This is a genomic window from Paenibacillus sp. V4I5, from assembly GCF_030817255.1.
Classification (GTDB): Bacteria; Bacillota; Bacilli; order Paenibacillales; family NBRC-103111; genus Paenibacillus_E.
The window spans coordinates 5158358-5216028 of record NZ_JAUSZB010000002.1 but is presented as its reverse complement, the minus strand read 5'-3'; the positions used below and the strand labels follow the sequence as shown (position 1 = coordinate 5216028).

At 45.9% G+C, this 57671-nt stretch carries 57 protein-coding genes and 2 riboswitches (1 of these 59 cut by a window edge); of the genes, 15 read left to right on the top strand and 42 right to left on the bottom strand.

Going from position 1 to position 57671, the window contains the following annotated elements; translation table 11 throughout:
- Window positions 1–467 carry the 3' portion of a spore cortex-lytic enzyme gene (gene sleB, locus QFZ78_RS25845; protein WP_307551812.1) on the top strand. 190 nt of this gene lie to the left of the window's left edge, so only the last 467 of its 657 coding nucleotides appear in the window; its start codon lies off the left edge, out of view; the stop codon is at window positions 465–467.
- A gap of 152 nt (window positions 468–619) precedes the next feature.
- Here the strand turns inward: sleB and QFZ78_RS25840 are convergent, their stop codons facing one another.
- A complete protein-coding gene (locus QFZ78_RS25840) occupies window positions 620–1525 on the bottom strand; it encodes a cation diffusion facilitator family transporter (RefSeq protein WP_307551810.1) in 906 nt (301 codons plus the stop codon).
- 127 nt (window positions 1526–1652) lie between these two features.
- The gene (locus QFZ78_RS25835; protein ID WP_307551807.1) at window positions 1653–2396 is read right to left on the bottom strand and encodes an IclR family transcriptional regulator; all 744 of its coding nucleotides are present in this window, start codon (window positions 2394–2396) and stop codon (window positions 1653–1655) included.
- 363 nt (window positions 2397–2759) lie between these two features.
- Here QFZ78_RS25835 and QFZ78_RS25830 point away from each other — a divergent pair, with 363 nt between their 5' ends.
- A complete protein-coding gene (locus tag QFZ78_RS25830) occupies window positions 2760–3779 on the top strand; it encodes an alpha/beta hydrolase (protein ID WP_307551804.1) in 1020 nt (339 codons plus the stop codon).
- 77 nt (window positions 3780–3856) lie between these two features.
- Here QFZ78_RS25830 and QFZ78_RS25825 read toward each other — a convergent pair whose 3' ends face one another.
- The 10 genes from QFZ78_RS25825 to QFZ78_RS25780 form a co-directional block, all read right to left on the bottom strand.
- Complete coding sequence (locus QFZ78_RS25825; protein ID WP_307551802.1) at window positions 3857–5176, bottom strand: deoxyguanosinetriphosphate triphosphohydrolase family protein; 1320 nt, start codon at window positions 5174–5176, stop codon at window positions 3857–3859.
- Between the two features lie 338 nt (window positions 5177–5514).
- Complete coding sequence (folE, locus tag QFZ78_RS25820; protein ID WP_307551800.1) at window positions 5515–6102, bottom strand: GTP cyclohydrolase I FolE; 588 nt, start codon at window positions 6100–6102, stop codon at window positions 5515–5517.
- Between the two features lie 29 nt (window positions 6103–6131).
- Window positions 6132–6710 (bottom strand): TetR/AcrR family transcriptional regulator, encoded by a 579-nt coding sequence (locus tag QFZ78_RS25815; RefSeq protein WP_307551799.1) that lies wholly within the window; start codon window positions 6708–6710, stop codon window positions 6132–6134.
- 123 nt (window positions 6711–6833) lie between these two features.
- Window positions 6834–7043: a YneF family protein gene (locus tag QFZ78_RS25810; protein WP_036632513.1), complete on the bottom strand. Its 210-nt coding sequence runs from the start codon at window positions 7041–7043 to the stop codon at window positions 6834–6836.
- Between the two features lie 90 nt (window positions 7044–7133).
- The gene (locus QFZ78_RS25805) at window positions 7134–8165 is read right to left on the bottom strand and encodes an HD-GYP domain-containing protein (RefSeq protein ID WP_307551797.1); all 1032 of its coding nucleotides are present in this window, start codon (window positions 8163–8165) and stop codon (window positions 7134–7136) included.
- A 17-nt stretch (window positions 8166–8182) separates the two neighbouring features.
- A complete protein-coding gene (locus QFZ78_RS25800) occupies window positions 8183–8737 on the bottom strand; it encodes a methylated-DNA--[protein]-cysteine S-methyltransferase (RefSeq protein ID WP_307551794.1) in 555 nt (184 codons plus the stop codon).
- Window positions 8734–9930: a tRNA epoxyqueuosine(34) reductase QueG gene (gene queG, locus QFZ78_RS25795; RefSeq protein ID WP_307551792.1), complete on the bottom strand. Its 1197-nt coding sequence runs from the start codon at window positions 9928–9930 to the stop codon at window positions 8734–8736. Before queG ends, QFZ78_RS25800 begins: the two co-directional genes overlap by 4 nt.
- 36 nt (window positions 9931–9966) lie before the next feature.
- Window positions 9967–10566, bottom strand: coding sequence for a signal peptidase I (gene lepB, locus QFZ78_RS25790; RefSeq protein WP_307551791.1), 600 nt, complete (start codon window positions 10564–10566; stop codon window positions 9967–9969).
- Window positions 10563–11120, bottom strand: a complete 558-nt coding sequence (locus QFZ78_RS25785; RefSeq protein ID WP_307551790.1) for a DUF402 domain-containing protein — start codon at window positions 11118–11120, stop codon at window positions 10563–10565. The genes lepB and QFZ78_RS25785 overlap by 4 nt, the downstream gene beginning before the upstream one ends.
- 141 nt (window positions 11121–11261) lie before the next feature.
- On the bottom strand, window positions 11262–11693 hold the full coding sequence (locus tag QFZ78_RS25780) for a GNAT family N-acetyltransferase (RefSeq protein ID WP_057303466.1): 432 nt from the start codon (window positions 11691–11693) through the stop codon (window positions 11262–11264).
- A gap of 350 nt (window positions 11694–12043) precedes the next feature.
- Here QFZ78_RS25780 and QFZ78_RS25775 point away from each other — a divergent pair, with 350 nt between their 5' ends.
- Both QFZ78_RS25775 and QFZ78_RS25770 read left to right on the top strand, forming a co-directional pair.
- Window positions 12044–12181, top strand: coding sequence for a hypothetical protein (locus QFZ78_RS25775; protein WP_307551788.1), 138 nt, complete (start codon window positions 12044–12046; stop codon window positions 12179–12181).
- An 84-nt stretch (window positions 12182–12265) separates the two neighbouring features.
- Window positions 12266–12877, top strand: a complete 612-nt coding sequence (locus tag QFZ78_RS25770; RefSeq protein WP_029194504.1) for a superoxide dismutase — start codon at window positions 12266–12268, stop codon at window positions 12875–12877.
- Between the two features lie 505 nt (window positions 12878–13382).
- Here the strand turns inward: QFZ78_RS25770 and QFZ78_RS25765 are convergent.
- The 3 genes from QFZ78_RS25765 to QFZ78_RS25755 all read right to left on the bottom strand — a co-directional run bounded on the left by QFZ78_RS25765 (window position 13383) and on the right by QFZ78_RS25755 (window position 14518).
- Window positions 13383–13862: a hypothetical protein gene (locus QFZ78_RS25765; RefSeq protein ID WP_307551787.1), complete on the bottom strand. Its 480-nt coding sequence runs from the start codon at window positions 13860–13862 to the stop codon at window positions 13383–13385.
- Window positions 13859–14068, bottom strand: coding sequence for an S-layer homology domain-containing protein (locus tag QFZ78_RS25760; RefSeq protein ID WP_307551786.1), 210 nt, complete (start codon window positions 14066–14068; stop codon window positions 13859–13861). The genes QFZ78_RS25765 and QFZ78_RS25760 overlap by 4 nt, the downstream gene beginning before the upstream one ends.
- Window positions 14069–14149: 81 nt before the next feature.
- On the bottom strand, window positions 14150–14518 hold the full coding sequence (locus QFZ78_RS25755; RefSeq protein WP_307551784.1) for a VOC family protein: 369 nt from the start codon (window positions 14516–14518) through the stop codon (window positions 14150–14152).
- 198 nt (window positions 14519–14716) lie between these two features.
- On the opposite strand from QFZ78_RS25755, the gene QFZ78_RS25750 reads away from it, so the two are divergent.
- Entirely contained in the window at window positions 14717–16777 is a 2061-nt protein-coding gene (locus QFZ78_RS25750; RefSeq protein WP_307551783.1) for an AAA family ATPase, read from the top strand.
- Between the two features lie 356 nt (window positions 16778–17133).
- On the opposite strand, the gene QFZ78_RS25745 is transcribed toward QFZ78_RS25750, so the two are convergent.
- Entirely contained in the window at window positions 17134–17769 is a 636-nt protein-coding gene (locus QFZ78_RS25745) for a LysE family translocator (RefSeq protein ID WP_307551781.1), read from the bottom strand.
- Window positions 17770–18092: 323 nt separating this feature from the next.
- Between QFZ78_RS25745 and QFZ78_RS25740 the strand changes: the two genes are divergently transcribed.
- Complete coding sequence (locus QFZ78_RS25740) at window positions 18093–19217, top strand: HD-GYP domain-containing protein (protein ID WP_307551779.1); 1125 nt, start codon at window positions 18093–18095, stop codon at window positions 19215–19217.
- 26 nt (window positions 19218–19243) lie between these two features.
- Window positions 19244–19927 carry a Crp/Fnr family transcriptional regulator gene (locus QFZ78_RS25735; RefSeq protein ID WP_307551776.1) on the top strand — a complete coding sequence of 228 codons (684 nt, stop codon included), beginning with the start codon at window positions 19244–19246 and terminating at the stop codon, window positions 19925–19927.
- Window positions 19928–19948: 21 nt separating this feature from the next.
- Here the strand turns inward: QFZ78_RS25735 and mutY are convergent, their stop codons facing one another.
- The gene (mutY, locus tag QFZ78_RS25730; protein ID WP_307551774.1) at window positions 19949–21073 is read right to left on the bottom strand and encodes an A/G-specific adenine glycosylase; all 1125 of its coding nucleotides are present in this window, start codon (window positions 21071–21073) and stop codon (window positions 19949–19951) included.
- 99 nt (window positions 21074–21172) lie between these two features.
- On the opposite strand from mutY, the gene QFZ78_RS25725 reads away from it, so the two are divergent.
- Both QFZ78_RS25725 and QFZ78_RS25720 read left to right on the top strand, forming a co-directional pair.
- A complete protein-coding gene (locus tag QFZ78_RS25725; RefSeq protein WP_307551772.1) occupies window positions 21173–21838 on the top strand; it encodes a hypothetical protein in 666 nt (221 codons plus the stop codon).
- A gap of 243 nt (window positions 21839–22081) precedes the next feature.
- Window positions 22082–22414, top strand: a complete 333-nt coding sequence (locus QFZ78_RS25720) for a c-type cytochrome (RefSeq protein WP_307551770.1) — start codon at window positions 22082–22084, stop codon at window positions 22412–22414.
- An 8-nt stretch (window positions 22415–22422) separates the two neighbouring features.
- Here QFZ78_RS25720 and acpS read toward each other — a convergent pair whose 3' ends face one another.
- Complete coding sequence (gene acpS / locus QFZ78_RS25715) at window positions 22423–22809, bottom strand: holo-ACP synthase (protein WP_268617487.1); 387 nt, start codon at window positions 22807–22809, stop codon at window positions 22423–22425.
- A gap of 210 nt (window positions 22810–23019) precedes the next feature.
- Here acpS and QFZ78_RS25710 point away from each other — a divergent pair, with 210 nt between their 5' ends.
- Window positions 23020–23997, top strand: a complete 978-nt coding sequence (locus QFZ78_RS25710; protein ID WP_307551769.1) for an aldo/keto reductase — start codon at window positions 23020–23022, stop codon at window positions 23995–23997.
- A gap of 70 nt (window positions 23998–24067) precedes the next feature.
- Here QFZ78_RS25710 and nadE read toward each other — a convergent pair whose 3' ends face one another.
- The 14 genes from nadE to QFZ78_RS25640 all read right to left on the bottom strand — a co-directional run bounded on the left by nadE (window position 24068) and on the right by QFZ78_RS25640 (window position 37866).
- Complete coding sequence (nadE, locus tag QFZ78_RS25705) at window positions 24068–24877, bottom strand: ammonia-dependent NAD(+) synthetase (RefSeq protein ID WP_307551768.1); 810 nt, start codon at window positions 24875–24877, stop codon at window positions 24068–24070.
- Between the two features lie 172 nt (window positions 24878–25049).
- Window positions 25050–25487, bottom strand: coding sequence for a BrxA/BrxB family bacilliredoxin (locus QFZ78_RS25700; RefSeq protein ID WP_047687537.1), 438 nt, complete (start codon window positions 25485–25487; stop codon window positions 25050–25052).
- A 121-nt stretch (window positions 25488–25608) separates the two neighbouring features.
- The gene (locus tag QFZ78_RS25695) at window positions 25609–26016 is read right to left on the bottom strand and encodes a DUF3905 domain-containing protein (protein ID WP_373460211.1); all 408 of its coding nucleotides are present in this window, start codon (window positions 26014–26016) and stop codon (window positions 25609–25611) included.
- Complete coding sequence (locus QFZ78_RS25690) at window positions 26013–26900, bottom strand: prolipoprotein diacylglyceryl transferase family protein (protein WP_307551767.1); 888 nt, start codon at window positions 26898–26900, stop codon at window positions 26013–26015. The genes QFZ78_RS25695 and QFZ78_RS25690 overlap by 4 nt, the downstream gene beginning before the upstream one ends.
- A 237-nt stretch (window positions 26901–27137) precedes the next feature.
- Window positions 27138–28124 (bottom strand): substrate-binding domain-containing protein, encoded by a 987-nt coding sequence (locus tag QFZ78_RS25685; protein WP_307551765.1) that lies wholly within the window; start codon window positions 28122–28124, stop codon window positions 27138–27140.
- Window positions 28121–29917, bottom strand: coding sequence for a cache domain-containing sensor histidine kinase (locus QFZ78_RS25680; RefSeq protein WP_307551763.1), 1797 nt, complete (start codon window positions 29915–29917; stop codon window positions 28121–28123). Before QFZ78_RS25680 ends, QFZ78_RS25685 begins: the two co-directional genes overlap by 4 nt.
- Complete coding sequence (locus tag QFZ78_RS25675) at window positions 29914–31530, bottom strand: response regulator (protein WP_307551761.1); 1617 nt, start codon at window positions 31528–31530, stop codon at window positions 29914–29916. Before QFZ78_RS25675 ends, QFZ78_RS25680 begins: the two co-directional genes overlap by 4 nt.
- A 106-nt stretch (window positions 31531–31636) precedes the next feature.
- Window positions 31637–32611: an ABC transporter substrate-binding protein gene (locus tag QFZ78_RS25670; RefSeq protein ID WP_307555894.1), complete on the bottom strand. Its 975-nt coding sequence runs from the start codon at window positions 32609–32611 to the stop codon at window positions 31637–31639.
- A gap of 119 nt (window positions 32612–32730) precedes the next feature.
- A complete protein-coding gene (locus QFZ78_RS25665) occupies window positions 32731–33735 on the bottom strand; it encodes an ABC transporter permease (RefSeq protein ID WP_373461068.1) in 1005 nt (334 codons plus the stop codon).
- Between the two features lie 20 nt (window positions 33736–33755).
- Window positions 33756–35258, bottom strand: a complete 1503-nt coding sequence (locus QFZ78_RS25660) for a sugar ABC transporter ATP-binding protein (RefSeq protein WP_307551759.1) — start codon at window positions 35256–35258, stop codon at window positions 33756–33758.
- A 457-nt stretch (window positions 35259–35715) separates the two neighbouring features.
- A complete protein-coding gene (locus QFZ78_RS25655) occupies window positions 35716–36402 on the bottom strand; it encodes a PspA/IM30 family protein (RefSeq protein ID WP_307551757.1) in 687 nt (228 codons plus the stop codon).
- 3 nt (window positions 36403–36405) lie between these two features.
- Window positions 36406–36861 (bottom strand): PspC domain-containing protein, encoded by a 456-nt coding sequence (locus tag QFZ78_RS25650; protein WP_307551755.1) that lies wholly within the window; start codon window positions 36859–36861, stop codon window positions 36406–36408.
- A 2-nt stretch (window positions 36862–36863) separates the two neighbouring features.
- Window positions 36864–37526, bottom strand: a complete 663-nt coding sequence (locus tag QFZ78_RS25645; RefSeq protein ID WP_307551754.1) for a PspA/IM30 family protein — start codon at window positions 37524–37526, stop codon at window positions 36864–36866.
- A gap of 43 nt (window positions 37527–37569) precedes the next feature.
- Window positions 37570–37866 carry a LiaF transmembrane domain-containing protein gene (locus QFZ78_RS25640; RefSeq protein ID WP_307551752.1) on the bottom strand — a complete coding sequence of 99 codons (297 nt, stop codon included), beginning with the start codon at window positions 37864–37866 and terminating at the stop codon, window positions 37570–37572.
- Between the two features lie 248 nt (window positions 37867–38114).
- Here QFZ78_RS25640 and QFZ78_RS25635 point away from each other — a divergent pair, with 248 nt between their 5' ends.
- Window positions 38115–39242: a metallophosphoesterase family protein gene (locus tag QFZ78_RS25635; RefSeq protein ID WP_307551750.1), complete on the top strand. Its 1128-nt coding sequence runs from the start codon at window positions 38115–38117 to the stop codon at window positions 39240–39242.
- Between the two features lie 20 nt (window positions 39243–39262).
- On the opposite strand, the gene QFZ78_RS25630 is transcribed toward QFZ78_RS25635, so the two are convergent.
- The 5 genes from QFZ78_RS25630 to QFZ78_RS25610 all read right to left on the bottom strand — a co-directional run bounded on the left by QFZ78_RS25630 (window position 39263) and on the right by QFZ78_RS25610 (window position 48344).
- The gene (locus tag QFZ78_RS25630; protein ID WP_307551748.1) at window positions 39263–39526 is read right to left on the bottom strand and encodes a hypothetical protein; all 264 of its coding nucleotides are present in this window, start codon (window positions 39524–39526) and stop codon (window positions 39263–39265) included.
- A gap of 181 nt (window positions 39527–39707) precedes the next feature.
- A complete protein-coding gene (locus tag QFZ78_RS25625; protein ID WP_060646862.1) occupies window positions 39708–39950 on the bottom strand; it encodes a hypothetical protein in 243 nt (80 codons plus the stop codon).
- Between the two features lie 46 nt (window positions 39951–39996).
- A riboswitch (cyclic di-GMP riboswitch) is annotated at window positions 39997–40091 on the bottom strand.
- Window positions 40092–40371: 280 nt separating this feature from the next.
- The gene (locus QFZ78_RS25620; RefSeq protein WP_307551743.1) at window positions 40372–44562 is read right to left on the bottom strand and encodes an S-layer homology domain-containing protein; all 4191 of its coding nucleotides are present in this window, start codon (window positions 44560–44562) and stop codon (window positions 40372–40374) included.
- Between the two features lie 71 nt (window positions 44563–44633).
- Complete coding sequence (locus tag QFZ78_RS25615) at window positions 44634–47303, bottom strand: stalk domain-containing protein (RefSeq protein ID WP_307551742.1); 2670 nt, start codon at window positions 47301–47303, stop codon at window positions 44634–44636.
- Window positions 47304–47358: 55 nt separating this feature from the next.
- Window positions 47359–47453: riboswitch (cyclic di-GMP riboswitch) on the bottom strand.
- A 201-nt stretch (window positions 47454–47654) separates the two neighbouring features.
- Window positions 47655–48344, bottom strand: a complete 690-nt coding sequence (locus QFZ78_RS25610) for a 3D domain-containing protein (protein ID WP_307551740.1) — start codon at window positions 48342–48344, stop codon at window positions 47655–47657.
- Between the two features lie 650 nt (window positions 48345–48994).
- Here QFZ78_RS25610 and QFZ78_RS25605 point away from each other — a divergent pair.
- Window positions 48995–49528 carry an SRPBCC family protein gene (locus tag QFZ78_RS25605; protein WP_307551738.1) on the top strand — a complete coding sequence of 178 codons (534 nt, stop codon included), beginning with the start codon at window positions 48995–48997 and terminating at the stop codon, window positions 49526–49528.
- A gap of 308 nt (window positions 49529–49836) precedes the next feature.
- Here QFZ78_RS25605 and QFZ78_RS25600 read toward each other — a convergent pair whose 3' ends face one another.
- Complete coding sequence (locus QFZ78_RS25600; RefSeq protein WP_307551736.1) at window positions 49837–50550, bottom strand: MerR family DNA-binding transcriptional regulator; 714 nt, start codon at window positions 50548–50550, stop codon at window positions 49837–49839.
- Between the two features lie 183 nt (window positions 50551–50733).
- On the opposite strand from QFZ78_RS25600, the gene QFZ78_RS25595 reads away from it, so the two are divergent.
- On the top strand, window positions 50734–51360 hold the full coding sequence (locus tag QFZ78_RS25595; RefSeq protein ID WP_307551734.1) for a DUF5701 family protein: 627 nt from the start codon (window positions 50734–50736) through the stop codon (window positions 51358–51360).
- A gap of 42 nt (window positions 51361–51402) precedes the next feature.
- On the opposite strand, the gene QFZ78_RS25590 is transcribed toward QFZ78_RS25595, so the two are convergent.
- From QFZ78_RS25590 to QFZ78_RS25580, 3 genes are read right to left on the bottom strand one after another with little or no spacing between them, the layout of a single operon-like run.
- Entirely contained in the window at window positions 51403–52086 is a 684-nt protein-coding gene (locus QFZ78_RS25590) for a hypothetical protein (protein ID WP_307551732.1), read from the bottom strand.
- On the bottom strand, window positions 52086–52982 hold the full coding sequence (locus tag QFZ78_RS25585; RefSeq protein ID WP_307551731.1) for an ABC transporter ATP-binding protein: 897 nt from the start codon (window positions 52980–52982) through the stop codon (window positions 52086–52088). The genes QFZ78_RS25590 and QFZ78_RS25585 overlap by 1 nt, the downstream gene beginning before the upstream one ends.
- On the bottom strand, window positions 52982–53350 hold the full coding sequence (locus QFZ78_RS25580; protein ID WP_307435581.1) for a GntR family transcriptional regulator: 369 nt from the start codon (window positions 53348–53350) through the stop codon (window positions 52982–52984). Before QFZ78_RS25580 ends, QFZ78_RS25585 begins: the two co-directional genes overlap by 1 nt.
- Before the next feature lie 734 nt (window positions 53351–54084).
- Here QFZ78_RS25580 and QFZ78_RS25575 point away from each other — a divergent pair.
- Together QFZ78_RS25575 and QFZ78_RS25570 are read left to right on the top strand one after the other, a co-directional pair.
- Window positions 54085–55071: a metallophosphoesterase family protein gene (locus tag QFZ78_RS25575; RefSeq protein ID WP_307551729.1), complete on the top strand. Its 987-nt coding sequence runs from the start codon at window positions 54085–54087 to the stop codon at window positions 55069–55071.
- A 60-nt stretch (window positions 55072–55131) separates the two neighbouring features.
- Window positions 55132–55401, top strand: a complete 270-nt coding sequence (locus tag QFZ78_RS25570) for a LysM peptidoglycan-binding domain-containing protein (protein ID WP_307551728.1) — start codon at window positions 55132–55134, stop codon at window positions 55399–55401.
- A 64-nt stretch (window positions 55402–55465) separates the two neighbouring features.
- Here QFZ78_RS25570 and QFZ78_RS25565 read toward each other — a convergent pair whose 3' ends face one another.
- Window positions 55466–57664, bottom strand: a complete 2199-nt coding sequence (locus QFZ78_RS25565) for a hypothetical protein (RefSeq protein WP_307551727.1) — start codon at window positions 57662–57664, stop codon at window positions 55466–55468.
- Between the last annotated feature and the right edge of the window lie 7 nt (window positions 57665–57671).

Genomic DNA, 57671 nt, shown 5'->3' with positions numbered 1-57671 from the left:
GATATGGTCCGATTACAGCCGCTGCTGTTCGCAATTTTCAATATAATTATGGTCTAACCGTTGACGGCATCATTGGAGCGAACACATGGGAGGCTTTACGTAACTATTCGGTGAATCAAGCTGAATTGGATATGTTGGCGAAGGTGATTTACAGCGAGGCTCGCGGTGAATCCTATGAGGGACAAGTTGCCGTTGGGGCCGTTGTCATGAATCGTCTACAATCGAGTAAGTTCCCGACTACCATTCAAGGCATTATATTTGAGCCTGGGGCTTTTACCGCCGTTAGTGACGGCCAATACTGGTTGAAGCCCGATAAGACAGCCTACATGGCAGCGCAGGATGCTGTTCGGGGCTGGGATCCTACTAGGGGTTCCATCTATTATTTTAATCCTGATACAGCGACGAGCGCTTGGATTTGGTCACGTCCGCAGACTGTGCGGATTGGGAGTCATATTTTTGCGAAGTAATTAAAGAAGAAAAAGATGTATGAGAAGCAAACACAAACACCTCTACCGAAACCGCTCCATGTGAGCGACCTCGTGTAGAGGTGTTTTTACATTGATGTAAAATGTACATCAATTTCGCTTTAAATGTGGGGGTTAGATCAAGAGTTACAAGATCAGTCGCTGCCTGATTTAGTTGACTCCTCATACCAAGGATTCAAATGAACCAGCACCTCATCCACATCACTATGCGCTTCTTTGATCTTTTGTTTAATAAGGCGGCTAATGTCATGGCCTTCTTGGATGGTTAATTCACCCGAAACAGCAAGTCTGGCGTCCACTAGTATGTAATGACCGTGTTCACGGGCTCGTAGGCGATCGATTCGTTTGACCTCTGGTACAGTTCGGATCAATGCCGCGTATTGTTCAATGTACGCCGTACTTACACTGCGCTCCATAAGAATGTCGAAAGACTCGCTGCCCATTTCGTACGCCAATTTCAGCACTAAAAACGAGACAATGATACCAGCCACGGGGTCTCCATAAGCCAATATATTATAGTCGTAGTGATCCCCGATTAAAGCCAAACCTATGCCAATCGAAGCCGCAATGGAAGCATATACATCGGCCAAATGGTCATAAGCAGTGGCAATTAATCCTTTGCTATTGACCCTATTGCCGATACGTTTCGTGTAGACATAAAGAATCTGCTTCCAAACTAGCGAGATGATCGCCGCGATAAATGCAATAATATGCGCCTCTCCCGCTGGCTCAAATAAAGCATGAATAGAGTGGTAGCCCATGTAAATGGCTGCTCCACCTAAAATGATAGCGACAATGAAGGCTCCTAGTACCTCAGCTTTGCCATGCCCGTAAGGATGATCCACATCCGCTGGTTTGGAGGAAACGCGCATCGAGCTATAAGCAGTTGCGGTCGCAATGACATCTCCCGCGTTATGGATGCCGTCGGCGATAAGCACTTGGCTTTTGAAATTGAGGCCGACGATGATTTTGATGGCGGTCAGCACGATATTACTGGCAAGACTGATCCAGATCGCCAGCATAGAGGCTGTCTTATTCATCACTTGCCACTCCCTTTCCCTCTTCTAGTATGACCTCCTAGAAGCAAAGCATCCATCATCCTGACAACGGATGACGAGTAGGGCCGCGGCTTCGCGCCAGCACGAAGCCGCCTAAAAGGACGATGCGCTAGCGCAGCATCGTTCCCATACGCCGCGCCGCCTCCACAATGAGCGGCGCCTGCTCTTGCATCAGCTCCAGCGTGAGCCGGTTCGCTGGACCCGAGACCGCGAGGGCGGCCACGAGCCGGCCACCGCGGTCCAGAACTGGTGCGGACACAGCCGCCGCACCGGGTTCGCGCTCTTCGACGCTCGTGGCGAAGCCAGCGCGTCGGGTGTCGCTGAGCTGATGCAGGAATGCAGTCTGATCTAGCCCTGTCGGCCAATCGGCCGAGGCTAGAAGCTGCTCCTGCAGCCCTGGCTCAGCGAAGGCGACGAGCACCTTGCTCGAGGCGCCGACGTATAAGGGCATTCGTGCCCCGACTGGGGCAACGCGGCGAATGGCGTGGTTGCTCTGTACGGCTTGGACGCGTACGCGCACCAGTCCGTCCTGCACGTACAGCGAGATCGTCTCGCCGAGTTGATCGCGCAGCTGTTCCATTTCCGGCAGCAGAATGATGCCGGGGTCTCCCTCTTTGGAGAGGTTAGCGGACAACTCCCATAGCCGATAACCGAGTCTGTATTTTTCCGTCGAGCCATCTCGCATGATGAAGCCTTTGCCTTCTAGGGATGCCAGAAGGCGGTGCACCGTGCTTTTGTGAAGCTGGGCACGACTTGCTATTTCGGTCAGCGTCAATTCCGACGCCCCTGTAAAACAAAGCAAAATATCTAAAGCACGCTCTACAGCACGCACCGTCAGCTTGCCATCTTCCATCGCTTTACACCACTTTCATCCGTGTGAAAAAGTTTCACTATATGAAACTCAGTTATATTTAGTATAACGAAACTCTTTTAACCCGTAAAGGAGAGACTTCTGTCTTGACCAAAGATCCCTATAAGGAGAGACTTTGGTCTTGACCAAAGATCCCTATATATAGTCAAACATCTGTTTTCTCATTGTTACAGGACGATTACAAAGGGCTTACAATTAGCGCAATCTCATTGACTTGTAAGCGCATACAGAATAATATTAAGTTAATAGAATACTTATCTGAATATTTAAATAATTTATTCTCCCTTTAACCTCTAACCCGCAGAAGCATAATCTCACTAATTTTAATGGAGGGAGGGTACTACGATGTCAACAACATCTCTATCCCCTGGAACTGGTTCACTACAACCCACAATGGAGCAAGTGGTCACCCGACCGATTTTGCGCAAAAAAAGGCTGGTTTTTACCATCCTCATTTCATTTCTAATTCTATGCACTTCTTTACTTCTTGGTTTTCACGCCTATATTGCTTGGACACTGGCTCGGCCGCATATTGACCCGCTATATTCGGATCCGATGAGGGCCGTTGGTCTTCCTTACAACAATGTGACCTTCCCAAGTCTGAATGGTACGTCAAACCTAGACGGTTGGTTCATTCCTGGTAAGTCCGACAAAACTGTTATCTTCTCCCATGGTTACGGCGGTAATCGCGAAGAACTTTGGGTTCCCATTTACAACTTAGCCCGCGAACTTCATTTGCAAAACTACAATGTTCTCATGTTCGACTATGGCTATGTGCACCCTAACAGCAAACGAATTATGACTGGCGGCATTCAAGAATCGCAAGAGTTGCTTGGCGCCATCCATTATATCAAGCAGGAATCTACCGGTCCTATTTATATTTGGGGCTTCTCAATGGGAGCAGGAACAGCACTACAGACTGCTCTTCAAAGTGGCAACGATATTTCGGGGATGATTCTGGACAGCACTTTTTTGCTTAATCCAGACACACTCTATCATAATATGAAGCAAGTCGTTAACGTGCCTAAATTTCCATCTTTACCGCTTGTACGCTTATTCTTCCCTTTGCTCAATGGTGTAAGCTTGCAAGAAGTGCCTTACAACAAAGTAACCTCAACAGCTTATCCGATGCCGATTTTCTTCATCCATGGAACGGAAGATTACAAAGCACCCTATGGCCTGGTAGAAGATATGTTCAAGCAGCAAAAAGACTCAAAATCCAAGCTGTGGATCATCCCAAAAGCGCAGCATGAGCTGCTGTACCGAGCAGAGCCGAAATCGTATATGCGCCGAACGATGAATTTCCTTAACGGTATCACAACTATTCCAATGCAAGCTAACCTTGGTATTCCCTCCTCCCTATAAAATCGGCCCCTCGCGGGCCGATATTTTTTTGCGTCTAATTATACCGCGCCTACTCGCTTTCGCATCGTTTCACCCAACTAATCCATCTCATAAATCGAGCCGGATTTGCTTGCGAACAATTCGGCGTAGACTTTCTCCGCGTAGGCGTCGGTCATACCGGAAATGTAATCCGCGACGAAACGCGGCCAGCTCCAGATAGCATTACGGCGCTCGTAGCTATCTATCCAGTCGGGAGGCATGATCCACTGCCCCTTGTCCTTGTCGATGAAGCTGTCCCACAGGCGCTCGACGATGATCTCGCTGCGTTTTTGCAGACGCAGCACGCGAAAGTCTTTGATCAGCGTGACCCATGCAAGCTTCTTGAGGATTTCCATCGTTCGCAGCAGATTCATATCCTCGGCTCCGTCTTTCACGAGCGCAACCTTTTTCCAGCCTCGGTCAGGGTCATCCAGTATGTCCAGGCTACTTGCGAAAGAGCTCACCCAGCGTGCTTTCATCTCTCTGCGCGTACGCGATTCTTCCCCGTTACACTCTGAGAAAATTTGCTCCCATTGGTCCAGATAGTCTGACAGAACTTGCCTGACCATTTGCTCGATATTGACTTGCTCCCAGCCGAATTTATGCTTATTAGGATCATTTAATATTTCCATGACCACATGACGAATCAGTCTTTGATCCTCAAAAAAGGTTGCGTTCATTTGAATTTTACCAGCACGAATTCCATCTTCAATATCATGGGTGGAGTACGCAATATCGTCGCATAAATCCATCAATTGTGCTTCCAAGGTCGAAGTGCCCTCCGGCATGTTCCATTGCGAGCGCAGATCACGAATGATTTCCCACTCCGAGGCATAGACACCCTTAAGTCGGCCTTCTTCCTCAATCAAAAATGGATACTTATTAATTCCAAGAAGAACTGCAGCTGTAAGATCCAGGCCGCTTTCACTGCCTGCTCTTTTTTCGAGAAACATCAGGATACGGAAATTTTGGGCGTTGCCTTCATATTTTAAGCCATGATCCCTCATTAAAATATGATTCAGAACCTCTTCCCCTTTATGCCCGAAAGGCGGATGACCGAAGTCATGAGCGATCGACGCACACTCAACGACAGTAGGATCAATGATCAAGCCAGGGTGCTCTCTTTTACTCAAAAAAGGATTCGTCCGTTCTAAACGCTTCGCCACTTCTCTGGCAATTTGGGATACTTCGAGCGAATGTGTTAAACGTGTTCGATAGTAATCACCTGATCCTGCGCCGAACACCTGAGATTTACCCTGCAGCCGACGAAAGGTCGGAGATTGAATTAACCTCGCATAATCCCGCTCAAATTCATCCCGTTCTTCACTCAATTTAGAGGAACCGGCCTCACCTGGCCGATATTTTCGTATGTTGTTCATAAGCTTGCCTCCTCTAGTGCTGTTGCCGGACGCCCGGTATAGTTCGTAGTTTATTTGTTCAATTAGCCACTCCGTAAACCTCTTCATGTTTCCTATCAGTTTATGCTACTGCATGTACGATAGTCCCTTGGGGATCTTGAATTATGTGAGAAAACTTCCCTCGAGCATTCAAAGTTGAGCGACCGCGAGATAAACCTCTTCGAAAATTTTAAACTTACTTATGTGGTAAAATAATACTATATCGTCTACCTCGCAACAAGTCATGACGCGCTTCCTGAACAAAAAAAGGGATGCTGCACAAGACTATTGTCTCCATGCACATCCCTCTTACGCATTGCTTATTTCAACAAAGACAGAAATTCGGTACGAAGTGTTGAGTCCGTGCGGAAAGAACCGCGAACAGCCGAGGTAATCGTTTGACTTCCGTATTTCTTCACGCCTCTGGAGCACATGCACATATGTTCACCCTCCACGACAACCATGACACCGTGCGGCTTCAGCACATCATCTAGAATGTCGGCGATTTCTGAAGTAATCCGCTCCTGCACCTGCAGCTTACGAGTGATCACATCAACCAGACGAGCAAATTTGCTTAGCCCAGCCACTTTGCCGCTTGGTAAGTACCCTACATGCACTTTCCCGAAAAAGGGCGCCATATGATGCTCGCATTGACTGTAATAGATAATATCCTTAATAATAACTAACTCTTCGTGCTGTTCATCAAAAGTTACACCCATCACATCGCGCGGATTCGCCTCATAGCCCGAAAATATTTCTTCATACATACGGGTTACGCGAGCAGGTGTGTCTAATAAGCCTTCCCGATCTACATCTTCGCCAATCAGCCGTAAAATCTCTCGGACATGCTGTTCAATCAGCTCCCGATTCTCAGCAACTCTTGTATTTTTGTAGTCAATGGACGCCATCTTTATATATCACTCCTCTTTCTTATCCTCTACCCCATACAAACGGTCAAAACCTTGATACTGTCGCGCAGCGCTCTGGTGTCTTTGTGCGTTTTGGTGAGCAGCATCCCACCCTGCAGAAGGGATACGATCGGGGTCGCCAGCTCCACTGGGGTTAACCCCTGCAGCAGCAGCTCGCCTTGTCTCTTACCTTCCTGCAAACAGGATTCTACCTCAGCCTCCAACTCACTGAAAAAACGGCTCAACGGCTTACGCAGCTCCTCAGAGCTGTCACTCAGCTCCAAGGCCAGATTACCGAAGAAGCAGCCTCTGCGGCATTCATGCAACTCACAAAAGGCCAGCATGCGTTCAAACAATGCCAGTACCCGCTGTTTCGGTGATAATTGCGCATTACCTAAACTAGGCTCCATCACAGATTGCCGCATCTCCTGCACCTTGCGCTCAATAACTTTCAAACCCAGTTCTTCTTTACTTTTAAAATGGTAGTAAAAATTGCTCTTGCATACCCCGCTGCTCGTCAATATATCTTCCAGACCCGTTCCTTGAAAACCATGATCGTGAAATAAATCCATGGCAGCATCCATGATGCGGTCTTTGTTGCTAGCCATCGCTTGAGCCACCTCTGAATAGTACTGGTATGTCCTACTCTATATTAGGAAAGGCTCCTGCTGCCCACCGTTCGTACGGTTAAACAGCAGAGCCCTTTTGAAGGGTTATTCTAACCCTACGTCCTATTTCCACTTTTGGTTTTTCATCATTTGCTGTGCTTTGTTCAGCTGCTGCTTATTCATGTTGTAGCCCATTTGCTTCGCCATTTTTTGCAGCATTTCCGGATTGTTCTGCATGGATTCCAGCTGTCTTTTTAAATAGAATACGCCGATAAAGAACCCACCGACCAAGCCAACAATTAACGTGAGAATGGGAATCAGATAACTCCACATATTTATGCCTCCTGCATGTACAAATTGATATCGATTGCTTGCCTTATCATATCATTTCTGTTCATCTCTTTACAAATGACTATCCCTTTATTACAGAACCTGTTCGATGAAAATGGTCGTATGCTTGGCCAAATCAAATTCTTTGATATCTAGCTCTTTATCCATCGTATTTTGCTTCACGATTCGCACAATTGGACGGCTTGGCAGTCCTCTATGCTGTCCGACCACGACACCCGTCTCCCGATTGGACAAACGAACGGAAGCTCCCGTCGGATAGATCGAGACGATTTTCAGAAATTGGATCAAGACATCGCGATCAAGCTGGGTCTCCGCTACCGCCATCATATGCTCACAAGCCTCATGCGGCAGCATCCGGCGCCCTAAGGAGACATCAAAGAGCAGATTATCGTACCTATTCGCGACAGCCGTAATTTTCGCATAAATATGAATATCTTCACTCATAAGTCCTCTTGGAACCCCTTGGCCGTTAAGCGTTTCATGATGCTGGAAGGCTACATGGGCAATGAGCAGGCTGAATTCACGCTTGTTCTTCAGAAGCTCGAAGCCGCGCCAAGTATGATGCTTCTTCATGTCGGGCGATTCATCATCGCAAACAAGCTCCACCTTACCCACATCGTGCAGAAGCGCACCAATGGCTAGCTCCTTCAATTGGGTTCCATTGAATCCCATATTAATCCCAATGAGCACAGCCATCATACAGACATTCGTTGCATGAACATACATCTCGTTATCCTGTGTACGAATATCCGTCAACTGCACGAGGACATCCCTATTTTTCATAATCTCATCCAGCAGCGTATTAATCGAAATGCTCATAGCACGCGAATTAAATTCCTTACCCGACTGGATAGCCGCGAACGTTTGACCCATTTGCTGCATAACGATACGTTTGGTTTCATCCGAAAGGATTTCCGGAATTTCTACATCCTCTAGGTTCGGGTCTTTGATGTAAATCATTGTGACTCCGATTCGGTTAAGCGTGTTAATCATAAACACCGTTAATTGCACATCTTCTGAAAGCAAAACAGCTCCATTGCTGGCAAATATCGTTCGGCCCAAAAATTGACCCGGCTCAACGGAATCCAAATGCACATATTTCATAGGATTCACTCCACGTTTTATTTATTAGTAAATACCGTATTCGGGCTTTGTTCCAAATCGAGCAAGAGCACTTTAATGGGGAGACCTCCGCCGTAGCCAACAAGGTCGCCACTAGCGCCAATGATGCGATGACAAGGGATAATGACGGGAATTGGGTTTTTATTATTTGCTCCACCAACCGCTCGGACGGCTTTCGGTGAGCCTATAGCTTCTGCAATATGTTTATAGGACGCTGTCTCTCCATATGGAATAGAGAGCAGTGCTGTCCAGACTTGTTTCTGAAAATCAGTTCCCTGTAAATCCAGTTCACCCTCAAAGCTTAAACGTTCTCTTCTAAAATATTGCTCCAACTGCTGCACGATCGGTTCGAGTCGTGAAGCATTCTCTTGCAGTTCATGCCTGCCAAACCAGCGGTTAGCCCATTGCTGCAGCTTCTCTCGGTTCTGATCGTAGGTGCCGAAATCGACCTTGCAGAGCCCTTGTAAGGTCGATACAAGAACAAGAGGACCTATTGGAGAAGTTACCTCCGTATAGGAAAGTACGGTCGCAGCTTGTATCTGTTGCTGTGTCATATCTGCTCCTTCTCCCCCTTATTAGCTATAGAATGGCTTATAACGTCGAGCGCCTTCTCGATATCCTTCATAACAGCGGTTTCCTGCTCGGCTGCTCGAGCTTTATCAAGAGCAGCTGCCGCGTCTTCGCCGCCAATCCGCCCTAGCGCCCACGCTGCCGTAGCCCTGATCTCAGGGCGAGGATCCGTCAGCAGCAGCTCTCTAAGGACGGGTACAGCCGTCCTGTCCTTGAAATTCCCGAGCGCGATAATGGCATTGCGCTGGATCGGCTTCTTGCCTCTCCAGGACGCTGCAATGCGCCCGTACTGCTCCTTGAAATCCTTGTTCGACATAGTCAGCAAGGGGATTAATAGCGGCTTGACCTTCTCGGGGTCAGGCTCGAGCTCAGGATGATGCGTCCAGTTCATCCCCTTGTTCTTCGGACAGACGATCTGACAGGTGTCACAGCCATAGAGGCGGTTGCCGATTTTCAGCTTAAACTCGTCATCGACATAGCCCTTGGTCTGCGTGACGAAAGAGATGCAGCGGCTTGAATTCAGCTGCCCTGGACCGACTAGCGCTCCAGTGGGACAGGCATCGATGCAAATCGTGCAGTCCCCGCACTGATCCATAATAGATGTATCGGATGTAAACGGTATATTCGTGATCATTTCGCCCAAATAAACCCACGATCCCCACTCGGGGGTGATGACGGCGCAGTTTTTGCCGGTCCAACCGATCCCAGCCCGCTCGGCCACGGCGCGGTCGACCAGTGCACCGGTATCAACCATGCTTTGCAGTCTCGCATCAGGCACGCGCTGCGCGATAAAAGCCTCTAGCTTCGCGAGCCTATCGCGAAGCACGTCATGGTAGTCGCTCCCCCACGAGGAGCGCGAAATAATCCCCCGATAAGCCCCAGGCTCGGATCGGGGTGGGTTCGGCAGTTTCGACGGGTACGCAACAGCGATGGAAATGATCGACTGAGGAGCGTCGAAGCTTAAGCTTGGATGTACCCGCTTCTCGATATCCGGCTCCTCGAAGCCGGATTCAAACCCCTTCTCCCTATGGTGGAGAAGGATCTCTTTCAGTTCCGTGAACGGCTCTGCTGACGTGAAGCCGATCTTATCAATACCGAGGGACGACGCGGCTTCCACGATCTCTTGTTGAAGCTTGCGCCAATCCGCATCTGTTCCTGCTGCTATGGAAACCGCCAACCCTCTCACCTCTCTCTTCTTTCGCGTCCGTTAACTTTAAAGCTTCTTGGCCATTGCGAATGGCCACAGTACATATTCAGCTCGGCCTTGGATCAGACCCGTCGGAACATCCCCGAACCTGCGGCTGTCGCCACTTGCCGCCGCATGGCGGTTATCGCCCATCACGAAGACGTGACCTTGCCCGACGCGTGTCGGTCCAAAGTCTCCGTCCTCGATGAGCGTATCTGTATACGGCTCCTCCATCTTGTCGCCGTTTACATACAGAAAACCGGCTCGGCCCTGCACCTCGTCGCCAGCAATTGCGACAATCCTTTTAACCAAGAAAGGATGCGTCACTGTGACAAACTCCTCAGACTCTTTGAGAATGACAATCTCTCCGCGTTTGGGTGCCTTCACGTACGTAATGGCTTTGTTCACGAACAACCACTCCCCCTCCTGCAAGGTGGGCTGCATGGAGTGACCTCGAACCGTGGAGAGATTGAATCCGAATTGGTGTACGAGAATAACGACAAGAAGAGCTACAAGAATGGATTTCGTCCAATCCCATAGCTCATGGGTTAGGCTTTTAGCCTCATGATAGTTCTTAGGCTGAGAAGCTGCTTTATTCGATTCAGTGCGTCCTACAAAGAAGCTCATTTATGCTCCTCCGTTCTATACTTTTCCCACTGCTCGTAATAATACATAACCATATCATCTTGAAACGGCGGCTTGTCCGCGTTCACCAGCGCAAGTAAAGCTGCAAGACCTTCCTTCACCTTCGTTTCCACAAGAGAAGAATAGTGATAATTCAGTTTATGGCGTTCATATTCATCTTGATCTACGATATGCACGGAACGATCCGGCATTCGAATAACATCAAGGTCGTAGTCAATATAAGTCAGTACTTGCTGGGTCACATACAGGGGAGATGCGACATTGCAGTAATATCTAACACCTGTTTCTTCTATAAGCGCAACAATATTAAACCACATTTTGGGAATAAAAAAAGATACCCCTGGAATACGGCTAACCCACTCCTTGCCGTCAGCTTCCTGAATCTTGGTCTGGCTGTTAATAAACACCATCATTTCTTGCTGCTGGTGATCGGCATGGAGGATGTGCTGCGGTACTCGCCAATTCGTCAGCCACATCCGGTGAAGATGGCCATCATGTTTGAAGCTTTTTATCACATACGGCGCGAAATTATCCATGTCCAAAGCTCCTCTATTGGTAGCTGCCGAAAAGTTCCCATATTATATAGAAAAGCATATCTGACCCCCAATTGCAATGGCGGCACAGATATGCTTCCCTCGTTCCAAATCTATTCATTTCATGGATATCCGAACGATCAGTTAAACACTGACTTTCTTCACAATGCTGAGACGATGTGCGGTACGGGAAAAGTCCGATGTGCTGTAACCAGCAGACTCGTACACAGGCAGCACCATTTCATTATGAACATCCACCGTTACCATAATCTTCTTCACGTTCCGATGAAGGAACCTTTGCTTCATTGCTTCGATCAAAGCTTTACCGATACCTTTACGTTGATACTCTGTTGCAACTGCGATCCGATAGTAGTAGCCATTGTTGTTATCAATCGTACCGATAATCATGCCTACAACTTGCTCTTCTTCTTGAGCGATTAAAACAAGCTCTGTATCCCATGATAGTTGACGTGCGAAAGCTTCAATCGTTTCTTCATAGCAGGTTTCCGATAAAACATCCTGCAGAAGTGTCTTCACCGAAGAGGTATCACCAAGCTGAAATGAACGAACGTGCATACGGTTCTCTCCCAATTCCACTTTTATTTGTTAGGAATAATTTTTTGGTAAAGTAGTAAATACGACAAAAAAGTGCGGAATCCTGCTAAAAATGTGTTAAAATTCACAAAAAACTTAGTTTTTTTCGGTTTTCCTCTTGAAAGCGCTTAAATGCAAGCGTTTTCACCAAATTATTTCAAATATTTAGCATATTTATCGTCTAAAAGATATCACCTCATGTATAAAAATCGTGCTAACGTCGGATTTTATAGAAGGATGTGCAAGGAATGGAGGTGAATCCATGTCAAACAAAGATGAGTCCGCGGCGGTCATACCCACGAAATATACGTGATTTTCAGGAGTTAAGCTCAATGAAGCCTAGTGAATGGACGGAGATCGAACTCCACTATAATCACAGAGCAATGAGTGATTTATCCCCTTGGCTCAATGAACAAGGAACCCATATTCACAGTCAAATCATCCAGGAAATTGAGCGCCGCGGCGTCTGACTTAGTAAACATACATGTTGCTTTATTATCGAAATTCCTTCATAATGAAGTTGAAACTACATAATTTTAGGAGGTATTTATACAATGGCACATCAATTACCAGCTCTTCCGTATGCAAACAACGCACTTGAGCCACACATCGATGCAAAAACGATGGAAATTCACCACGATCGTCACCATAACGCCTATGTAACCAACCTGAATGCAGCTCTGGACAAACACCCTGCTCTGCATGACAAATCCTTAAACGACCTGATCGCTGACCTGAACAGCCTTCCTGAAGATATCCGTACTGCCGTTCGCAACAATGGTGGCGGACACGCCAACCACTCCCTTTTCTGGGAAACAATCGGACCAGAAGCTGGCGGTGCACCTACTGGCGCATTAGCAGCAGCTATCGAGAGCGAGCTTGGCGGCTTTGACAAGTTCAAAGCAGACTTCGCTGCAGCAGCTACAACACGTTTTGGCTCTGGCTGGGCTTTCCTAGCTGTTGACAAAGCTGGCAAATTGAAAGTATACAGCTTGCCTAACCAAGACAGCCCGATCATGGAAGGCGAAACGCCGGTCCTTGGTCTTGACGTATGGGAGCATGCTTACTACCTGAACTACCAAAACAAACGCCCTGACTACATCGCGGCTTTCTGGAACGTTGTCAACTGGAACGAAGTTGGCAAACGTTACGACGCTGCGAAGTAAATATCTGTGCATAGTGATAGCGACCCTGCGGGGTCGCTTTTTTTGGCATGATACTAGACATGGGCTGTAATATCTGAATTTCATTGGACGAAATCCAATGAAACACATTATCAGACTTTGGATATCCTACTTTAATTGAAAAAAAATTCCAATGTAATCTACGATTTTTCCATGAAAATTAATATTTGGAGGCATTTTGATTGGAAATATCCAATAGTAGATGTTATGGACATGCCGGAATGGGAAAAACATTGGATAAACTCCAATAGTTCGGTTTAATGGCTTATTTTATCCATCCAGCCATTCACCTTCCTTTTTATATAAAATGTCTAACATTCATTCTTACTTTACCGTCTTTCAGCTTTTCTTCAACGTGAACTTCCATAAAAGCTGATTCCATTCTTTATGAACATTTTGGTAATACCCCCCAGCCGTGCCGGAGAAACTTCTACACAAAAAAAGGCTCCAGCAGGATTCCCTGCCGCAGCCGTTCTTGTAAAAGGTATTACCACTTATATTGCGCGCAGGCTTTCGTTTTCAGCGCTGCTTCAAAGCTGGTACCCGTCTTTTTAAACAATTGCTTGACATCCTTCACTTTTGTAATGAAATGCTCCTGCTCGAGACTGATCGACGATTCGGTTGGACTCATGAAGTCATAGCCGAAGGGTCCAATCTCAACCTTAGCACCCAACGAAAATTCCGGACAATCGCCGTTCCATTTGCTTGTTAGCTTAATTCCATCCGAGAAGGAAGCCGGTCCCCAGGAAGCCTTAAACGTTGCTTCGGCCACTAGCTCGGTATTGGACAAATCCTCCAACGGGTTGATTTCGAAGCTGTCGCCGACTCCGACACCCGCTTCAATGCAGGCAGAGAACCCTTCGTCTGTGATACATATCTTGCCTGCGCCGCCCAAGCCTTCATACGCACTTGCTCCGACACAGAACAAGCCGCACGGATCCCGATACTGGATCGGATTGTTATTCACAATACTTCAGCAGCGCGACTCGATAAAGCTGTCAGTTCGGCTCTAGTAACCAAACGGTCTGGTTTAAAAGTACCATCCTCATAACCGTCAATCAGGCCAGCTGCGAACAGCTCTTCTATCTGCACCTTGGCCCATTCCGGCAAAGCCTCCCTAAGGGTCGCAGTTCCCTTGATCTGCAGCCTCTTTATTGCCGGTCGCTGCCGCAACCACTTCCTTGTTCCATAACGGAAAAGATGAGGTCATAAATATACTAAAAATAAGTAAAACAACCATTATTCTATGAATTCTCAGCGTCCCAAGTTTTGCGGCCATAACACCATAATCTCGTTACCTTCGGGATCAGGGAAACGAAAAGAGATCCCTTCAGGCTGAACATACAGCCCACTCGCAGGGACACCCTTGGATTTAACTCGCTCCCATAGTTCCTTCATTTCAATCAGTGAACCTGCATGGAATACTATCTGCACCGAAATAGGGTTACTCACGATACTTAAATTGCACAAGCCGCCCTCTCCGTCGAGGGTTAGCTGCGAAACCTCATTATCCGCATCAGAAGCAATCAGCTTCATGTCAAAGATTGTTTGGTAGAACACAGCCAACCTTCCTCTGTCACGGGCATAGAGACCAACACTTCCCAGCCGTAAGCGACGCCTCATTGCTCACCCAACCTTTCTACTAATATGTATCAAAGATATCACGGAGAATGACGGCGCATAATTATCCCATGAGATGCAAATGGGGTATCCAAAAGGATACCCCTAGCAAATTTTGTATCTATACCGCATGAAGCACTCCGTGTAAAATGGGAAATAAAGGTTTACATTAAACCTCCATAAGTAGGTGATTAGAAAAACATGATCGATGAACAGTTTGAAGAATTAGAGAGCAGATGGTTAGTGGGACGGAGGCGAGAAATTTCATTTTTTTTGCAGCTGCTTCAGGATTCCTCTAGACCCCAAAAAATCGTGAATATCTATGGTACCGCAGGCATCGGCAAAAGCTCTCTGTTAGACGAATTTCAGCGTCAGGCTAAGGCTAAAGGGGCTTTCACCCTGTCGATCGACAGTGAGGGATTCGTCAAAACGCCACAAGCGTTATGTGAACACATCCTTACCCTGCTTCCTGCTCAGAGCCCCGAAGCCATGGAAGCATCAGACCTTCCCGTTATGTGTCTACAGGCGCTTAATCGATTGTCCTCGGAACGGCCGATCGTTCTGTTTATTGATGTCTATGAGCAGATGGAGAGTATGGACCAATGGCTTCGGGATTATTTTCTGAAGAAGTTGAACAACAACGTTCTGACCGTTATTGCCGGTAGATACCCGCTAAATGAAGCGTGGCATCTTTCCCCTGCCTGGAGACCGCTTATTATGCGCATGCCCTTATCAGAGCTGGATTATGCGGCTGTCGCCCGGTTTGCGGAAAATACATACATTACGAACGAAGAGACTATCCAGCGAATTTGGCGCTATTCCAAGGGACACCCCTTGACACTATCCTTGATCGCTTTCCTGTTCAGCCAACCCGACTACTCAGACAAAGCTGAGCATCCGGGCGGCGATGACTCGCTGCCTTATCTCGTCAGCCAGTGGCTCCGCGAGGTTCCTGGGGAGCATCTACGGCCTTTCATTGAAGCAGCCTGCGTTCTCCGGCACTTCAATCAGGAAAGCTTGTCCTTCGTAATGGAGCGAGAGATCGCAGCGTCTGAATTTTATCAGCTTATTCGCTTCTCCTTCATCCGAAGGGTGGATCGGGGATGGACGGTACACAGTTTAATGAGAGACGCAGTCAATCGCGAGCTTCTGTCCCGTACTCCCCAGCTGTATGAAAAAATCAGGGCAAGGGCGCTGCTGTATTATTATGAGCGCTTGACCGACAACAGCAAACAGGTACCCGATCCAAGGGAAGCCATCGAGCTGATGTATTACATTGGTGATTCCCTGATTCGTGCGTTTATGAACTGGTTCGAGCTCTCGCCAAGACACTATGAAACGGTCGGCAGCCACCACCGTGAGGAGCTGGAAGCCTACGCAGCCAAAAGGGTGGCAAACGCCAAGGATACCAGAATTGAACTATATGACCCCCATACAAACGGACATTTCAATTTTCTCCTCACGTCGAAGGAAACTTGTTTCACGGTACAAAAGTTAGATTTTGAAGCGCTCTTCTCGCTTGGCTTTGACGTCGTGCGTGTTATGAGGGATGCGGCAGGGGAAATTATCGGGCTTGCCGTCATCATTCCGATCCACCGCGATACCCTGCCATATTTAAAGCGGGCACCCCGCTCCTCCGCTTATTTCAGCAGTTTATCACCGCAGATGAGCGAGCGTTTATCTGTGCCTTCACACACGCGCGCCGGTTGGTTTATCGAAACGATCGATACGGCGGATTTCGCTGATGCCTCCCAGCAGGCAGCGATGGGGCATTTGCTCCATTCGTTGATTTTCACAGGGGAATTGATCGTTGAATCCCCCGCTCCGATCACGTATTTTATAGAGGCGCACAAGAGTCTAGGCTTCGAGGTAGTTCCGAACGGCAGGCACTTTAATTATGATGGCGTAACGCCTACGGATACATTTGTTTTGGATCTGCAGAACGAGCAGGTGGTTAGCTATATTCATCGGATGCTTGCTATCACTGGGCAGCGGCAGCTTCTAGAGCAAGAAAAAGCTCCTCAGCCGCAAGCTGTGCAAATCTTACAGGAGGATCGTTCTTATGACCGGATATCGGAAAGAATGGACATTACTCCCCGAGAAAAAGAAGTCGCAAAGCTGCTGGAGAGAGGTTGTACGAATGGGGAAATCGCAGCAAGCCTATACATCAGCGAAGTCACTGTGAAGAAGCATATCAAATCAATGTTCGCTAAGTTTGACGCAACGAACCGGACCCAATTACTGAAGAAGCTGCTGGACTGAGCCGCTGAGAAGTTCCTGATTTTTTTGGTTTCAGTCGATTGCAAGGAAAAGTTACCCGAACTTAAGTTAGCGGAACGTCGATGCGTTATTTTAGGGGATTTGCGCTAGAAATCCGATAAGAGGAACGTAGAGGCGCTATTTGAGCAAATGAGCGATTTGGAGGCAAAAAAAAGCGAAATAACGCATCGTCGTTCCTCTTCCTCATGATTTTGGTGTTTTTCGTCCAAATAGTGCCTCTTCGTTCCCTCGGACAAATTCTGATTACCATTGCATAGTGCAACAAAGGGTAAAGATATAGAGTATAGCGGAAAAACCTCCCAAAATGACTTTTGGGAGGTTTTTCCGGTTAATGCGAATTATTGAGGAGCCTTGGTTTGAAGGAGCTTTAATCCCATTCCAATAAAGATAATGCCCGTTATTTTGTTTAAAACCGTGCCAATTTTTGCGCTTCCTCTTACTTTTTTTGTCATGTGCGAAGAAAAATAGGCAATAAAAAGACACCATAGCAATCCAGTGAACGTAAATGTAAGCCCTAGAATGATAAAAGGGATAGGACCAGAAGCCTTTTTGTCAATAAATTGCGGGAGAAAGGCAATGAAAAATAAAGAAACTTTTGGGTTCGTAAGACTTGTCATAAGCCCTTGCACAAATATTTTTTTTATGTTTTGTTTCTTGGGCTCAGAAACAGCATTAAAGTCTACATTTGTTTTATCAAGTAACATTCGAATTCCGAGATAAACTAAATAGATGACTCCCACTATTTTAATGATATTGAATAGGAGAAGTGATTTGGTAAGTATGATTGATAAACCAAAAGCAACTAGTAAGGTGTGGATTAAAGAGCCGCTTATAATGCCATAAACCGAATAAATACCCGCATTTCTCCCCTGGGAAATACTTCTTCCCACAATATACATCGTATCTGCACCAGGAATAAGATTCAATAGAATGCCAGTTAGCAAAAATACCTCATAATTAATTATTCCATACATATTCGCACCCCCCCATTTTTTTACGATTTTATCACATTAAAGCAAGTTGTATAAATAAAAAAGGATTTTTAATTTTTTTAATAATGACTTACACGGCAAATGAGATAAAAAGAGAGCTTAATCTATAAAACTTCATCAAACCTTTATTAAACCTTTGCCGAAATTTTACCCTGAATCTGTTACCTTTTTCACAGAATTCCTTTCATTAGATATGCCATAATGATCATCGTAGTACCAAAATACAATTCATTGCGATTATTTCATGAGTCCTAGGTCTCATTTTTATAATTGTGCTTAATGAAAGTGAAAGTAGGAATTTAACTATGCGAATTATTCCAACCATGATGTGTCAGCCGGGGATGCGGCTAGGTAAGGCAATTTTCACCGAGGAAGGTCAGGTGCTTGTGGGTTATCAGGTGGAACTCACGTTTTCGATGCTGAAAAAGCTCAGCCAGATAGGTATCGATCATTTATATATTGAGGATCCGCGAACCCATGACGTTCAAATTGAAGATCCCATACAGGAAGATACAAGACTGCTTCTTCGCACTTCGCTTGGCAAGATATTTGAAAGATTCAGCCCCACATCAAGCTTTAGCTCAACGTATCCAACACGCAGCACCACACCACTCAGTAAACTTTTCCTTGAAGGCATGTCTCGCGTCATCGATGATCTTCAGTACCACCGACACGAAGCCGTCATGTTAACTACTCTTAATATGGTGCCTGCCACGAATATGGAGCAGCATTTTTGCCAGAATGCTATGAATGTATGCATCTATGCGACTAAACTGGCTATGCAGCAAGGTACTTATTCACGAGATGAGCTCATGACTATTGGGCTCGGCGCTCTCCTGCACGATGTTGGGAGTGTGCAAATTCCACTACAGCTGCTGCAGAAACAAGCAAGCCTAACACCAAATGAATACCTGGAAATACAAAAACATTCGCTCTATGGCTTCCAAATGTTAAAAGATGAAGCTGGCATCCCTCTTCTGTCCGCACAGTGTGCTCTGCAGCATCACGAACGAATAGACGGCAGCGGATATCCGTTCAACTTGAAAGGGAATCAGATTCATCCTTACGCCCGCTTGATTGGTTTGCTGGACTCGTACGACGCCATGATTCACAATCGTAACTACCGCAAGGCCATCCCCCCACATCATGCGCTTGAAGTTCTTTACGCAAACGCCGGAAAGCTGTACGATATAGACATGGTCAAGCTGTTCCGCAATAACGTCGCAATCTACCCACTAGGCCTCGGTGTTTCCCTGAATACAGGTGAATCCGGCATCGTCTCCCGCTTAAACACCCACAGTATGCAGCGCCCCATTGTCCGTATACTTAGAACTGCTTCAGGAATTGAGCTTAAAGAGCCCTACGAGATTGATTTATCAAGAGCCTTGAATGTGATGATTGCAGAAATCGGAGAACAGCTGGTCGTTTAATATGGCCGAAATGAGATGAATGCCTGATGAAAACAATCGTTTCTTTACTTCGAAATGTCCCCTTGTTTCAAGAGCTTTCGGAAGAAGATTTACAGACAATTGCTCCTTTATTCATAGAAAAAAAAGCAAAAAAGGGCGGAATTCTTTTTCTCGAGGGTGATGAAGGTGAGGAATTATTTCTTATTAAATCAGGTGTCGTGAAAATATATCGCTTGGATGAAGCCAAGGAAATTATTCTAGCTTTGTTTCGTGATGGGGATTTTTTCGGTGAAATGTCCTTGATAGGCAGCGGTCATACTCGGTCCGCAACCGCTGAAACAATGGAGTCTTGTACACTCTATATCCTCAAACGTACGGTATTCACTCAGTTCATGGAGAAGAGCCCTAAACTATGTTTAAAGCTCCTAGAGACCACGATGGGACGACTGCGTCTGGCCAATGATCAAATCTATGACCTTACGTTCTTAGGGGTTCGCTCTCGTATCATGAAGACCATTATCCGTCTATCCGAGCAGCATGGTATCCCTACACCGGAAGGTCTTCTGATTAATGTAAAACTTACACATCAGCAGCTAGCTAACATGGTAGGCACTGTGCGGGAGTCCGTAACCAAGGTGCTGCAAGAGCTCCTCGATGACGAGCTTATACAAATTGATAAAAAGTTAATCACATTAAGAAATGTGGATGCCATTAAGAACGAGATTCGATAAAAAAAGAGAAAACCGAGGAAATTACTCCTCGTTTCTCTCCTGCCACTCTTTCATAATCCGTATAAAAACGTTCGGAAAAGCGTATTGATCGAGCTCTTCCGGGCCTACCCAGCGATAATGAAAAGGGATCCATTCTCCCCCGTGACTTGAGCGGTTCACGTTACTTAGCTTAGCACGGTATACTTTCATTTTCCAAACGATATGACTGAAAATATGTTCAGTATCCATGAACCAATCGTTAGGTTGGATACTGATTTGTTCCTGATCCACAAGGGCTTGACGGAGCTCACTCCTATTAACCTCATCTGAATTCCACCCCTCAGACTTCCAGGCCACATGCGGCAGCTCCCACATACGAGCTAGCAACCCCTCTTGAGGGCGCTGCCTAATCAACCATTTCCCTTCGTTCTCACCCGTACCTTCTATTAATGCCACTGCACGCAGTTCTGGACGCGGGGGTTTGGCTTTCTTTTTGATAGGCAGGGCTTCTTCCATACCAGCTTCTCGCGCGGAGCAATGAGCCATTACAGGGCACGTCAAACAGTGCGGTGAACGAGGCGTACATACCATAGCCCCAAGCTCCATCAAGGCTTGATTGAAATCACTTGCCGTACCTTCTAGGATGAGTTCGCGTGCCAGCTTCTCCATTTTGGTCCGTGTTGCGGGCTTCATAATATCTTCTTCAATTAGAAAATAGCGCGATAGGACTCGCATAACATTGCCGTCCACAGCAGGTTCAGGTTTATTATAGGCGATGCTGAGGATCGCTCCTGATGTGTATGGACCGACGCCTTTGAGCGAGGAAATCTCCTCTTTATTTTGCGGGACGATACCGTCATAGCGCTCGTGAACTTCTCTGACTGCCGTTTGAAGATTTCTTGCACGCGAGTAATAGCCGAGCCCTTCCCACGCTTTGAGCACGTTCTCCTCTGGTGCAGTTGCCAATGCTTCAACTGTTGGAAATTGCTCGACGAATCGATGGAAATACGGAATCACCGTATCCACCCGGGTTTGCTGCAGCATGACTTCGGAAATCCATATATAATAAGGGTTTTTGCTTCTTCGCCATGGTAAATCCCGTTTATGCGTTTGGTACCAATCCAATAGATTTTTGGAAAAATAATCTTTCTTTTCTTCGCTGTACATGAGCTCTCCTTCTCTATGGGGCACGTTCCAGTTATAATGAATGAATGGACATGTTTCCATTATACGAGAAGTGTGGAACATAAAACTAGAGGTGAATGTATGCAAAACTCAAAACAAACAGATCTGGCAAATACGAATCGGCAGGATTTGGAGAATAATAAGAGGCAGGATTTGGAGAATAAAAGAAAAGCCTGGATCGGTCAAGCTAACGCATTAATCCCGCTTCTGTTCATTTGGGGCGCGGAATGGATGTTCAGCGCGCTTGTCGATGTTGCGATCTATTGGCGCGACTTGGATTGGCTGAAGCAGGCGGCTTTTATAACGGCGGTTGTGGCCAGCTTGGTTCAGATATGGAGCCTGCGTAAGGAATTTAGCGCTGACTCTGCTGAAGGTGCACGTGAAAGATCAGCTGGCTCGGGTGGACATGCAGGCGCAAGGTCAAGTGCTGGTGAGCGTGACTGGGGACATCCAGCGTTTCTGGTGCTGCCTGGAGCGATGCTCATTGCAGCCGTTGCTCTGCTCGAGGCCATTGGCGCTGTCAGCCCGCTCTTCGCGCCGGTGCTGCGAGCGTTCATTCTCGCCATCGGGTTCGTGCAGGTTGGACTCCTGCTAGGTAAACCGCTTGTTTACCTTGGCTTGTGGCTGTTCGCCCTGTCTGCGCTGATGGGCGTGTGGTATTTAGGTTACTCCGGTGTTGTACTGGAAGGAATGGGCGGCATTAGCCTTATTCTAAGCGGGTATATGCTGCGCATTTGGGGACGGTAAGTGGGATAAGCAAAAAAGCAGAAATGATGTAAAATGCGAATCAAATTCTGGCTTAGCTAAGATCGTTTGAATTAACCCCAGCATAGGAGGAAGCTCGCTATGGAACAAAGCAAAAAGGCTTGCGATCGCGCAAGCCTGAACAAATATCGGATGCCGGAGGATAAGCAATCCGGCCTAGCACCCAGACCGCCGCTGCACGCAGTACGGCGGTCTAGATGGATCGGCGCGCTCGTTATTGCGCCGATGGTTCTAGTGCTGGCCGCGTGCGGCGGTGGTACTTCGGGTGGCAGCGCCACCACGAAGACACCGGCAGCAACCGCGGCAGCCGAGAGCAACCCTGCGTTCGTGAAGGCGCAGGAGCTCTTCACAACGAACAAGTGCATCAGCTGCCACGGCGTTGATCTTGCTGGCAAAGTCGGCCCTAAGACGAATTTGCAAAAGGTCGGCAGCAGACTGAGCAGCGAGCAAATCGCGAATAAGATCAAGAATGGCGGAGGCGGCATGCCAGTCTATAAAACCACGATTTCCGAAGAAGAAATCGGGCTTCTAGCCGAGTGGCTCCATTCGAAGAAGTAGTCGTCGCTTTAGAGCTTCTCCACGATTGCATAGGCGGCAGCCATCGATTCCGTATGTGTAATGCTAATATGGATGCGGTGGCTGCCTATTAAGCCTGCCCGCAGCAGCGCTGCCTCGTTCACACGGCATACCGGTTTGCCTAATTCATCCGGAAGCACCTCGACGTCTTGAAAGCCAATTTGCTTGCCAATTCCGCAGCCAATCGCTTTAACAATAGCCTCCTTAGCTGCAAACCGGCCTGAAGCAAACTCAGCGAGTCGACCTCGCCGTCTCTGCGCCAGCTCTCTCTCCTGTGGCGTCAGAATTCGCTCCAGAAATCTTTCGCCCGTAGAACCCTCTAGCATTTTGCGAAGCCGTGCAATTTCAACTAAATCCGTTCCGACTCCAATAATCATAGACATCTGAGCCCCACTTTTCTTGCAGCGTTGTGCGTACAATTTACATGATTCCTAGCTCGCGGTCAAGGGGAGGAAGGGCTTGTCTGTACTTGTCCCTCCCCCCCATGCTTACTTCGAGGTAAGTAAGTTACACTATTTTCAGTTCTTCTGCCGAGCCTTGACTAGGGTTATACTGGGTATAGATTTAAAAGCTGGGAGGCCAACATAATGAGAATCATGCCACTTGAGAAACGTGGAATATCGAACAGCAGAATCGTTTTTGGATGTATGGGAATTGGCGGGGAATGGAATTCGACTCCTTATACAAAGGAAGATTACATCATCGCTGAGAAAGCTGTAGAAGCTGCATTGTCGATAGGCATTACGATGTTCGATCATGCTGATATTTATAAAAGAGGTAAATCCGAGTCTATTTTTGGGGAAATCCTCAAAAATAGACCCGATCTGCGCGACCAAATCATTCTTCAATCCAAATGTGGGATTCGCTTTCAAGACGATGTAAATCCACAGCGTTTTGACTTTAGCAAAGGCCACATCCTGAGTTCGGTTGATGGCATTCTTCAGCGTCTTGGTGTGGAACATTTGGATGTCCTGCTTCTTCATCGTCCAGATCCGCTCATGGAACCGGAAGAGATCGCAGAAGCGTTCAACCAATTGAGATCAGCTGGAAAAGTGCGTCATTTCGGCGTATCCAACATGACTTCCGCTCAAATGCGTTTCATTCAAAATTCCCTTCCAGAGCCGCTTGTAGTTAATCAACTGGAGATGAGCTTAGCACGCTTAGACTGGGTTGAGCAAGGCATCTTGGTCAACCAAAAGGCTGGCGTAGGCATCAATTTTGCCGATGGTATTCTCGAGCATTGCCAAATGGCAGACATCCAAATTCAAGCTTGGGGACCTCTTGCTCAAGGTAAATTCTCCGGCAGAGTTGTGGAGGATGCACCGGATACGATCAAAAATACAGCTGCACTCGTACAAAAAATGGCCAATGAGAAAGAATCGACGCCAGAATCCATCGTACTGGGCTGGTTAATGAAACACCCAGCTCGTATTCAGCCGGTTATCGGCACATCTTCTGCAGAGCGCGTTCTAGCTTGCCAAGATGCTGTACGAATTTCCGAAATTATGACTCGCGAAGAGTGGTACACTCTCCTCGAAAGCTCCCGCGGGACTCGCATGCCATAGGTTTACTTATATTCACGACAACACCCCCCGACCTCTTTGGCCGGGGGGTGTTGTTATGTCTCTGTAGAGCCTAAATACCCGGAATCGGGATTCGTTTATGTTCCGTTTTCAAATATTGCTTCTCCAGCTTCTCCTGTACAGCAGCATCAATTTGCTTGCCTTCGAGGTAGTCACTGTTATCTCCGTATGTAATACCCAGCTCGTTCTCGTCCGTTTGGCCGTCCCAGAGTCCAGCTGACGGAGCTTTAACCAGCACGCTTTGCGGTACGCCAAGCTTCGAGGCAAGTGAACGCACTTGACGCTTGTTCAGCGTGCTCAGCGGCGTAATGTCAACTGCACCGTCGCCATATTTGGTGAAGAAGCCAGTTATTGCTTCAGATGCATGGTCTGTCCCTACAACGATCAGTCCCAGTTCAAAAGCAAGCGCATACTGCATAACCATGCGTGTCCGCGCTTTGATGTTGCCTTTACCGCCTCGGCTCACATGCTGGTGGACGCCGATATGCTTGAGACCATACTCGACTTCAATAGCGATTTCGTCGACAGCTTCTTCAATATTATTCTCGATTTGATATTTCAAATCGAAGGCTTTGGCTACTGCGTAGCTGTCCTCGATATCTACTTGCTGACCGTATGGCTGAAACACACCGACGGTTTTGTACTCTTTGCCCTTTTCGGCCGTCAGCTCGTCCGTCGCTTGCTTGCATAAACCCGTAGCTACAGCACTATCGATGCCGCCGCTGATGGCAATCAGCAGTCCGTTTGCATTCGCACCCAGCACATAGTTTTTCAGAAAGTCCACACGTTTGCGGATTTCTTCATCCACATCAATCTCCGGCTTAACGCCGAGCTTCGCGATAATTTCCGTTTGCAAACTCATGCATCTCTCCACCTTTTCTATAGTTTGAAACCATTCATTCTTTAAGCATTAGTATAGACTTTCATTCCTGAAATTTCAAAGGAAAATCCATCGGACAGGAGTCCAAAAAAGAAAAGGCCACCTTTGCAACTACGGCAAGGTGGACCCTATTCTGTATAATTAATGCTATTTATTATTTGCAGAATTCATTGAAGGCATTAATTAAGTCGCCAGCAATCATATCTGCGGAGCGGTCTTCGATTTGGTGACGTTGAATGAAGTGTGCAAGTTCACCATTCTTGAATAATGCGATGGAAGGGGATGATGGCGGGTATGGCGCCAAGAATTCACGCGCTTTCGCTGTTGCATCCTTCTCTTGTCCAGCGAACACGGTGTATGTGTACGTTGGCAATGTATCGTTTTGAAGTGCTTTGGCCACACCTGGACGACATTGGCCGGCTGCGCAACCACAAACGGAATTAACGACTAACAGCATCGTACCATCCTTCGATTTTTCAATCGCTTCTTCTACTTGCTCTGGTGTAAGAAGCTCTGTAATACCCAGACGAGTCAAATCTTCTCTCATCGGTTTAACCATATCTTTCATGTAAGAATCAAAAGACATTGCCATATGTGCCACCCCTTAGGATTTATTAGTTACTCTCAAAACGTAATCGTTATTAGTTATATTATACATCCGATAGCCGTGAAAGCAAAGTCCAATGTCTCAAATAGAAATAAAGCGAAAGCTTTTACGCTTCCGCTTCATCTTCCTTCTTCGTTGTCGATTCCTTGTACGGATCGTAGGAAACATCTTTATCCGGGTGCATAAAGATACCGCTTTGCGGCACGATGCCTTTTTCAAAATAATCTCGATTCTCGGCACTTTGGAACCCAATATCCTTAAAAGGATGAACCCATTCGTCTCCAGCCATGACCTCTGGGTCAGTCTCTACCGTCCAATTCATAAGCGGGGAATTATCGGATTCATAATCATGATCGCCGATAACAACGCCATGCTCATTCACAAATGCTTCTCGCGGGCCGCGCCCCTGCTCAAATTGAGGGAGAAATTCAATCTCGAATGGATCCAGATCGCTTTGATTTTGATTGCTCTGGTCCTGAGCTGATTTGGCCATCTTATTCTTGTCTGGACTCATGTGGAAGGTCGGTTTGGACCGTCCAGTTTCTTATCAACGAAGCCCTCTTTCCCTACTGGTTTTGCGGACTTCTCGCGCTCTAGGTTTTGCTGTTCTTGCTGGACTTGCGTCTTGGAATCGTTTTGACTCAATTCACTCAGCTCCTTTCTGCTAGTATTATGTGTCAAAACGGGGAGAAGCATTCCAATGATAAGCATGAATAGAAACAATAACTGCGCTGAACTGAGATACAGCAGAGTGGGTTTAGCAGCAGCAAAAAAGCTGGCCAGCATCCCTGCCGCGCCCCCAAACAACAGCGAATATTTTAGCAATACGACTTGTCCAAGCATCTTCTTATGCAGCTCAATCAAATGCTGCCAGATAAGCAGCGGCACAAGAAGCAGCGAAAAATAAGCGTGATAAGGATGGAAACGAGATACCGTACCTTCGACTCCAATGCCCCAAGGTACTGTTGTAGGCAGTCCATATGCGGGAATCAGTACGCAGTATAGAAACGCAGCAGCGGTTATTCCCAGCGCGAAAACATCCAGTACAAGTAAGAGTGGAATTCGATTTTTATGAATTTGGTAGTACATGTAGATACAAGCAATCAGCATACCTAATGAAATCTCCGTGCCCGAGCCAGACACCATAAGCAGCTTCAACGGATTGTTCCACAATAGGGATGGCTGCGTCACAATGACCCCTAGCTTCCAGGTCAACAAAACGATAACGGCACCGTTAAAAATAAGATCCTCAATAGGCTTGGCAGTTACGGTATGGGTATGATTCATCAAACGCTGCGATACCCTGCGGATTAACCATAGTCCCAAAGCACACGCCAGCAGCAGCGCTAGTAATCTTCCTTGCAGTTGAAACGGTCCAATCTGTAACACATCAGGCATAGATAACGCCAGCCTCTCTCTTTCGACTATCTTTATCGTAGTCAAAGTAAGAGTCAACTGCAACTATTAAAGTTCCAAAAATTGAAACGCGAATGAGGATTCCTTTGCTTTCGACATTAAAATCCACTATTTCCCGGGAAATTTGTAGAAGTGGTGTATTCTTCGTCTAAATAACACGAAGAAGCTCCCCACAAGGAGGAGCTTCTTGATAAAACAGATCGGCTAGACGCAACTCTACTATTTCTCAACGAATGGAAACAGCAGCTTTTGGTTTTCTCTGGTGTACATATTTTCTTTTGTGATAACCTCCGAGCCAGTATCTATGGATGCTTTAACTTTTTCCCCATTATAAACCTGAAGCGCTGTTTTCACCGCTAAATATCCCATGTTAAAAGGTTTTTGCACAATGGTTGCTTGCAGGATCCCCGCTTCCAGAAAAGCTATTTCATTCATCGAGCTGTCGAAGCCGACCAGCTTAATGCTATGCTCAGGATCAAGCTCTTTCAACGCCCGCGCAGCCCCTATCGTAGAAACTTCATTCAATCCGAAAATGCCGCGAATATCCGAATGTTCGGCAAGGAGCTTTTTCGTTTGTTCATATGCCTTGTCCTCATAACCGTTACTATATAATGTGTCTAAAATCTGTACAGAAGGATCATTCTTCAAGTTGTCTCGCACCCCGTTTTCCCTATCTAACTGGGTCGTGGAAGTTTTAACAAAGCTGACGATCGCATACTTAGCAGGTCCCTGAACGTAGCGTCTCATCGTTTCCACTGCTTTGCGCCCTGCTTCATAGTTATCCGTTGCAATGAAACTGGTTGAAATGCCGCCTTCAAGACCGGAATCCACAGTAATTAGCGTAATGCCGGAGCTGATTATTCTTTGAGCAACAGGCACCAACCGGTTATAATCCGTTGCCGCCAAAATGATGGATTTCGGCTTCAATGCGATCGCCTCTTCCACCAACTTTATCTGCTCGTCGATGTCTGATTCGGACGGCGTACCCATCACTTTCACCTCTGTATTGTACTCTTTGGCCGCCGCAGTCACTCCTTGATTCAAAACCCGCCAAAATTCCACATGAGGGTCAATCGTCTTGGGAATGAGGATAATCGACCTGTCCTTTGCCTCCATGCCTTTTGACACGATGAGATACGCAGTCGTCATGAGCAGGACGATTATGATTGCAATCGCTACGTAGCTTGCTCTAATTTTCAACCTCACACCTCATTCTCACTATCGTTATGGATTGGGGGTATTGCCGGAATACGTACGGTTACCGTCGTGCCCTCTTCCAGCTCACTCTCAAATTGCAATCCGTACAGCTCCCCGAAATAAAGCTGGATGCGGTGATTCACGTTGTGCAAGCCGAAACCTTTGCCTGACTCCGTTTGACGTGTCTTGAGCATCAACGTTTTCAATTTCTCCTCGCTCATTCCCACACCGTTATCCATGACCTTGAGCTCAATATCTCCTTCGATCCTACGTCCCGTGATTCGTATATGACCGCGGTCCGGTAGATGCTTCATTCCATGGTAGATGGCATTTTCAACCAAGGGCTGCAAAATTATTTTCAATATTCGACAGCTGAGAATGTCCGATTCCACTTCGACTGCGTACGTAAATTTATTCCGATAACGGATGTTCTGAATCGTCAAATAGTTCTGAATGTGTTCCAGCTCAACCGCAATTGGAATGAGTTCTTCCCCTTTGCTAATGCTCGAACGAAGCAGTTTGGACAAGGCCGAAGTCATCGTAACCACTTCATCCACTTTGCCCATTTCGGCCATCCAAATGATAGAATCCAGTGTATTGTACAGAAAATGGGGCTGAATCTGCGCCTGCAGCGCCTTCAGCTCACTGATTCGTTTGACTTCCTGATCTTTCAAAGTTTGGTTCATGAGCTCTTTGATTTTGCTGATCATTAGATTGAAGGTACGTGATAGTTTACTGATCTCATTCGCACCCTCTACATCGACGCGAATGTCGAAGTTGCCTTTTTCCACCTGCTTCATATGCACTTCCAGTTGTTTAATCGGCTTGGTTAGAGTGACCGATAGCAAAATGGAAATCGCTAAGGCAATGATTAACGAGATGCCTCCCCACATCGCAGAAGTTAGCTGCATGTCCTTCTTATTTCCGCTTAGATCCCCAGCGTAAGTAACCCCAACAATTTTCCAGCCAAATTTCGTTGTACGGACGGTGTAGATTTTGCTTTGCTCTTTTTCTTGCGTATGGAAGGTGCTGTCCTTTGCCTGCAAAAGAGTAGGAATATCCTCTGATTTCAGCCCTGAGTAGATAAGCTGCTGCTGCGGATGATAAATCAGATCGCCTGCTTGGTCGAGTATGAACACATACCCTCTTTGCCCCAGTTGAATTTGGTTGCATAGATCATTAATGACGTTATAATTCAGATCGACCAATAGAACACCGCTTGCCGCTCCAGGCAACGGATTTGGCATTTGTTTACTGATCGATACGACCCATTTGTACTCATCCTTATATATGTGTTGAATGTGTGAGGGAGAAATGGCCACGTCGTCATTGTTTCTACTAGCCTTGCTGTACCATTCTTGCGTAATTAACTCGGCATATGATTTGAAATTTGCATCCATGCGTTCCGATACGACGGCACCATTGGAGCCCGCAAATACGATGGAAGCGATATCATTCCGTGAAGCAACAATGGCATGAAAATAACTGCTGATCTGACTCGCTAGCTGCACCCCCTCTGTTCCCTCCGGGTTTTTCAACGCCAAGTATCGTTTCAGATCGGCATTGCTCAGGGATAGAGCAGATATACTCTCCATGTTGCCGATGTAAGTTTGGATATTTTTGTTTACTTGCTCGATAAGCTGCTTGGTATATTCCAATGAAGTATCCGTAACGGCCACCGTAGAGAGGCGGTAAGCGCTGTAGCTTAGGATGATGGTTGTGCAAAGAATTAAGCATGAAAACGCCAGGGCAATCTTCGTATGGATGCTTTTGAATTGAATAGGACGCCGCCAACTTCTCATAGGCTCATCTGACCTTTGTGCGCTGCTCGGAATTCTTTGGGGGTCATGCCTGTATTTCTTTTGAAAATAACGCTGAAATATTGTGGGTCACTGTAGCCAACCTTAGCAGCCAACTCATAGGTTTTCAGCTGCGAAGCAGCGAGCATTTCTTTGGCTTTATCCAAACGGTATCGGGTCACGTACTCGACGAAAGTCTCGCCGGTATGCGGTTTGAACAAAGCGCTGAAGTAGCTCATGCTCATATAAATATGATTGCACACCTGCTGAAGCGAGAGCTGTTCGTCCGCATAATGTGCATGAATGTAGGCGACCGCGGCTTCCATCTGAGCTTGAGACACCGTGGTTCGTTTCTCAGCCAGCAAGTCCACGAGCGCTAGACAAATTCCCTCTAGCCAGAGCCGCACATCATCTAAGGTTTTCCTGGCATATAACTCCATGAAAGAATGATCGCCGAGCACCGCAGCTTCTTCGAAACCGGTCTCCACCAACACGTTCATTAAAGCGACGAGCAGTTTATTCAGTTTTCCGTAGCATTTATCCATCGAGCAGGTGCCCTTCTTCATTTCATTGATCCAATCCTGCAGCGTAAGCGTTACGATCATCTTTTCACCTGTTTTAATAGCGGAAATCACTATCTTCTCCATATGGATGTAACTCAGATTGTCCTGGCTGCTCCCAAATTCCATATCCCCAATTGAAATGATTCGGTTCTTCCCAAGCAAAAAGCGGTAATCCAGCGCAGAAAGTGCTTCTTGAAATGCTTTTGGCAGGTCTGGCAGATCGCTGCAAGTGCGCCCAATTCCCATCGTTACCGTCATGCTCAAATATTTCTCGATGCTGTACCTTACATGTTCGGCAAGCGTTTGACAGGTCAATTCGATCCTTTCCGGATCGCCAGAGAGCAGTGCGACAAGCTTATCATCACGCGTTCGAAATACGATGCCACCTTGCTCCTTCTCCATGATTTCATGAAAAATGTTGTAGGCCGCAAAGCGTAACAGCTCCTCCTCAGCTACTTGGTCATTGTAGAACTCACGGTGAAACTCATCAATATCAAGAGCAAGTACCGTAAAACTAGGACCTCTCATAGAAAGTCCAAACATCTGGAACTTGCGATCAATTTCATCTCTTCTCATGCAGGAAGTAACTAACCGTTCAAGAAATCGCTCTCGAAGAAGCGGCATGCTCTCGTTAAACTGATGACGGAGAAAGGTGACATCTTCCCTCTGTTTACGCTCTTCATCCAGTTCTAACCTTAACTTATGAAGAAATTCGGTAAACTCTACGGAGTTGATCGGTTTCAGCAAATAATCTTTGACCTTGAGTTTGATCGCCTGCTTCGCATAATCGAAATCCTCGTAACCGGTTACAATAATAACTTTAACATCCCGGTAATTCGCGGCAATTAGCTCTGTCAGTTGAAGGCCGTCCATGAACGGCATGCAAATATCTGTAATAACGGCATCAGGCTGCAGAGTCTCCAGCGCCTCATAGGCATCTCTGCCATTATCGAAATCTCCAACCAGTTGGAAGCCGCAGGCCTCCCAATTCGTCTTCCGCTTGATGCCTTCTCTGACTTCATCTTCATCGTCTATCATGATGATTTTGTACATTATGGGTCACCTCTGGCGAAATCGAATTAAGCTCTATGTGTATTGTACACAGCAGGTTCATAAAATAACAATAGAGGCTGCCCATAATGGCACAGCCTCTTTTTTCCTATTCGTAGAGCAGCGGCTTGATGTCAGCAGCATCAATGTTCGTTTTGTCGTACCAGTGGAAGCCTGTATCGATCGATTTAGGAACAGTCTCACCTTTAATCGATTGGACCGCTGCTTTCACTGACCAGTAGCCGATGCCGATCGGATCTTGTGTAATGGCACCAGCCATCTTGCCGCTCCGGATCGCATCCATTTGCTGCTTGCCGGAATCGTAGCCGACGACGGTGATTTTGCCGTCTTTTTTCAGCTCTGTCACGGCATTGATAACACCGATTGCGGATCCCTCGTTTGCGCCGAAGAAGCCTTTAATACTCGGATGAGCTTGGATAATTGCTTTGGCCAAATCTGTGGACTTGAGTTGATCGCCTCCGCCGTACTGCGTATCAACAATTTTGATTTTCGGATATTTCTCTTTAATCCGATTCGTGAAGCCATCCCGGCGATCAATGCCCGTACGGCTCGTTTGGTCATGTACGACAAGGGCGATCTCACCCTCGTTTCCGATGAGCGCTGCCATTTTGTCTGCTGCCAACGCGGCGGCAGCTTTGTTATCGGTGGCGGCCGTCGTCACCGGAATGTCGCTGTCGACTCCGGAGTCAAAGCCGATGACGGGGATTTTGCCTGCTTTTGCCTTCTCTAACAGTGGAGTAGCAGCTTTGCTGTCCAACGCGGCGAAAGCGATGGCTGCTGGCTTTTTGCCTAGTGCTGCCTGCAGCATTTCAATTTGCTTATCCACTTGTGTCTCCGTTTCCGGACCTTCAAAGGTAATTTCTACATTAAATTCTTTGGCGGCTTTCTCAGCCCCTTGTTTGACAGCTTGCCAGAATTGGTGCTGGAAGCCTTTTGAGATGACCGGAATATAAATTTTATCCGATTTGGCCGCCGCTGGCGCCGCTGTTGATGCTGCTGGCGCAGCCGTTGTCGCCGCTGTTTTCGTATCCGTCGTTTTGGAACCGCATGCCCCTAAAACCATCGTCGTTACCAATAAAAGGGATGAAACTACCGCAAATCTCTTATTCCGTGTATGCAATCTTGATCTCCCCTTACGTTTAATTTGTTGTATGTGACTCCGGCTTGGAGTGAATACCGACTTTATTTTTTGCGACGTCGCATCATATCAGCGTAGACCGCTAGTACAACGACAACACCTACAATAACCGTCTGCCATTCTTGTTTAACAGATAAGATACGCAGCCCGTTCGTGAGTACGCTCATGATAAGGGCACCGATGACGGTTCCGAGAATGGATCCTTTGCCTCCGCTTAAGGAAGTGCCGCCGATGACCACTGCAGCGATCGCTTCCAACTCATAACCAGAGCCGAGCGCGGGCTGAGCGGAATTGAGACGGGAGGCCATCATAATGCCGGCGATACCGCTGAACACGCCAGTCAACGAGTAGATAACAATTTTCCAATAGTCTACATTAACGCCGGAAAGCCTTGTGGATTCTTCATTGCTTCCTAGGGCAAAGTTATAACGTCCAATGATCGTCCTCGATAAAATAATGCTGGCAATGATCGCTGCTCCGAAGAAGACGAGAATGGCGTTCGGAATTTCGAAGCCAGGAATGATTGAATTAAGAATGGACCCCATCGAGATCTGCGAGAATGCCGGCGTATCATTAAAATAGATCGGCTTCGTCCCAGAGATGACGAGAGAAAGTCCTTTGGTCACCATCATCATAGCTAGTGTTGCGATGAAAGGCGGAATTTTCATCTTTGCAACGAGAAGCCCGCTGATGAGACCGCAAATGGCTCCAGTGGCAATGCCGCCGATAATGCCAAGCGGCATAGGTAAATGCCACGTTGTAATGATGACTCCTGCCATCACCGACGAGAAGGTCATGACGGTTCCTACGGCCAGATCAATTCCAGAGGTGATGATTACGAACGTTGAACCTAGAGCAAGCACACCGATAACTGCCGTTGAGAGCATAATGGCTACAATGTTATTGAATTGAAAGAAATTGCTGGAAGACAACGAGAAGATGATAACCAGCATAATCAAGCTGGCGAATGCCAGCAGCTTCTGCGCAGCACCGGTTTGACTCGACATCGTGGGCACTATTTTTTTACGTACTAGCCATGTTGACATCATGATTCCTCCTAAGACATCCGCTAACTGATTCGCATCGTGGCATATTTCATAATCGCTTCCTGGGTGGCGTCCTGCTGACGCAGCTCGCCGGTAATTCGCCCTTCGCACATGACCATGATGCGATGGCTCATGCGCAATATTTCGGGCAGCTCGGATGAAATCATAATGATTGATTTCCCTTGTGCCGCTAGCTCATCCAGCAGCTTATAAATCTCCGTCTTCGCGCCAACATCGATACCTCTCGTGGGCTCATCGAAGATGAGAATGTCGCAGTCCCGCAGCAGCCATTTACCGATAACGACCTTCTGTTGATTGCCGCCTGAAAGAAATTTAACTTGCTGATGAATGCTCGGCGTCTTAATTTGAAGCGCTTCCACATAGTGAGAGGCTGACTGTTCAATTTTGCCGTCATGCATCCACCCGAACAGACGTCTCGCTTTGCGATAAGAGGCAACGGCGATATTCGTCTTCACGTCCATATCCACCATGAGCCCATAACGTTTACGATCCTCGGATAAATAACCGATTCCATGCTTCACGGCATCATGAGGGGCTTTGATCTGGACCTTATGCCCGTGGATGCGTATGTCGCCCGAGTCAATTGCATCTGCGCCGAAAATGGCCCTTGCCACTTCGGTACGACCGGCTCCCATAAGACCTGCGAAGCCAAGAATCTCACCTTTTGCCAAATGAAAGGAGACATCCTTCACGGAAGAACCACGGTTCAGATTCGTAACCTCGAGCACTCTTGTCTCTGAAGCCTCGACGGTAATCTGCTGCGTACTGACATAGAGTTCGCGACCAACCATCATTGCAATGATCTGATCGATGGTCGTATCTTTCGTCTGTACCGTATCGATATAACGACCGTCACGCATGACAGTGATGCGATCGGTAATTCGCTTCAACTCTTCCATCCGGTGGGAAATATAGACGATGCCCACCCCACGCCCACGCAGCTGTTCAATGATCCGAAACAGCTCTTCGATTTCCGCGTTAGTGAGTGCCGCCGTTGGCTCATCCATGATGAGCACTTCGGATTGAAACGACAAAGCCTTAGCAATTTCCACCATTTGCTGTTTGGCCACTGTTAGCTCCGACACCTTCGTCCGCGGATCGAGCTGGAGATTCATTTCGCTCAGCAGTTGCTGTGCCTGATCGTTCAGCTTCCTATCATCGACGAACAGCTTGATTCCCTTCCTCGGCTCGCGCCCAATAAATATATTTTGGGCTATCGTCAAGTCCGGCATTAAGTTTAGCTCTTGATGAATCATCGAGATGCCAAGCTGCTGAGCTGCTCTCGTATTGGGAATGTTCACTTCCTTGCCTTTTAGGATGATTCTGCCTTCATCTTTCTGGTAGACACCCGTGGCGATTTTCATTAATGTGGATTTTCCGGCGCCGTTCTCGCCAACAAGCGCATGCACTTCACCGGCTGCCAACTCCAGACGACATTGATGGAGGGCGTGCACACCAGGAAAATGCTTCTCAATTCCTTCCATCCGGACTAGAGCTTCACTCATGACCTCACCTCGTATTTCGTTTAACATTTCGTGCTTATGTGCTTATTCTATCTGCAATTGGCCGAAATAAGAGTGGATAAATCTCTTCAAAAAAGTTGAAAATCTTATGATTTTGAAAACCACAAAAGATTATCAACAAAAAAACTTGCTCCAAATAGTGTTGTATTTTGTGCAACATTAGGCAGCCAAATTCGCGTGATCCCGGCGATTGTTGTAAAACATACAATAATTTCAGCCAAAGTAGCTCTATTGGATGAAACAAGGCCAATTTGTTGTACTTCATACAACATCTATAGTTTGGTGAGATAAAAACAACGAAATTGTTGTACGTTGTACAACTTTCCCCCAAATAAACCTTGGAAAGGACAGACAAACTCCTCCCCCTCTAACCCTCTAAGCCCAACGTAAACATAAAAAAACCCCTCACAAGGAGGGGCATCTCAATAAAACACAGTCGTTACTCGGCTTCTTTAACGTTTAATTTCTCTTTCAGCAGATTCAACTGCTCATCAACTTTCGCTTGTTTTGCAACATCAACGGGTGTGTAGCTGCCTACTGAACCAGCTGGTACGTAAGGCTTGCGGGCGATTTCCGCTTCAACTTCCAGTTGGATAATTTTCTCTTCCATACGTTGGAAGCCGCGGGATGCGTTGCCGCTCTCGATGACGCCATTGTAGGAAACTTGTGCCATTTGTTTTTTGGCTTTAGCCAGTTGAGCGCGGGACACAAGCTCGTTGCGTTTGTTACGTAGTTTGTAGAACTCGTCTTTCATTTCGTGCAGCTGCTGTGTTAGCTCGTCAGCATGTGCTTTGGAAGCGGCATATAGATCTGTGAACTCAACAATTTTATCTTCGTGATACAATTTTTCTTCAACAGCTTGGCGAGCGATAGCCTCTTGGCCATTTTTGATTGCTGCGGAAGCCTTAGCTTCACGGTCAGCCACGAGACGAACAGACTCTTCCAAACGCTGCTTCAGCTTGCGCTCATTGGCGATTTGTCTAGCAACGGTAACTTCAGCTTGTGCGATTTCTTGCTCCATATCCCGTAAATATTGATTCAACATAACGATCGGATCCTCAATTTTATCCAATACCTCGTGAATTGATGCTTTTGTCATATCTTTCATTCTTGTAAATACTCCCATGGTTTACACGTCTCCTTTTTTAATATCAATTGGTTGTTGTTCGAAGCGAGCGACTTTGGCTCTCAATTCTTCTACTTCTCTTTGCAGAGCTTTCTTTTCGATGTCTTTCATCATCTCATCGATATTGTTGGTTTTCCCTGCGTCGTACGGAGCATTGAAGCCCGTATGTTGTGGCGCATGGGTTGGGTGCGGCTTGTGAGCGTTCCAAGCCCCGCCATTATAGCCTTGACGGCCATATGAGCTGGCATAGGGATCAAATGGAGGCTGATCGTACCCAGGTTCCTTCGGAATGACAAGTGCAGCTACAAAGTAGATGAAAATGACCGTCCCACCGGTGAAGATTGTGGTGATAACCACTAACAAACGTAATAGCGTTGCATCTACATTCATGGCCTCGGCGAGTCCGCCGCATAGGCCAGTAACTTTCTTATCTCTTCGTGAGCGGTATAGTTTGCTCATGATTATTTGGCTCCCTCCTGCTGCAGTCTGTTTCTCAGAGCTTCCATTTCAGCATCTACTGCCGGGTTGCCCCCGCTGTAGTAGCTTTCACGCCCCATTCGTCTTACATCGCGGAGCGTTCTGGCATGAAGCTCCATATCGGATACGCGCTCTTCCAAGCGACCGAACATCCGTGGTGTCGCATCCTGCGCCACACTGCTGCGAGCGTGTAGTCTTTGCTGCAACCGAGCGGACTCCATTCGCGCTAAGTAGTAGCTGCGTTTGTCTGCCACTTCTTTGTAATCGGCTTTGAGCTGCTGCAGCTCTTCATCCAGATCAAGGATGGACTGCTTCGCTTGCTCGTACAATTCATGATACTGCTCGCTTTTCTCTTCGGCTTGCAGCTTCTCTTGAAGCACGATCCTTGCCATATGTTCTTCGCCGGCCTTCAGAGCAAGCAGCGCTTGATGCTCGCGCTTCTCTTTGGTTTCCAGCGCCGTCAGATATTGCTGCCGGAGGGACGCTGCATGGCTGACGCATTGCTGATACAGTCTCTCGGACTGTTGAAGCTGCTCACGCTGCGCTGCTAAGTACTGGTCAATCAAGCGGACCGGGTCTTCCGATCGCTCCAGATGTTCATTCAGTGTTGCTACGGTAATGTCTCTCATTCGCCTAAATAGGCTCATCTCTCATACCACCTTTTTCACTCTCTGTATTCGTTTCATTCCATTACACAGTTCTTCTTGTCAACATCGAAACTCCGTAACCTATCAACCCAATCGCCAGTAAAATGATGATCCAACCAGCTAATTTACTAATCAGGATGATAGCGCCAAGCCCTGCAATGATCCAACCGAATTTGCTGCCGTTCTGAATACCTACATAACCAAGGCCAACCATTCCTATTGGAATCAAGTATCCCATCACCGAGCCAATAAAAGGTCCCATGTGAATGCCTAGCTTATTTAACAGAATCAGTGCACCGAATGCGATTAGCAGAGCGGCTAAGCCCGTATTTCTTTTCATCGTTTCGTCACCGCCTTTCGTTGTTTGCTGTGTTGTTGTGCTGTGCTCTTGTTCATGTCTTTATTTTAGGTAAAAACGAAGCTTTCCAAAACGGACTAACGACGGTATTTGTTCCTAGACCTTAGTCGGGGCGCATCTAAGACCTGTGTCAGTCAAAAACAGTGTTTATACGACAGACATATTGGTTAAATACTTAACAAACTTGGTAACCCGCGCTTTTATCCTGGGAAAAGGAAGGTTTTACTTATATGAAACAACAATTACAAACGTTAACTATACGCATCCTGTTATCCGCTTTATTCCTTCTACTACTCCCTACCTTTGCTTGGGAAGCAACGGCGATAGCGCCTGTTTCGAAATCATTTATGGCGGATATTCTTAGTAAAGAGCCACTGCCTATGGTAAAACTTTTTCGTACTATTCCTAAAAAAACATCCACAGCAAGTAATGAACCACTCTTTTCTTTTTCCGTGCTGAGTGACGTACATGTGGGTGCAGAAGACGAAGATTCACAAAAGCGCTTCCGTGCGGCTTTAGCCGATCATCATCTCATCCGACCTGACAGCAGACTTATGGTGCTCAATGGTGACCTCAGCAATGGCAACGAAGCAGATAATCGGAGTCTAGTCAGCATTATGAGCGAACACACCTTACCTCCCGTTCATGCAACGATGGGTAATCATGAGTATTATGGGATGTGGCAAACGGAGAATGGCGATCAGGATACCAGCAAGCTGAATCCGAAATGGACAAGCCAAAAAGCAATTGACCTGTTCCATCAGATGTTTAACTATGAAAAGCCCTACCATGAGCTCGTCATGGAGGACTATCACTTTCTATTTCTTGGTGGTGAATTTTATCGCGATGTGGATCCTAACGTGAAAGAGGATGCCTATCTATCCACTGAACAACTTACTTGGTTTCAGGAAAAATTGAAGGCAGCTGCGGCTGCAGCGCCGGACAAGCCTATTTTCGTTTTCTTGCATCAACCACTCGTTCATACCGTGGACGGCTCGGATCAAGAGCTCGGAGTTGTACAGCATCAAGAGCTCAGGGCGATTGTGAATGCATATCCGAATATTGTGTTCTTCAGTGGACATACCCACTGGAATTTGGAGACGACTAAGCAGATAAAACAGTTGGAGTTCCTAGCCGTATCCAGCGCCTCAGTACAGGAAATATGGAATGCAAATAATGAGCCTGAAGGCAGCGCGGCTAGCCAGAGCATCGTTGTGGACGTTTATATGGACCGTATCGTGATTCAGGGGCGTGAGCATTCGGAGAAGAGGTGGATTGAGCCGGCATTTGTGAAGCGTTATGGGGGGAATAATAAAGGCATCCAAGCGATTATGGTCGGACAACGCAATAAAAGCTAAGTCTAGCCGAGTGGCCAAGCTTAGCTTTTTTGCACATCATCTAACAAAGAACCATCACAAAACATTAATGAAGCAGCGTAACCTGCAGTAAGTGCAGATAAGTACCATACCGCCTCTTCCGTAATGAGATCAATTTCCTTAAATGTTTGCGTTTCAAAATCATTCATGTCATTAATCCCTACAAATAATAAGGCCAATAGAAGGGGAAATGCGAAAAGGCAGACTATATAGATGAATAAGCCTATAGAAATGGCTTTGATATTCGCATCTCTTATAAATATCATTTTTGTTCCACCTCTTCTTTTACAGCCCTTCCGGAACAGGAATACTCTGAATCTTATTTAGTTGGTTATAAGAAACGATAACCGTGCTTTTAATATCCCGCGGTTCACAATCATCAAGATCCATAATATCAAAAACAATCTCTAGTCGAACCGGAAGCGATGTTAGAATTAAGACAATTCTTTATGAAGCAAAAAAAGTTTTGTCCGGAAAACCGTCTCCCTCTGCATAACATCTTGCAATAGCTGAAGCAGCCTTCATGAACATATGGTCTTTGGTAGTACCTGGAACTCTCTCTAGCTGCCGAAATTCTTCATGAACTAGATTAAATTCAATTTCACCCAAACTTTCTTCTGTTGGACCAAATTTGTAAATGACCTTTTCGGCATCGTCGAACACTTTAATCAGCATAAGATAGGTTGCCATTTTGGGACCCTCCTTTCTTTTTTGGCAATAAAAAAACAAGCCTCTAAAGAGTAACCCGGCTATCGTCCCATGAAGTGTGACTCATGGCTTAGACCCGTGGCTTTGCGTCTCCACCTTTCGATGGATTTGCCTTTGTTCATTATTGCTTGATATTAGGTGTGTTTCGCTCATTATTGCTAGTCGTAAAGAACTAACTATTTCCATGGTATTCCATAAAATAATGAAATTCAACATATTTCTACAAAAAAGAGGTGCTCAGTACACAATGTGTGTGATTTTACACAAAAAAGTTTAAGTAGGACAATGTTCTTGGCGTTACGCCCTTCTCCATTAATACCTACCATCGTGCTGATATCCCGTCCTACAAATAAGGAACGACCGTTCCCATCTAGGGTACGGTCGCCACATTCACCTGCTACATTTAATTAATAAAATTTAAAACCTTTAAAGCTTGGTACAGTATCTTAGCACTTTGTCCTCGGTCCGCTAGCGTTGCAGGGGAGAAGGTCGAATCGGTAACACCATTAACAATGCCTTCCTGTATACCAACGGCAACAGCCTCTCTTGCCCATGGTTGAATGCTCAATTGATCTCCAAATTTGTTAATAGCCGCATTCTTTTCTGTTTCCGTTAATTGTTTTGTGTATCCACCTGCTTGCAGCATGCTGTGAACCATTTTCATCATTTCCTGACGGGTAATCGGTTGGTCTGGTTTAAAGGTACCATCCTCATATCCACTTACTAAACCAACCTCAACAGCAGCATACACAGGTGCAGCATACCATGCGTTTGTCTGTACATCATTAAATTTTGCAGGCAATCCACTCTTAGGCTGAATGCCCAGCCCTCTTATAAGTAAGGCAGCAAATTCAGCACGTGTAACTGGTCTGTCATATCCGAAAGAACCGTTATCATAACCAGAAATAATGAATTTAGATGCCAGGGTTTCAATTGCCTCCTTGGCAAAATGAGACGAAGGTACATCTTCAAAGGTTTTTACATTCTTCACTAAGGAATAAATAGAATTACCCTTACGCATCATATTTGCTTGCAGTGTTCCATCTTCACTAACCGTGAAAAACGTTGGAACTGGGTAGTAAGAATTCGTAATGGGATCAAAGACCACACCAACCAAATTCTTGCTAGCAGTAATGTTCGTCATCCCAGGAACCAATAGAGAATGCTGAATATAAGAATTTACTGAGGTTATTTCGATTTGTTTATCCCCAGACGCAGCTTGTATTGTAAAGTCAATTGGTTTCAATACTTGCTCTGCTGAGGATTGTTGAAGCAGGATGCCAAAAGACTTTTCTAACTCAGCATCAATCTTGCTGAAAGTTACTGTAATTTTTGTAGTATCTACAGCTAGTCCTTGCTGTTCAACAGCTTGTTTGATTGAATCCGCATTAAACTTTACTTCTCCTATTGAGGATTGAACGTGAATCATAGTTTCAGCATTCTCAGAATCTGCTTGTGTGATCGCAGATGCACTTAACTCCGTTTGAGCAAAGTCCCCTTGTCCTTGAATCTTTATAACAACCGATTTAATTAAAGAATCCACTTGACTCAGCAATTGCTTAGCAATGAGTTCAGCCAATTGTTCATTTGTAAATGTAAGCTTGACTACAATTTGCCCCTTATCATTAGTACTTATCTCCACTTTGGGTGCAGTTGAATCTGAGACTGGTACCGATCCTGAACCTGGATTTGGGCTTGGCTCTGGGTTTGGGTTTGGATTTGGATTTGGATCTGGAACTTGAACTGGGTCGGTTCCCTCATCCGGAGTCCCTGTAGACTCAATGTTCTCCAAAATGGATAGGTTACTGCTTTCCCCGAATGCATTCAAAGCTGCTATTGCGATTTTGACAGCACCAGAAGGTAATACAGTTCCATTAGGAATCGTAATTCGGTACGAACTTCCTGTTGTTTTTTTAACTAAAGCTAAATTTCCCACTTTGTCATTATTAGCGTCTAAGAAAAACACTTTATATCCTGTCAGTTGCGACTGATTATCAGCAGCTTTCCACGAAAGAGTTCCTCCCACTTTGCCAGTTACCGTTTCCGTGCATATAAAGGATATTGCACCAGGAACTGGCAGGTAAACAGAATTGGCTACTGTTACAGGCACAGCAGAGATATTATCCCAAACATTAATTAAACTGATCATGTTCAGTTCCTGCTGCAAATGATTGAGAGCTACAACTCCAATATTTACAGCATTGCTGGGTACAGTTTGGATATTGTAAACTCCATACGTAACTGTTCCAGCATTTACCTTAGTAATCGCATTACCAACGGCCTGTAAATTTGCATCTAGAAAATACACAGCGTAGCCTGTAATTCCTGTTTCATCGCCTGGCGACCACTGTAGAGAGCCATTATATAATCCAGAGGAAGTATTGCTCTCAGTGAACGATAACTTTCCAGCCAAGAAATTTGGTGAGTCATAAATAGGTGATGCCGTATATTTGACGCTTTCCGCATAAGCATTTTTAGAGAAAACACCCATTTGCTTGGCATTAGTGGGTATGGCTGTGCTGGCCAGAGAGATGGCATTAGCACCGCCTTTTGCTAGTTCGCCTATCATACCCAGCTTATTACCTTGAGCATCCAAATAGTAAGCTGTATAGCTTGTAATATAGGATTGATCATCCGGTGCTGCCCATTTCAAGCTGCCCTGTATTTGCCCGGATGTGTAGTTCGTATCGGTAAAGCTTGAGCTTTTGGGAACTTCCCTAGGTATCTTAATCTCCTCAACACTTGTATAACGATAGATACCATTTTTAGCTAGACTATAGAGGACTACACTGCCATCATCCGCCATAGTCACGTGATCTATTGTAAAAGGAAGGTCGAATAGTTTGTTGCCATTGGTTCGATCATAGACGGCTTTCTTCGAGAAGACATATTGATTTCGGGCAAAAATGACCTGCTCTCCGTATGAGGCATTTATTGACATCAAATTACTCGCATCCAGCCTCTTCCCTGCAAAAAAGATTTCTGCTTCATCTTTCACCAAAGGTCTGGATGAAGGTGAATAACCGTTTGATTTATCATATGTTTTGTATTTCCCAACATTAGCGGGATCTGGGCCAACCAGCGATAAATAAGAAGGAGATGACTGCGATTCTCCAATATATAGTTTGTTTAATTCAGGACTATAGATGAGGTCACCTCGATAGAACGATGTGTTGATTTGATCACTGAAAACAACTTTTTTAGATACCCCAGAAGCAACATCATACGTATACAAATTACGATGGCCACTTCCTCCATATTCCGGTAAATAATAGATGGTATCCGAGCTAATTGCGATTTGGAATGGAGGCTCATTAACGATAAATGTTGTAATGGTGCCGCTGAATTGAGCGTCAGTCACAGCAATTTTAGTACTACCGAACAAAGCCACATAAAGCTTCCCATTAAAAATATCAATATCTGTCGGCTTCGAGCCTATGAACATTTCATGCTCAATAGAAAGCGTAGCAGGATTAATATATAGAAGTTTATTCGTGTCTTGGGATACGGCATATACGAGGCCGGTTTCTTGACTGAATACCATATCAGTTAACGGTACTGTAAAGCTTAATTTATTATCCGAATAGGTTGCTTGCGTAATCGTGTTTGTAGGTGTCAGATTAAGTGATACCTTATCAACCGTCTTTGTTGACGTATTGAATAAATAAACCGCATCCGTACTATCCATTAGTATTCTTTCTGTTGTGTAGGGCAGGTTCGTAATTTTCGTAAAGTTATCTCGATCATACACAGCGCTATCCGAAAATACATAACTGCCTTTTACATGATGAAGTTTATTCTCATAGTAGCCATCTTTGTAGTCCCCATGTATGATTTTTAAATTGTTCTTATCTAATTTATGCCCTGCAAAAAACACATCGTCACCATCTAGGATAACCTTACGGTTCGGATAGGAGAAGCCATAGCCTTCATAATAGGTAGATTGATTATTAGGTACTAAAGTGTCTGTCTGGGTACTATAAGCAGCTAGATCGGTACCAGACAAGCCACTTTCGCCCACATACAACGTGTGAGTTGTTGTATCCACAACGAGATCAGCCATATAGTAATCATTTGGGTATACGTCAACTTGTGTCTCTTGATTGGAAGTTAAATTAATATCATAAATAAAACTAGAGTTGTCCTTGACAACATAGTAAAGTTTATTCCCATCAACAGCTAAACGAAATGGAGATCGGCCGCCCGCTGTATTAATCGTCGATGACACGGCTTGTGAGGCGATGTCGACAACCTTAATTTGCGTCGCCCCCGATAGGGGGATGTACAACTTCCCATTATCCATGGCAATTCCAGACGGGCTGGATCCAATGGCAAGTTGTTTTACGATCTGCAAATCATTTGTACGGATAAACAGCAGCTCATTCGTATCGCTTGTAATCGCATAAATGTAACCGGCTGCCTCATCCAGCTTCCAGTCAATAATACTTTTATTCAGTACATTACTGATAGCTGTTGTTGATGCATGGCTAGTAGAACGGTAAAATACATTACTCACAGTGAAGAATAATAAGAATAATATAAGAACTGAAGCAATCTTTCTTTTAACTTGCGCCTTATAGACTAACCCTTCCATCCTGAACCTCCTAGAATTTTAGCTTTGCGTCATCCCTTTTCAGAGATTGCCTTTTACTGCTTTGGCAGATTTTAAGGCTGGGGTACGTCAATCTTATACTTACCCTGGAAGATTACGTTACCATCCTTATCGTACGTAGTTCCTTGGCCATGACGGGTCATGTAAGTTTTGGAATATTCGCCAACATAACGTTCGCCATTTTCGTAATAGATTGTCGCGAAATAGGTTCCATTTTCTTTAAGTGTAAGTTCAATCCATAATTTACCATCTTCATAGTAGTATGTGCCGTTGCTCGTGCCTCCTTTTACGAAATTCCCTTCGTAATATTTGGCACCCGATGAATAATATTGAGTTCCCTTCCCGTTAAGCATTCCGTCAACATATTGTCCCTCTTCGTAGAGATAAACCTTATCTTCCGATTTTTCATAAGTTTTCCCGTGTCCATTAGGGATATTCTTAACCCAATTGCCTTCGTACTGAAGCTCTTCATTGATAAAATATTTGCCATATCCGTCATATAGATTGTCTTTATACTCGCCATCGTAGACAAGCTTATCTGCGAGGTATAACTTTCCTTTTCCATTAAAAATCCCTAATTTAGTTTCACCTTCAAAAGCTATGAAGCTGCTGTCATCAATGTTGATAACGTATCCTGTCTGGCGTCCACTCTCGAACTTTTCCGCAATCGCAATTTCACCCGTTCGGTCACGACCGTATTGGTTACCTGAAAAATAGATGACACCTGGTCCAACGACATCATTATTGAGGAACACGGCGTCGTACCATAGCGATCCATTATCGCGGTATAGTTTTCCTTTACCGTTCATTTGACCGTTCTTGAGTTGACCCTCGTACATAAGTGCGCCGTTGTCATCATATAGCTTTCCTTCGGTTGCGGGATCGTAGATATAGACGGCTTTCAGATTAGCGTCCCACAGTACCTTGCGTCCTGTTGCTTCGCCAACAAAGCGCAGCGGAACGAACGTATAGCCTTGGTTTAGAAAAGGAGCGGTTGGCAATGAGGTAGTAATGCCATTAACGTCTGCTTCTTCCTGTCCCAGTATGAGAGAGAGTGACTTACCCTGACTCGTTCCTTTAACGCTCTGTTTCGAATCATTCCATTCAATTTCCAATCCTAGCTTTTCGAAAATAGGTCTAAATTCAACCGTCGTTGATCCGTCCTTCAGCATAGGGGACTGATGGAAGGTTACTTCTTCTCCGTCCAAGAAAACTCGAATCGGTTTATCCGTATTCAATTGTTCGATTCGCTTCTGCATCCAATAATCACGAACAAACTCATTCGGGACATCGAAGTATAGCACAGCATACACGCCTGATTCCATAATGTCTGTATATAACCGTGTGTTATTCTCCTCGAACAAAGCGCCCATATATGTCCATACACCGGAATCAAGTCGATAAATACCAAGTTTGTTCTGCTCTCCTGCTGGAACTCTTTGCTTCATGTAGGTCATCGAGAGTTTCAGGACGTCATTACGTGAATCAAAAGATACTGTCCATGGGTAGCTGACCATTTTTTGGCTAGGCTTAAGTGCTTTGGTAAGCGCTAAATCTTTATCATCACTGAAGCTAATAGTGACAGCCTCATAAAAATCAGAGTCTGGGACTTTTGGTGAGTAAACGGTTACGCTATTGTCCTGCGTGGACAGTTTTTTAATATAACCTAATTTTCCGATACTTTCTCTGACACCAGCAGGGACACTATCGAAATAAGGAACAGCCGAAACGAGCGTGTCTGCTATCTGACCTTCACCTGTCTTTTGGAGCTGACGAAATTTGATGGTTTCGTCCTTCATTCTCAGCACAAGCTGGTCGTTGTAGATGCCAATGAGGAACTCTTTGTCTCCAACAATGCCCGTTTGTCTTGAAGCAATATCTGCAGCGATAATATGGTAAGCTCCATTTTCGAACACGGGCCATGCTGCTATGCCAGTCCCAATGGAAGTTTGGGGGGGAATTCCAAATTCATTGAAGGTGCTTAGCACTTGTGGAAGGGTGTCGATTTCTTCAACGTTTAGCATACGTGTTTGAAAACCTGGCTTGGGATAGAGCGAATGAGTCCAGATAACGTTCTTGCCGTCAAACGCAAATTCGTTACCACCCCTGACGTAACCATCTGTTGGCTTGTACAATGTTCTGGATAATCCATCCTTTGCGTCGTAGCGTTCTATGCTGCCTGTATTGCTAATATAAACGACAATACCATCATCGATTAAAGCGCTTTTGCCTTTTCCGATCTCTTTGGTTACTTTAGTTTCCAGGTTATAAACCCCGAGCATCCCTTCAATTGGCTTATAGAAAACAATATATTTCCCATCAGTGCCAATCTGATCATAAGGATACGGAGGAATTTCAGTCTCGGTTACTTCACCGGTTAGAAGATTTATAAGCACGACATGCTTTTGAGCCTCCAAATAGACGGCATATCCTCCTCCTGCCGATAAATATTGCTTATACGTCTTAGTGTCAGTGAGTTGATTCAACTCTCCTGACTCCAAGTTGCGGCTGAACACCTGCCACCAACCTGGATTATCTTGCCCTAGGTAAACCATCTGATTGCCTGTGATCTTCGCAGCAGACACAGGCAACGTGTACTCCATTGGCTTGTCTGTTGAGGTGAATAACTCTGCAAATGCGCTTTTTGGCAGTAAACCAAAAGACCCTGCACCGATGGCAATCATCAAGATAAGCACCCATAATTTCTTTCCTATAAACCTCATACGCACTCGCTCCTTCTCAATCTCCATGTTAGATAACACAAAAAACCAAGCTCAATAGAGCAACCCGGCTATCATCCCATGAGTTGTGACTCATGGCTTAGACCCGTGGCTTTGCGTCTCCACCTTTCGATGGATTTGCCTTTGTTCATTATAGCTTGGTTATTAGGTATTTTTACTCATTCGTACTAGTTATTTAGAACTGACTGTTTTCCATATTAATCCACGTTATTTCAAAATTCAACACTTTTCTACAAAAAAGAGGAAATCCATACACAAAGTGTGTGCTTTCACACAAAAAAGGCCAACCGGATGATCCAGTTGACCCTTAGCCCTAGTAAATTGTCTATCGATTTAAACATTCTCTTTGTCTAGTAAATAGACTTTCACATTCTTCTTCACGCCGAATTCCTGAGCTTCGCTCAAATCATTCATGAATACATCAATTCTGGAACCGCGAATAGCAGAACCAATATCCTCCGCTTTACGAATACCGATGCCGTCAATGAACACCGTAGATCCTAAAGGAATAACAGCCGGATCCACGGCTATTGTGCGTCCTTCTTTGGCTTTAAGACCACTAAATGTGATGCCGTACATGGGATGGGAAGCCTTTTTACCTGTTGATTCAAAGCCTGCTGTATATGCGGTAAGGGTTGTGTTCAGCACTTTTTTGATAATTTTCTTTTGACCATTAGGTAAACCAACCTCATCTTCACCCATCGGAATCGTTAGACTTTGACCAATCGTTAGCTGGTTCGGATTCGGAATATCGTTAGAGTTGATAAGATCATCTACTGATATGCCAAAATCCCGAGCAATTTTATACAGCGTATCCCCTCGGTCCACTTGATACTGCGTCCTAGGCTGAACAAGTTCAGCTTGAGAGGCTTCTTCCACAGGACCTGCATTTCTTGCCATACTATACGTAGGAGGTAATTCCCCCCCATCTTCACTTTCAGGGTACGAATAGGCGGGTTTCACCTGCCACAAACAAAGCAGCAACGGAAGCGTCAAAGTAACATAAAGAATTTTACGAAACATAGTATTTCCTCCTCATAAAAAATAATAGAGTTATAGCTACTAGATTCGACCAATTCTATGATTTATATACGTCTCGTATTAAACTTCCTCATTTTGATAGGCAGTGAATAACTATAAACTCACCCTCATGAGAGAAACATATAGTACGCTATTTACAATGATGATATTGGTGTTCAGTTAACGGCAGCAGGCGTGCAAATAAACATTCACAGTTTGCAAAAGGAAACGGAAGAAGCGGCATTGATGGCAAAAAGATGATAAACAAGGCGGACAGAGTGCCAAAAAATAAGCAAGATAAAATGGGTAAAGAAATAAGAAAAGCTTGAATCGCATACAAAATGAATCTTGGAATATACTAACAAACGTTTATATGTGAAAGAATGCCGGTATGATAGTCTTTCTTGTTTTTTCACGAAGCAGCGATTTCATTTATTAAATATTCCTTGACAGGAATATTCCATACGGAGTATATTGTGTTTATAAATAAGACATTCAGTGCTCTTACCGACGTTTCAGTCGTTCAAAGAGATGGATGGATGGCTAGACTCTTTTCGCCGTATGTGGGAAGAGAGATTCGATCGCTTGGACGATTATTTGCAGCAAATGTTAGAGAAGGAAAAGAAAAAACAATTTGAATTGGAGGATTAGACATGACACAAGAAAAATCAGGGAAAAACTACGATGTAACTTTAGAAGGAGGCGAGTTGGTTCTTACTCGTATCTTCAATGCCCCACGCGAACTCGTTTTCAAAGCTTGGACTGAGGCTGAACATTTAGCTCACTGGTGGGGACCAACAGGCTTCGAATTAAGTGTACACACCTTAGATCTTCGCCCAGGCGGCAGCTTCCACTATTCTATGAAATCGGCTGAAGGCTTTGAAATGTGGGGTAAGTTTGTCTACCATGAAATTAATTCTCCGGAGAAACTCGTCTACGTGAATTCCTTTTCCGATGCAGAGGCTAACATTATCCGAGCACCATTTAGCGAAACCTTTCCGCTGGAAATAATGAATAAGTTATCTTTTACTGAAAATGAAGGAAAAACCAAACTGATCATGCGTGGAGGCCCTATCAATGCAACTGAGGAAGAACATAAGTTCTTTGAGGGTATGTATGATTCCATGAAACAAGGCTTTGGCGGAACGTTCGACCAGCTGGATGCCTACTTAGCCAAAGTGGTATAAGAGTTTTTCACGGTTTAAAGGATGTTTTTTGCGCCACTCTAGTAGCACTTGCCGATCCGGGCATGCCGCTAGGGTGGCGTTTTTGCTTGATGTGTACGCGAGCATACGCCAAAGGGGATTACTTGGTTTCTGAGCTATAGCTGAAACAGACTGGAATAGGTTTGGTTTCCGAGCCTGTAGTAAGTCAAAGTTCGGTGACGCTGAAATGTGTAGGCTGAGAAGTCGGTTTCCGCGCTTAAACCAGTAAAGAGCAATGGAGTATTAGCGGATAGGCTCAGAAGAAGCGCTTATCTCAGTTAAAGCCTTTTTTAATCGAGCAAATTCAACAATCGGCACAGCCGATATAAATAGGACATGCCGCGAAGCTGCTCTTTGTTGATTTTGACTAAATAGTTTAAGGAATCCTGAGCGATCTTTTTGGCATGTTCCACATCTTGAACATCCATCTCCGCAATGGCTTGCTTGAGATCAACAAGATCTACTGAATAAACGGCTGGTCGCAAAGCGCGAAGCAGCAAAATTTTACGCATTTGAGATCGACTAAATAGGCGGTAGCCATTTTCCGGATCTCGTGATGAGGTAATGAGCCCCACCTTTTCCCAGTGTCGGATAGCTGAGCTTGGGATGGACGTTTCCGCTGAAACATCTCCGATGGTCATCCATTCTTTCTTTGCGTTTAAATCGAGGCTGGTGTCAGGTTCCTGAGTCTCTAGAATTTGAATGTTCCTCTCTGCCAACGTTTTATCGCGATGGAGATCGGCCTGCCTGTCGTTGACCAACCAAAGGGCAGCATCCACTTCTTTTAATTGAATTTTCCGAAGAACCTCGGATGTTACATCCATACCAAAACCTGGTGCCATAGCTTGAATGCACTCGAAATAAGCAATATGTTCTTCGGTGTAAATCCGATAACCGCTGGATGAACGCTGCGTAGGAGGAACAAGTCCATTCGTTTCATAATTCCTTAAAGCACTTGTACTTAGTTTAAGTTTTCTGGCAATATCAATTGGCCGCAAATTCATATGTTCACCTCGGGTTGATCTTCGCGTTTTCATTAAGATTAAAGCTTACTTATAAGGTTTTTTCAACGAACTCCCCTATAATAGAGGCCAATCCTTCAGTCAGTTTACCATTCGCACGAATGTTGTAAAATGATTTTATAAAAAAGAAAGATTGTTTGACAAAGAACGAAGGAGCTGAATCGCTTGTTAAATGATGAGTTCAATCGGCAAGTCGAAAACCTAGTGGATAAAGGCTACCCTGACGTTGCTGGTATAACCAAAGAAGCATTCAAGCAGCATCTCGAGCCGCTCAGAGATAGAATCAAGGAGCTCAAAAAGCTAAACAAAGAACCACGAGCAGGATATGTTCCATTTGTCATCGTTGTTAAGCGCGACTGGATAGATGGTGAAAAAGCCATGCAGCTTGTGAAGCGGAATGACAAAATGGGCCTTAATGTCATGGATGCAGCTGATATCGAGCGCTTTATACCTATTGAGGGTATTGAATTTCCTAAAGGTATCGCCTATCTGGCGGTGGATATTGATACAGGCAAAGAAACGCTTAATATCACCCCAAATGAAGCGATCAAAATCATTACGAATGAACATCGCACCCCCCTCACCCTTGAGGAAGGCATTGCCTTGATTACTCATTTCCCGGATATTTTACAGAAAAATAACGGCTTCTCTCTGCTCGGTTCTCGCTGCGGCGACCGCAGAGTGACCGCTTTATGGATTAGCGCCGGCAAGCCGAAGCTAGGATGGTGCTGGGCAGGTAACCCGCATACGTGGCTCGGTTCCGCCTCTTGCGGATCTCGATCAGGAAACTAACAAAATAAACCTACTGCAGCTGCAGTAGGCTTATTCTTAGTTCTAAACAGTTGCTCGGCGAAGCAATCCATAAGCTGCCACTAAGTACACGACAACCAAAGGCACCATCCACCAGAATATATCCATATAACTGTGAATGATCCAATCCAAGAGACCGCCCCAAAGTCCAAAGTGCGTGAAGATATAGGAACCTACCGTACCAATCAAAAGCAGGCATGTAAAAAAGATATACATCGAAGCGCTGCCGAACCGACGGTGTAAACTGGATATGGCAAACCCGAGGAAATACATATGAAGAAGTATAATCAGATAAATACCCAACGTGCCTATCAGCGAAAGATCGTTTAGAAATTGGAGTTTAAAAAGGTGTAATCGCACCCACCAGCCATTGGTTGCCTCTTCAATCACAGATAGGATGGCAAGTCCTAGGGCTGAACTAACATTAACAATAATAGCTGTCACAGCCGTTCCAAAGAAATAATCTTTCCTACGAATACTCAGTCCCAAGGCAAATGGGAAGGTTTCTTTAATCGTGATCGTTCCTGCTACAAAGGTGTAGATGAAAATCGAAGCGATCGCCCCTGTATTTATAGATTCACCTACGTCCAGCGACAGCGCTATGAGCAAATTGATCAAAAAGTTTGCCCCAATAATGATCCACGGGATAGTCCACGATGCCATTTTGTTCCTCAAGTGGAGTTTTACTACCTGGTTAACTTGATTCATTATTCCCCAGTCCCCTTTCCCGCGATGGATGGTGTGCGTGTCAGATGAACGATAAGCTGCTGCATAGATACCGGTGTGAATTCAAGTCCTAACGCCTCTGCTTCCTTCCGATCCCGCTCACTTAGAACTCCTAGAAGTGTAGCTGATGCAGCTGCACCAATCGCCGTGCGTTCAAGCAGCTCTTTGCCCCGCGTGAAGGAATCCACAGCTGTCGCTAGACCGGAAACCGTACAAGCACGACCGCGAAGAGCATCCGCATCTTCATTCATAATCAATTTGCCGTTATCGATAACCAGCACGTGCTCGAGTAAGCGGCTAACTTCGTCGATGAGATGCGTAGAGAGGATAACCGTCCGCGGAAACTCGGCATAGTCTTCAAGCAGGCGATCATAGAATAGGATTCTTGCCACAGCATCCAGACCCAAATAAGGCTCATCAAAGATGGTTAAAGGCGCTCGACTAGCCAGACCAACCACAATACCGACGGAAGAAAGCATCCCTCTGGATAGCTTCTTTATTTTTCTTTTCAAAGGCAGACGAAAATCTTCAATCAAAGCGTGCGCATAAGCATGATCCCAGTTCGGGAAAAGTGATCTCGCAACCTCAATTACATCTACGACACGGAAGCTATCTGGGTACTTCTGGCTTTCTTTAATGAAGCAAATTTGATTGAGCACACGACTATTCTCGTAAGGGTCTTCCCCAAATACCTTCAACTCGCCGCTTGTAGCGAACTGCTGGGACGAGATCATATGCATGATCGTTGTTTTGCCTGCACCGTTTCTACCTAGCAAGCCATAGATTTTGTTCGCTTCAATCGTGAAACTAACATGATCCACTGCCGTCACTTGGCCATACGACTTAGTTAATCCTTTCACTTCCACAATGTTGGTCATCACGCTTTCTCCCCTCTACGCACCATTTCTGTCAATTGCTCTACGGTAATTCCGAGCTTCTCGGCTTCTTTCACCATCGTCACCACATATTGCTCATAAAATAGTTCTTTCCGCTTCTCCATCAGCTTCGTTCGCGCTCCCTCTGCTACAAACATGCCAATCCCTCGTTTCTTATACAAAATCCCTTGGTCTACCAACAAATTAACACCTTTCGCTGCTGTCGCCGGATTAATTTGATAAAAGGATGCAAACTGATTCGTAGAAGGCACTTGTGATTCTTCCGGCATTCTTGCTTCTATAATGTCGTCTTCAATACGTTCTGCGATTTGCACAAAAATCGGGCGGCTATCGTCCATCATTAGTCCCATTTCTCTCACCACCACATTAGTTAGTTACTCATGTAATTAACCATACAACCAACTCACTTAAAAGTCAACATCTAAACCGACATTTGGGCTAGGCTGCAAAATAAATAAATTCCCTTGGAACTGGGAATACCACTAGGGTGCGTGTCTGTGAATCTTTCGGAAGCAAAGCGTTTAAGTAAAGCGGCAAAGCAGCGCGTCAATGTAAAGTGACAATACGAAGCATTTCAAGCAAAGCGTTCAAGCCAAGCGTCTACGCAATGCGTTTAAGCAAAAATGTGTGAATCAAGGATTCTTGTTCTGAGCAACCCTTACTTGCTCCCACGGCTAGCAAAGTTGTACTTTGTACAACTTTGAGTGAGCGAATCCGCGAGATCTCGGCGATTGATGTAGAAAATACAACAATTTAGCCCAAAAACAGCCCCATAACGAGAAATAAAGCTATATTGTTGTACAAACTACAACAGTTACAGCTTGGTGAGAAAAAATGGACAAAAATGTTGTACGTAGTACAACTTCCCCTCCTAAAAGTCGGGGAAAGACAGAGGAAGACAGGTACCCTGATTTGGGATTCTATTCGTTCACTACTAAACAGAAATCGGAACCAGAAACCTTACCAGAAAGAAAATCATTCACTAGGCGAGCATGAATGTTTTCACACTCTCCATCAGCAAAATCTATCGATAAGCAAGCTAAATAAGGGCAAACGATAAGTCTAATTGGAAGGTGCATATGAAATGAAATCATTAAAGCTGCGAATACTTATTCTTAGTTTTCTTCTATTCTTGACCCCGTTGCGAAGCACAACCTTTGCTAGCGACAAGGTCGAGCAGCCACTGGCTGCACCTTTGTTTTCGTTCTCTGTGATGAGCGATGTTCACATCACGTCCTATGACCAAGTCGCTCAGCTTAGGCTGAGCCAAGCGCTGGCTGATCATCACGCACTGCGCCCAGACAGCAAGCTGCTCGTCTTGAACGGCGACCTCACGAATGGGAGTGAGGCCGACTATCGCAGCTTGCTGGCGCTGCTCGGCCGCCAGCGCCATGCCCCTGTGCATGCGACCATGGGCAACCACGATTACTACGGCGTGTGGCGCACGACGGAGGGTGGGTTGGATACATCGAAGATGAATCCAACATGGTCGAGCAAGCAAGCGGTCGCGTTATTCGACCGCATGATGGGCTACGATAAGCCGTATCACGAGCTTATCGTGGAGGGCTACCGCTTCCTCTTCCTTAGCGGGGAAGCGTACAGGGACGTGAACGCATCCTACGGTGAGGATGCGTTCCTCTCGCCCGAGCAGCTCAGCTGGCTGCGCGAGCGGCTTACCGCAGCGGGCTCGGCGGATGCCGGCAAGCCCGTGTTCGTGTTCCTCCACCAGCCGCTGCCGCAGACGCTGGATGGCACGGATCTGGAGCTGGGCGTCGTCCAGCACGAGGAGCTGCGGGCGCTGCTCGACGCGCACCCGAACGTCATTCTGTTCAGTGGCCACACCCACTGGAACCTGGAAACGACCAGACAAGTGAAGCAGCTGAAGTTTCTTGCCGCTTCCAGTGCCTCCATCCGGGAGGTATGGAGCGCCCGTAACGTGCCCGAGACGCAGGCAATCAGCCAAAGTCTCGTCGTGGACGTCTACAAGGACCGCGTGGTGATCATGCGCCGCGAACACTTCAAAAAGCGATGGATCGAACCATCCATCGCCAAAGGATACGACGTGAAATAGGCATCTGCCGTCTCCGCAGCCGCCCTCCCCGCGTATGCTAGTAGCGGAGGTGCCTTCAACATGCGTGTCATAACGAACAAGGGAGCCTTGCAGGTGAAAGGCCGTTTTTATATCGTTCAGTTCGGAGATTCCCTCTACACCGTTTCGCACCGCTTCGGGGTGAATGTCGCCGATCTGCTTACATTTAATGATCAATTAAACGGCTTAACAACGATTTATCCAGGAGAAATCCTCTATATTCCGGTTCTCAGTCTCCAAACTGGAGGGCAAACCCAAGCCACTTCTGCCTCTATTAAAAAACAAACCAAAAAGACTGCCCGACGAGGCTAGGAATAGCCCGATGTCTGGCAGTCTTTTTGATTTAATCCCTTTTATATTAATTTCTTTCCTATAACTAATGAAATTGCTTAATAAGGCGCTTAGCCGTCCCATTCGGTGTCTCTATTACTTCGTACATATTGACGACCACGCCGGAATCAACCTGCTCATTTTTCAAACCGGTGACGACGACTTTTTGCTTGCCGCTGGTTAATTTTCCGGTACCCGTCAGCGTTGCTGTTTGAGTGCCAACAATACGGCCAAGGGAATCGACCATATCGAATTCAATTTTGGAGAAGTTCGAATCGATTATCACCTGATCTTCATGAGCAATGTCCAAATCCAGATTAAGCTGGTAGGAGTAAGTCCCGCTGCTATAAAGCCAGCTTATCGAGCTGTCATTCACTTTGAGTGAGAAAGGATATAAAGCGAGCGTATCGCTTTCCGTCTCTTTTTGCAGCGCTACCCGATAGGTTCCGACAGACACATTGCCCACAGATACAGACTTATCGTCATAAACGTTCAATGCGAATGTTTCATCATCCGATTGTGTTTTATTCGGAAGCAGGTAGGAATAGCTCACGACATAAGAACTTCCCGGTGTAATTTGTGTCGCAACTGCACTTTGGCGAGATCCCGTGTAGGTATTCCCTTTGCTGTCGATCAGCTCATTTTGAAGCTCAGGAAGGGCGATGGTGCTTGTTCCGTTGTTCGTGATCTTGTATTTGGCTACGGCTGTTTTGTAGCCTAGATCGTCATTCTCGTGAGCATGCAGCTCAACTAGGGCGACGTCTAGATTTTTGTTAACAACAGAGCTGTTGTTGAAAATCAGCTTGCTGCCAAGCTCATAGTTCACAGCTGTAGTAAAGCCGCTTTGCGCTTCACTTGCCCCTTTAAGCAGGAAGACGGCAACAGGCATTTGACCGGTCACTGCAGCTCCACTGCTGCTAGCTGTAGACGTCGAACTGACAGCGGACCCCGCCACTGCGCCTGTAGATCCAGAACCTGTGCCTCCGCTCGATGTACTTGCAGTCGAGCCAGATGCCGAGCTACCCGAACTACCTGCGCTAGCCGTCTGCCAAAGCACCAGCTGAGCCGCATTCGGATCAACCCCCGTTGGCAGAGTAGCGTTGAAGTAATACGAAGCCGTCTCCTTAGGAGCCAAGTAGCCGCTGCGGGCGGAGTTATCGGTCGATGTCACGGACGTGCCGGCGTCACCGAACTGATAAGAAGCAGAGAAGGATGGCACGGAGGCGATTGCCTCGCCGTCATTGCTGAGCGTGACAACGGTCTGCACATGAACACCGTCTGCTTGAATCGAATACGTCGACGTATTCGCCTTCACGGTGACCAGCTCACCTTCCTGCTGCCCAGCATAGACTTGTTTGGTACCAAGCGCTGCTGTTTGAAGCGAAGCGTTCAGACTTAGCGTACCAAGCGAGACATCCTCACTTTGATTCAAGTAATAATATTCCAGCGTGAGGCCACTGGTCGGCATTTGTCGGGAAACGAGTGTTTTGAGCGTCATCGTATCCGATTGATTCGGTAGGAATGTTGTATCAGAACCGCTAGCAACCGTAGAGGTATATTTCAATCCATTAGCATCCACGAGTCTAACTTGCAAACCTGATGGCAGCTTAACGCTGCTCGAGCCTAGGTTTTTTGCTGAAACTTGCGTATACATATACCATTTCCCATTCTCTGTTACACGAACGCTTTGGCCCAATTGAAAAGCAATGGAGGCGTCATTTGAGAGCGTACCGTCGAGTGCATGCAAATTAATAATTTGCTCAGGCACCTTTACTTGTCCCTCCTGCACAACCGAGGAAACAGGAAGTTCGCCTAGATGATTCATGAAATCGGCTTTGCCGAAATCCCAGCGGAACACATCAACTTTTAGTTGAGCGGCTGTTTCACCTGCCGGCAGGTTAGCGTAGAATCGGAAGCTTTGATCCTGCCCCGGGAGGACACTCGCACTCTTTTTCTCACTTAATTTCGCAGTGTAGCTATGTCCTGCTTGATCTGTAACCCGTACCCCATATTGGTTAAAATCTATCGATTGGCTTTCCCCGTTATGTAAAAGAACGGAAAACTGAAGCGAAGAGGACGAAAGCGCCGCTTGGTTTAATGTAAAATAGGAGGAATTCGAGATATAAATCGCTTCGGAAGCCGCATGAGCAGCAGGAGCCATCCACGATGCAGCTGCAAAGCTGCCAGTCAATACCAGGGCGAGACTTGCATGTTTGAGTGAAATTGCTGATAATTTGCGAATCATGTTTTCA

Coding starts and splice junctions, on each gene's coding strand:
- QFZ78_RS25650 (WP_307551755.1), bottom strand. CDS start 36,861: ATGAGCAAACTATACCGCTCACGAAGAGATAAGAAAGTTACTGGCCTA.
- QFZ78_RS25710 (WP_307551769.1), top strand. CDS start 23,020: ATGAGAATCATGCCACTTGAGAAACGTGGAATATCGAACAGCAGAATC.
- lepB (WP_307551791.1), bottom strand. CDS start 10,566: ATGAGCTTCTTTGTAGGACGCACTGAATCGAATAAAGCAGCTTCTCAG.
- QFZ78_RS25610 (WP_307551740.1), bottom strand. CDS start 48,344: ATGTTTCGTAAAATTCTTTATGTTACTTTGACGCTTCCGTTGCTGCTT.
- QFZ78_RS25750 (WP_307551783.1), top strand. CDS start 14,717: ATGATCGATGAACAGTTTGAAGAATTAGAGAGCAGATGGTTAGTGGGA.
- QFZ78_RS25635 (WP_307551750.1), top strand. CDS start 38,115: ATGAAACAACAATTACAAACGTTAACTATACGCATCCTGTTATCCGCT.
- QFZ78_RS25690 (WP_307551767.1), bottom strand. CDS start 26,900: ATGCCTGATGTGTTACAGATTGGACCGTTTCAACTGCAAGGAAGATTA.
- QFZ78_RS25740 (WP_307551779.1), top strand. CDS start 18,093: ATGCGAATTATTCCAACCATGATGTGTCAGCCGGGGATGCGGCTAGGT.
- QFZ78_RS25800 (WP_307551794.1), bottom strand. CDS start 8,737: ATGACACAGCAACAGATACAAGCTGCGACCGTACTTTCCTATACGGAG.
- QFZ78_RS25680 (WP_307551763.1), bottom strand. CDS start 29,917: ATGAGAAGTTGGCGGCGTCCTATTCAATTCAAAAGCATCCATACGAAG.
- QFZ78_RS25725 (WP_307551772.1), top strand. CDS start 21,173: ATGCAAAACTCAAAACAAACAGATCTGGCAAATACGAATCGGCAGGAT.
- QFZ78_RS25640 (WP_307551752.1), bottom strand. CDS start 37,866: ATGAAAAGAAATACGGGCTTAGCCGCTCTGCTAATCGCATTCGGTGCA.
- QFZ78_RS25660 (WP_307551759.1), bottom strand. CDS start 35,258: ATGAGTGAAGCTCTAGTCCGGATGGAAGGAATTGAGAAGCATTTTCCT.
- QFZ78_RS25630 (WP_307551748.1), bottom strand. CDS start 39,526: ATGATATTTATAAGAGATGCGAATATCAAAGCCATTTCTATAGGCTTA.
- QFZ78_RS25565 (WP_307551727.1), bottom strand. CDS start 57,664: ATGATTCGCAAATTATCAGCAATTTCACTCAAACATGCAAGTCTCGCC.
- mutY (WP_307551774.1), bottom strand. CDS start 21,073: ATGTACAGCGAAGAAAAGAAAGATTATTTTTCCAAAAATCTATTGGAT.
- folE (WP_307551800.1), bottom strand. CDS start 6,102: ATGGCGTCCATTGACTACAAAAATACAAGAGTTGCTGAGAATCGGGAG.
- QFZ78_RS25570 (WP_307551728.1), top strand. CDS start 55,132: ATGCGTGTCATAACGAACAAGGGAGCCTTGCAGGTGAAAGGCCGTTTT.
- QFZ78_RS25580 (WP_307435581.1), bottom strand. CDS start 53,350: ATGGGACTAATGATGGACGATAGCCGCCCGATTTTTGTGCAAATCGCA.
- QFZ78_RS25620 (WP_307551743.1), bottom strand. CDS start 44,562: ATGGAAGGGTTAGTCTATAAGGCGCAAGTTAAAAGAAAGATTGCTTCA.
- QFZ78_RS25670 (WP_307555894.1), bottom strand. CDS start 32,611: ATGGTTTTAGGGGCATGCGGTTCCAAAACGACGGATACGAAAACAGCG.
- QFZ78_RS25840 (WP_307551810.1), bottom strand. CDS start 1,525: ATGAATAAGACAGCCTCTATGCTGGCGATCTGGATCAGTCTTGCCAGT.
- QFZ78_RS25810 (WP_036632513.1), bottom strand. CDS start 7,043: ATGTGGAGTTATCTGATTCCCATTCTCACGTTAATTGTTGGCTTGGTC.
- QFZ78_RS25770 (WP_029194504.1), top strand. CDS start 12,266: ATGGCACATCAATTACCAGCTCTTCCGTATGCAAACAACGCACTTGAG.
- QFZ78_RS25625 (WP_060646862.1), bottom strand. CDS start 39,950: ATGGCAACCTATCTTATGCTGATTAAAGTGTTCGACGATGCCGAAAAG.
- QFZ78_RS25745 (WP_307551781.1), bottom strand. CDS start 17,769: ATGTATGGAATAATTAATTATGAGGTATTTTTGCTAACTGGCATTCTA.
- acpS (WP_268617487.1), bottom strand. CDS start 22,809: ATGATTATTGGAGTCGGAACGGATTTAGTTGAAATTGCACGGCTTCGC.
- QFZ78_RS25605 (WP_307551738.1), top strand. CDS start 48,995: ATGACACAAGAAAAATCAGGGAAAAACTACGATGTAACTTTAGAAGGA.
- QFZ78_RS25655 (WP_307551757.1), bottom strand. CDS start 36,402: ATGGGAGTATTTACAAGAATGAAAGATATGACAAAAGCATCAATTCAC.
- QFZ78_RS25780 (WP_057303466.1), bottom strand. CDS start 11,693: ATGCACGTTCGTTCATTTCAGCTTGGTGATACCTCTTCGGTGAAGACA.
- QFZ78_RS25785 (WP_307551790.1), bottom strand. CDS start 11,120: ATGGATAATTTCGCGCCGTATGTGATAAAAAGCTTCAAACATGATGGC.
- nadE (WP_307551768.1), bottom strand. CDS start 24,877: ATGAGTTTGCAAACGGAAATTATCGCGAAGCTCGGCGTTAAGCCGGAG.
- QFZ78_RS25600 (WP_307551736.1), bottom strand. CDS start 50,550: ATGAATTTGCGGCCAATTGATATTGCCAGAAAACTTAAACTAAGTACA.
- QFZ78_RS25645 (WP_307551754.1), bottom strand. CDS start 37,526: ATGAGCCTATTTAGGCGAATGAGAGACATTACCGTAGCAACACTGAAT.
- QFZ78_RS25815 (WP_307551799.1), bottom strand. CDS start 6,710: ATGGCTAGCAACAAAGACCGCATCATGGATGCTGCCATGGATTTATTT.
- QFZ78_RS25665 (WP_373461068.1), bottom strand. CDS start 33,735: ATGATGTCAACATGGCTAGTACGTAAAAAAATAGTGCCCACGATGTCG.
- QFZ78_RS25695 (WP_373460211.1), bottom strand. CDS start 26,016: ATGAGTCCAGACAAGAATAAGATGGCCAAATCAGCTCAGGACCAGAGC.
- QFZ78_RS25720 (WP_307551770.1), top strand. CDS start 22,082: ATGGTTCTAGTGCTGGCCGCGTGCGGCGGTGGTACTTCGGGTGGCAGC.
- QFZ78_RS25700 (WP_047687537.1), bottom strand. CDS start 25,487: ATGGCAATGTCTTTTGATTCTTACATGAAAGATATGGTTAAACCGATG.
- QFZ78_RS25590 (WP_307551732.1), bottom strand. CDS start 52,086: ATGAATCAAGTTAACCAGGTAGTAAAACTCCACTTGAGGAACAAAATG.
- QFZ78_RS25585 (WP_307551731.1), bottom strand. CDS start 52,982: ATGACCAACATTGTGGAAGTGAAAGGATTAACTAAGTCGTATGGCCAA.
- QFZ78_RS25775 (WP_307551788.1), top strand. CDS start 12,044: ATGAAGCCTAGTGAATGGACGGAGATCGAACTCCACTATAATCACAGA.
- QFZ78_RS25575 (WP_307551729.1), top strand. CDS start 54,085: ATGAAATCATTAAAGCTGCGAATACTTATTCTTAGTTTTCTTCTATTC.
- QFZ78_RS25735 (WP_307551776.1), top strand. CDS start 19,244: ATGAAAACAATCGTTTCTTTACTTCGAAATGTCCCCTTGTTTCAAGAG.
- QFZ78_RS25615 (WP_307551742.1), bottom strand. CDS start 47,303: ATGAGGTTTATAGGAAAGAAATTATGGGTGCTTATCTTGATGATTGCC.
- QFZ78_RS25830 (WP_307551804.1), top strand. CDS start 2,760: ATGTCAACAACATCTCTATCCCCTGGAACTGGTTCACTACAACCCACA.
- QFZ78_RS25805 (WP_307551797.1), bottom strand. CDS start 8,165: ATGAAATATGTGCATTTGGATTCCGTTGAGCCGGGTCAATTTTTGGGC.
- QFZ78_RS25825 (WP_307551802.1), bottom strand. CDS start 5,176: ATGAACAACATACGAAAATATCGGCCAGGTGAGGCCGGTTCCTCTAAA.
- QFZ78_RS25835 (WP_307551807.1), bottom strand. CDS start 2,396: ATGGAAGATGGCAAGCTGACGGTGCGTGCTGTAGAGCGTGCTTTAGAT.
- QFZ78_RS25675 (WP_307551761.1), bottom strand. CDS start 31,530: ATGTACAAAATCATCATGATAGACGATGAAGATGAAGTCAGAGAAGGC.
- QFZ78_RS25755 (WP_307551784.1), bottom strand. CDS start 14,518: ATGAGGCGTCGCTTACGGCTGGGAAGTGTTGGTCTCTATGCCCGTGAC.